53 protein-coding genes and 7 tRNA genes (2 of these 60 only partly in view) are annotated in these 57,180 nt (G+C 57.0%); 47 read left to right on the forward strand and 13 right to left on the reverse strand.

The features are described 5' to 3' along the window. Positions 1-455, reverse strand: partial view of a glutamine--tRNA ligase gene (gene glnS / locus HCK03_RS19105; protein ID WP_167692047.1) — the beginning only. Its footprint begins 1,213 nt before the window's first position; the window shows 455 of its 1,668 coding nt (coding positions 1-455); its start codon is at positions 453-455; its stop codon lies off the left edge, out of view. A 178-nt stretch (positions 456-633) separates the two neighbouring features. Continuing rightward, positions 634-2,586 carry a PTS N-acetyl glucosamine transporter subunit IIABC gene (gene nagE, locus HCK03_RS19110; RefSeq protein WP_167692048.1) on the reverse strand — a complete coding sequence of 651 codons (1,953 nt, stop codon included), beginning with the start codon at positions 2,584-2,586 and terminating at the stop codon, positions 634-636. A gap of 312 nt (positions 2,587-2,898) precedes the next feature. On the opposite strand from nagE, the gene nagB reads away from it, so the two are divergent. The 12 genes from nagB (at position 2,899) to HCK03_RS19170 (ending at position 9,902) form a co-directional block, all read left to right on the forward strand. Next, positions 2,899-3,699: a glucosamine-6-phosphate deaminase gene (gene nagB / locus HCK03_RS19115; RefSeq protein ID WP_041144600.1), complete on the forward strand. Its 801-nt coding sequence runs from the start codon at positions 2,899-2,901 to the stop codon at positions 3,697-3,699. A 141-nt stretch (positions 3,700-3,840) separates the two neighbouring features. Continuing rightward, positions 3,841-4,989 (forward strand): N-acetylglucosamine-6-phosphate deacetylase, encoded by a 1,149-nt coding sequence (nagA, locus tag HCK03_RS19120; protein WP_115193316.1) that lies wholly within the window; start codon positions 3,841-3,843, stop codon positions 4,987-4,989. 8 nt (positions 4,990-4,997) lie between these two features. Beyond that, positions 4,998-6,218 carry a DNA-binding transcriptional regulator NagC gene (gene nagC, locus HCK03_RS19125; RefSeq protein WP_041144598.1) on the forward strand — a complete coding sequence of 407 codons (1,221 nt, stop codon included), beginning with the start codon at positions 4,998-5,000 and terminating at the stop codon, positions 6,216-6,218. A gap of 52 nt (positions 6,219-6,270) precedes the next feature. Next, positions 6,271-7,023, forward strand: a complete 753-nt coding sequence (locus HCK03_RS19130; RefSeq protein ID WP_041147548.1) for an HAD-IIA family hydrolase — start codon at positions 6,271-6,273, stop codon at positions 7,021-7,023. A gap of 278 nt (positions 7,024-7,301) precedes the next feature. Further along, positions 7,302-8,966, forward strand: a complete 1,665-nt coding sequence (asnB, locus tag HCK03_RS19135; RefSeq protein ID WP_041144597.1) for an asparagine synthase B — start codon at positions 7,302-7,304, stop codon at positions 8,964-8,966. Positions 8,967-9,193: 227 nt separating this feature from the next. After that, positions 9,194-9,270, forward strand: a tRNA-Met gene (locus tag HCK03_RS19140). A 10-nt stretch (positions 9,271-9,280) separates the two neighbouring features. Continuing rightward, positions 9,281-9,365 (forward strand) — tRNA-Leu (locus HCK03_RS19145). Between the two features lie 22 nt (positions 9,366-9,387). Beyond that, positions 9,388-9,462 (forward strand) — tRNA-Gln (locus tag HCK03_RS19150). 37 nt (positions 9,463-9,499) lie between these two features. Next, positions 9,500-9,574, forward strand: a tRNA-Gln gene (locus tag HCK03_RS19155). Positions 9,575-9,595: 21 nt separating this feature from the next. After that, positions 9,596-9,672: transfer RNA gene (locus HCK03_RS19160), tRNA-Met, on the forward strand. Between the two features lie 45 nt (positions 9,673-9,717). Then, positions 9,718-9,792: transfer RNA gene (locus HCK03_RS19165), tRNA-Gln, on the forward strand. A 35-nt stretch (positions 9,793-9,827) separates the two neighbouring features. After that, positions 9,828-9,902 (forward strand) — tRNA-Gln (locus HCK03_RS19170). Positions 9,903-10,024: 122 nt separating this feature from the next. Here the strand turns inward: HCK03_RS19170 and ubiF are convergent. Beyond that, positions 10,025-11,200 (reverse strand): 3-demethoxyubiquinol 3-hydroxylase, encoded by a 1,176-nt coding sequence (gene ubiF / locus HCK03_RS19175; RefSeq protein ID WP_041144596.1) that lies wholly within the window; start codon positions 11,198-11,200, stop codon positions 10,025-10,027. Between the two features lie 291 nt (positions 11,201-11,491). On the opposite strand from ubiF, the gene miaB reads away from it, so the two are divergent. The 9 genes from miaB to HCK03_RS19220 all read left to right on the forward strand — a co-directional run bounded on the left by miaB (position 11,492) and on the right by HCK03_RS19220 (position 20,738). Further along, positions 11,492-12,916 carry a tRNA (N6-isopentenyl adenosine(37)-C2)-methylthiotransferase MiaB gene (gene miaB / locus HCK03_RS19180; protein ID WP_041144595.1) on the forward strand — a complete coding sequence of 475 codons (1,425 nt, stop codon included), beginning with the start codon at positions 11,492-11,494 and terminating at the stop codon, positions 12,914-12,916. A gap of 180 nt (positions 12,917-13,096) precedes the next feature. Further along, on the forward strand, positions 13,097-14,143 hold the full coding sequence (locus HCK03_RS19185) for a PhoH family protein (RefSeq protein ID WP_041144594.1): 1,047 nt from the start codon (positions 13,097-13,099) through the stop codon (positions 14,141-14,143). Further along, entirely contained in the window at positions 14,140-14,607 is a 468-nt protein-coding gene (gene ybeY / locus HCK03_RS19190) for an rRNA maturation RNase YbeY (RefSeq protein WP_041144593.1), read from the forward strand. Before HCK03_RS19185 ends, ybeY begins: the two co-directional genes overlap by 4 nt. 98 nt (positions 14,608-14,705) lie before the next feature. Beyond that, positions 14,706-15,584, forward strand: coding sequence for a CNNM family magnesium/cobalt transport protein CorC (gene corC / locus HCK03_RS19195; RefSeq protein ID WP_041144592.1), 879 nt, complete (start codon positions 14,706-14,708; stop codon positions 15,582-15,584). 22 nt (positions 15,585-15,606) lie between these two features. After that, positions 15,607-17,145, forward strand: a complete 1,539-nt coding sequence (lnt, locus tag HCK03_RS19200; RefSeq protein WP_041144591.1) for an apolipoprotein N-acyltransferase — start codon at positions 15,607-15,609, stop codon at positions 17,143-17,145. A gap of 375 nt (positions 17,146-17,520) precedes the next feature. Further along, positions 17,521-18,432, forward strand: coding sequence for an amino acid ABC transporter substrate-binding protein (locus HCK03_RS19205; RefSeq protein WP_167692049.1), 912 nt, complete (start codon positions 17,521-17,523; stop codon positions 18,430-18,432). A 163-nt stretch (positions 18,433-18,595) separates the two neighbouring features. Next, positions 18,596-19,336: an amino acid ABC transporter permease gene (locus tag HCK03_RS19210; RefSeq protein WP_041144589.1), complete on the forward strand. Its 741-nt coding sequence runs from the start codon at positions 18,596-18,598 to the stop codon at positions 19,334-19,336. A gap of 2 nt (positions 19,337-19,338) precedes the next feature. Next, a complete protein-coding gene (gene gltK, locus HCK03_RS19215; RefSeq protein WP_041144588.1) occupies positions 19,339-20,013 on the forward strand; it encodes a glutamate/aspartate ABC transporter permease GltK in 675 nt (224 codons plus the stop codon). Then, positions 20,013-20,738 carry an amino acid ABC transporter ATP-binding protein gene (locus tag HCK03_RS19220; protein WP_041144587.1) on the forward strand — a complete coding sequence of 242 codons (726 nt, stop codon included), beginning with the start codon at positions 20,013-20,015 and terminating at the stop codon, positions 20,736-20,738. The genes gltK and HCK03_RS19220 overlap by 1 nt, the downstream gene beginning before the upstream one ends. 58 nt (positions 20,739-20,796) lie before the next feature. Here the strand turns inward: HCK03_RS19220 and HCK03_RS19225 are convergent, their stop codons facing one another. Further along, positions 20,797-21,279 (reverse strand): zinc ribbon-containing protein, encoded by a 483-nt coding sequence (locus HCK03_RS19225; protein WP_041147547.1) that lies wholly within the window; start codon positions 21,277-21,279, stop codon positions 20,797-20,799. Positions 21,280-21,504: 225 nt separating this feature from the next. Between HCK03_RS19225 and leuS the strand changes: the two genes are divergently transcribed. The 15 genes from leuS to lipA all read left to right on the forward strand — a co-directional run bounded on the left by leuS (position 21,505) and on the right by lipA (position 36,937). Continuing rightward, positions 21,505-24,087, forward strand: coding sequence for a leucine--tRNA ligase (gene leuS / locus HCK03_RS19230; protein WP_167692050.1), 2,583 nt, complete (start codon positions 21,505-21,507; stop codon positions 24,085-24,087). Positions 24,088-24,101: 14 nt separating this feature from the next. Then, on the forward strand, positions 24,102-24,692 hold the full coding sequence (gene lptE, locus HCK03_RS19235; protein WP_041144585.1) for an LPS assembly lipoprotein LptE: 591 nt from the start codon (positions 24,102-24,104) through the stop codon (positions 24,690-24,692). Next, positions 24,692-25,723 (forward strand): DNA polymerase III subunit delta, encoded by a 1,032-nt coding sequence (gene holA, locus HCK03_RS19240; RefSeq protein WP_041144584.1) that lies wholly within the window; start codon positions 24,692-24,694, stop codon positions 25,721-25,723. Before lptE ends, holA begins: the two co-directional genes overlap by 1 nt. Next, entirely contained in the window at positions 25,716-26,366 is a 651-nt protein-coding gene (nadD, locus tag HCK03_RS19245; protein WP_167692051.1) for a nicotinate-nucleotide adenylyltransferase, read from the forward strand. The genes holA and nadD overlap by 8 nt, the downstream gene beginning before the upstream one ends. Before the next feature lie 56 nt (positions 26,367-26,422). Then, positions 26,423-27,052, forward strand: a complete 630-nt coding sequence (locus HCK03_RS19250; RefSeq protein ID WP_041144582.1) for an adenosylcobalamin/alpha-ribazole phosphatase — start codon at positions 26,423-26,425, stop codon at positions 27,050-27,052. A 209-nt stretch (positions 27,053-27,261) separates the two neighbouring features. Then, the gene (rsfS, locus tag HCK03_RS19255) at positions 27,262-27,579 is read left to right on the forward strand and encodes a ribosome silencing factor (RefSeq protein WP_004859547.1); all 318 of its coding nucleotides are present in this window, start codon (positions 27,262-27,264) and stop codon (positions 27,577-27,579) included. A gap of 3 nt (positions 27,580-27,582) precedes the next feature. Beyond that, positions 27,583-28,050 carry a 23S rRNA (pseudouridine(1915)-N(3))-methyltransferase RlmH gene (gene rlmH, locus HCK03_RS19260; RefSeq protein ID WP_167692052.1) on the forward strand — a complete coding sequence of 156 codons (468 nt, stop codon included), beginning with the start codon at positions 27,583-27,585 and terminating at the stop codon, positions 28,048-28,050. A gap of 27 nt (positions 28,051-28,077) precedes the next feature. Beyond that, positions 28,078-29,979: a peptidoglycan DD-transpeptidase MrdA gene (gene mrdA / locus HCK03_RS19265; protein WP_041144580.1), complete on the forward strand. Its 1,902-nt coding sequence runs from the start codon at positions 28,078-28,080 to the stop codon at positions 29,977-29,979. After that, the gene (mrdB, locus tag HCK03_RS19270; RefSeq protein ID WP_041144579.1) at positions 29,979-31,091 is read left to right on the forward strand and encodes a peptidoglycan glycosyltransferase MrdB; all 1,113 of its coding nucleotides are present in this window, start codon (positions 29,979-29,981) and stop codon (positions 31,089-31,091) included. The genes mrdA and mrdB overlap by 1 nt, the downstream gene beginning before the upstream one ends. 10 nt (positions 31,092-31,101) lie before the next feature. Beyond that, on the forward strand, positions 31,102-32,235 hold the full coding sequence (gene rlpA, locus HCK03_RS19275) for an endolytic peptidoglycan transglycosylase RlpA (protein WP_115193324.1): 1,134 nt from the start codon (positions 31,102-31,104) through the stop codon (positions 32,233-32,235). A gap of 142 nt (positions 32,236-32,377) precedes the next feature. Then, positions 32,378-33,577: a D-alanyl-D-alanine carboxypeptidase DacA gene (dacA, locus tag HCK03_RS19280; protein WP_041144577.1), complete on the forward strand. Its 1,200-nt coding sequence runs from the start codon at positions 32,378-32,380 to the stop codon at positions 33,575-33,577. Positions 33,578-33,691: 114 nt separating this feature from the next. Beyond that, positions 33,692-33,955 (forward strand): DUF493 family protein YbeD, encoded by a 264-nt coding sequence (ybeD, locus tag HCK03_RS19285; protein ID WP_041144576.1) that lies wholly within the window; start codon positions 33,692-33,694, stop codon positions 33,953-33,955. Positions 33,956-34,049: 94 nt separating this feature from the next. Further along, a complete protein-coding gene (gene lipB, locus HCK03_RS19290; RefSeq protein WP_123551095.1) occupies positions 34,050-34,694 on the forward strand; it encodes a lipoyl(octanoyl) transferase LipB in 645 nt (214 codons plus the stop codon). 138 nt (positions 34,695-34,832) lie between these two features. Next, positions 34,833-35,786 (forward strand): YbeF family transcriptional regulator, encoded by a 954-nt coding sequence (locus tag HCK03_RS19295; protein WP_076944926.1) that lies wholly within the window; start codon positions 34,833-34,835, stop codon positions 35,784-35,786. 185 nt (positions 35,787-35,971) lie between these two features. Continuing rightward, positions 35,972-36,937 carry a lipoyl synthase gene (gene lipA, locus HCK03_RS19300; protein ID WP_041144573.1) on the forward strand — a complete coding sequence of 322 codons (966 nt, stop codon included), beginning with the start codon at positions 35,972-35,974 and terminating at the stop codon, positions 36,935-36,937. A gap of 238 nt (positions 36,938-37,175) precedes the next feature. Here lipA and tatE read toward each other — a convergent pair whose 3' ends face one another. Continuing rightward, positions 37,176-37,382 (reverse strand): twin-arginine translocase subunit TatE, encoded by a 207-nt coding sequence (gene tatE, locus HCK03_RS19305; protein ID WP_041144572.1) that lies wholly within the window; start codon positions 37,380-37,382, stop codon positions 37,176-37,178. A 127-nt stretch (positions 37,383-37,509) separates the two neighbouring features. Then, positions 37,510-38,298, reverse strand: coding sequence for a deaminated glutathione amidase (locus HCK03_RS19310; protein ID WP_115193326.1), 789 nt, complete (start codon positions 38,296-38,298; stop codon positions 37,510-37,512). 90 nt (positions 38,299-38,388) lie between these two features. Here HCK03_RS19310 and crcB point away from each other — a divergent pair, with 90 nt between their 5' ends. After that, positions 38,389-38,772 (forward strand): fluoride efflux transporter CrcB, encoded by a 384-nt coding sequence (gene crcB / locus HCK03_RS19315; protein ID WP_041144570.1) that lies wholly within the window; start codon positions 38,389-38,391, stop codon positions 38,770-38,772. A gap of 57 nt (positions 38,773-38,829) precedes the next feature. Here the strand turns inward: crcB and cspE are convergent, their stop codons facing one another. Both cspE and pagP read right to left on the reverse strand, forming a co-directional pair. Then, positions 38,830-39,039, reverse strand: coding sequence for a transcription antiterminator/RNA stability regulator CspE (cspE, locus tag HCK03_RS19320; RefSeq protein WP_004859511.1), 210 nt, complete (start codon positions 39,037-39,039; stop codon positions 38,830-38,832). 193 nt (positions 39,040-39,232) lie between these two features. Continuing rightward, positions 39,233-39,808 (reverse strand): lipid IV(A) palmitoyltransferase PagP, encoded by a 576-nt coding sequence (gene pagP / locus HCK03_RS19325; RefSeq protein WP_115193328.1) that lies wholly within the window; start codon positions 39,806-39,808, stop codon positions 39,233-39,235. Between the two features lie 292 nt (positions 39,809-40,100). Between pagP and dcuC the strand changes: the two genes are divergently transcribed. Both dcuC and rna read left to right on the forward strand, forming a co-directional pair. Next, positions 40,101-41,474, forward strand: a complete 1,374-nt coding sequence (gene dcuC / locus HCK03_RS19330; protein ID WP_041144568.1) for an anaerobic C4-dicarboxylate transporter DcuC — start codon at positions 40,101-40,103, stop codon at positions 41,472-41,474. Between the two features lie 81 nt (positions 41,475-41,555). Further along, positions 41,556-42,353, forward strand: a complete 798-nt coding sequence (gene rna / locus HCK03_RS19335) for a ribonuclease I (RefSeq protein WP_041144567.1) — start codon at positions 41,556-41,558, stop codon at positions 42,351-42,353. 31 nt (positions 42,354-42,384) lie between these two features. Here the strand turns inward: rna and HCK03_RS19340 are convergent, their stop codons facing one another. Beyond that, on the reverse strand, positions 42,385-43,215 hold the full coding sequence (locus tag HCK03_RS19340) for an alpha/beta fold hydrolase (RefSeq protein WP_115193330.1): 831 nt from the start codon (positions 43,213-43,215) through the stop codon (positions 42,385-42,387). 244 nt (positions 43,216-43,459) lie between these two features. Between HCK03_RS19340 and rnk the strand changes: the two genes are divergently transcribed. Together rnk and uspG are read left to right on the forward strand one after the other, a co-directional pair. After that, positions 43,460-43,870 carry a nucleoside diphosphate kinase regulator gene (rnk, locus tag HCK03_RS19345; RefSeq protein WP_041144565.1) on the forward strand — a complete coding sequence of 137 codons (411 nt, stop codon included), beginning with the start codon at positions 43,460-43,462 and terminating at the stop codon, positions 43,868-43,870. A 186-nt stretch (positions 43,871-44,056) separates the two neighbouring features. After that, positions 44,057-44,485 (forward strand): universal stress protein UspG, encoded by a 429-nt coding sequence (gene uspG / locus HCK03_RS19350; protein WP_041144564.1) that lies wholly within the window; start codon positions 44,057-44,059, stop codon positions 44,483-44,485. Between the two features lie 105 nt (positions 44,486-44,590). Here the strand turns inward: uspG and ahpF are convergent, their stop codons facing one another. Beyond that, on the reverse strand, positions 44,591-46,156 hold the full coding sequence (gene ahpF / locus HCK03_RS19355) for an alkyl hydroperoxide reductase subunit F (protein ID WP_041144563.1): 1,566 nt from the start codon (positions 46,154-46,156) through the stop codon (positions 44,591-44,593). 245 nt (positions 46,157-46,401) lie between these two features. Then, positions 46,402-46,965 (reverse strand): alkyl hydroperoxide reductase subunit C, encoded by a 564-nt coding sequence (gene ahpC / locus HCK03_RS19360; protein ID WP_041144562.1) that lies wholly within the window; start codon positions 46,963-46,965, stop codon positions 46,402-46,404. 403 nt (positions 46,966-47,368) lie between these two features. Between ahpC and dsbG the strand changes: the two genes are divergently transcribed. Both dsbG and citR read left to right on the forward strand, forming a co-directional pair. Beyond that, positions 47,369-48,115, forward strand: coding sequence for a thiol:disulfide interchange protein DsbG (gene dsbG / locus HCK03_RS19365; protein ID WP_041144561.1), 747 nt, complete (start codon positions 47,369-47,371; stop codon positions 48,113-48,115). Positions 48,116-48,320: 205 nt separating this feature from the next. After that, positions 48,321-49,220 carry a DNA-binding transcriptional repressor CitR gene (gene citR, locus HCK03_RS19370; protein ID WP_041144560.1) on the forward strand — a complete coding sequence of 300 codons (900 nt, stop codon included), beginning with the start codon at positions 48,321-48,323 and terminating at the stop codon, positions 49,218-49,220. Between the two features lie 149 nt (positions 49,221-49,369). On the opposite strand, the gene HCK03_RS19375 is transcribed toward citR, so the two are convergent. Continuing rightward, a complete protein-coding gene (locus HCK03_RS19375; protein WP_166793770.1) occupies positions 49,370-50,515 on the reverse strand; it encodes a pyridoxal phosphate-dependent aminotransferase in 1,146 nt (381 codons plus the stop codon). A 222-nt stretch (positions 50,516-50,737) separates the two neighbouring features. Here HCK03_RS19375 and mtnC point away from each other — a divergent pair, with 222 nt between their 5' ends. Next, positions 50,738-51,427 carry an acireductone synthase gene (mtnC, locus tag HCK03_RS19380; protein WP_041144558.1) on the forward strand — a complete coding sequence of 230 codons (690 nt, stop codon included), beginning with the start codon at positions 50,738-50,740 and terminating at the stop codon, positions 51,425-51,427. After that, a complete protein-coding gene (locus tag HCK03_RS19385; RefSeq protein ID WP_041144557.1) occupies positions 51,424-51,966 on the forward strand; it encodes a 1,2-dihydroxy-3-keto-5-methylthiopentene dioxygenase in 543 nt (180 codons plus the stop codon). Before mtnC ends, HCK03_RS19385 begins: the two co-directional genes overlap by 4 nt. A gap of 44 nt (positions 51,967-52,010) precedes the next feature. Here HCK03_RS19385 and HCK03_RS19390 read toward each other — a convergent pair whose 3' ends face one another. Beyond that, positions 52,011-54,332 (reverse strand): molybdopterin-dependent oxidoreductase, encoded by a 2,322-nt coding sequence (locus HCK03_RS19390; protein WP_167692053.1) that lies wholly within the window; start codon positions 54,330-54,332, stop codon positions 52,011-52,013. 415 nt (positions 54,333-54,747) lie between these two features. Here HCK03_RS19390 and HCK03_RS19395 point away from each other — a divergent pair, with 415 nt between their 5' ends. Then, positions 54,748-55,728, forward strand: a complete 981-nt coding sequence (locus tag HCK03_RS19395; protein WP_041144555.1) for a sugar ABC transporter substrate-binding protein — start codon at positions 54,748-54,750, stop codon at positions 55,726-55,728. A 44-nt stretch (positions 55,729-55,772) separates the two neighbouring features. Further along, positions 55,773-57,180 carry the 5' portion of a sugar ABC transporter ATP-binding protein gene (locus HCK03_RS19400; RefSeq protein ID WP_166793769.1) on the forward strand. It continues 98 nt past the right edge of the window, so the window shows 1,408 of its 1,506 coding nt (coding positions 1-1,408); it begins with the start codon at positions 55,773-55,775; its stop codon lies beyond the right edge, outside the window.

Genomic DNA, 57,180 nt, shown 5'->3' on the forward strand with positions numbered 1-57,180 from the left:
TCTACGCTGCGATCGCGGTACGGGCTGTTTTTGCCCGGCGCCTTCAGCGAGCCGCGGTATTCGCGGATCTCTTCCGCCGACAGCTCGTCAACGTAGGCCAGACCTTTAGTGATCAGCTCAACGGCGTAGCTGTGCAGCTGATCGAAATAATCAGACGAGTAGCAAACTTTCCCGGACCAGTGGAAACCTAACCACTGCACGTCGTTTTTAATCGACTCAACGTATTCGATATCTTCTTTCACCGGGTTGGTGTCATCGAAGCGCAGGTTGCATTGGCCTTGATAATCCTGAGCAATGCCGAAGTTCAGGCAAATTGATTTCGCGTGGCCAATGTGCAGATAACCGTTCGGCTCCGGCGGGAAGCGCGTATGAACGGTGGTGTGCTTACCAGTAGCCAGATCTTCATCGATGATCTGACGAATAAAGTTAGTTGGGCGGGCTTCTGCCTCACTCATCGTGGGTTCCTCAAAGCGTAAACAACGTATAACGGGACATGATCTTACAAGCAGGACGTGGAGACAACTATTAGTTACTGAAAATACGTATCTGAAGGAGATTATGGGGTCATTTGCTGCAAAAAAAAGCGGCGGAGGTTTCCCCCCGCCGCACAGGCATAAACTCTACTCAGGAGCCCTACTTGCCTTTAATCTCATACAGTGGCGTCTGGCCGGCGACAACTTTACCGCTCGCCTGAATCACCAGCGCGCTGTAATCGTCGCTGTTGCTGCAGACTACCGGGCTAATCATCGACCGGGCGTTCGCGTTGAGGAAGTCCAGATCCATTTCCAGAATCGGCTGGCCTGCCTTCACTTCCACGCCCTCTTCGACCAGGCGCTTGAAGCCCTGGCCGTTCAGCGCGACGGTATCAATGCCCATATGGACAACGATTTCCGCGCCGTTTTCCGTTTCCAGACAGAACGCGTGGTTGGTATTGAAGATCTTAACGATGGTACCCGCAGCCGGGGAGACCACTATCTTATCGGTCGGTTTCACCGCCACGCCGTCACCGACGGCTTTGCTGGCGAACGCTTCGTCCGGAACCTGCTCCAGCGCCACGATATCACCGGTAATTGGCGAAACCAGCGCGGCGATGGTTTTGGCGTTAGCCACGGCCTGCGGTTTTGCAGCCGCAGCGGCGACAGGTGCGCTGTCGGTTGCAGCGGCGGTGGCGGCTACCGGGCCGCGCGCAACCACTTTTTTCATCTCATCACCGACCGACTCTGCTTTCGCACCGACGATAACCTGGATGGTCTGTTTGTTCAGCTTAACAACGCCGGAAGCGCCAAGGCGTTTACAGGCCGCATCGTTAACGCGCGCGGAATCCGCAACGGTCAGACGCAGACGGGTAATACAGGCATCAATCGCTTTCAGGTTGTCAGTCCCGCCGACGGCGGCAATGTACTGCGTAGCCAGCTGGGTCAAACCCTCTTCGGTGTTGCTGTTGGCTTCCGAAGTCACCACGTCGTCAGTTTTATCTTCACGACCCGGCGTTTTCAGGTTGAACATGCGGATAACCGCGGTGAACAGCAGGAAGTAGATGAAGAAGAACACCACGCCCATGACAATCAGCATCCAGACGTTTTTGCTGGCTGCCGGCAGGCTGTACATCAGAACGTAGTCAATGGCCCCTGCGGAGAAGGAGAAGCCCGCATGGATACCCAGCGACGTGGCCACAAACAGGCTGATGCCGGTCAGGACGGCGTGCAGGAGGTACAGCAGCGGAGCCAGGAACATGAACAGGAATTCCAGCGGCTCGGTCACACCGGTCAGGAACGCGGTGATAGCCACGGACAGCAGCATACCGCCAACCATCGGACGACGCTCTTTCGGCGCAGCGAAGTACATCGCCAGCGCCGCACCCGGCAGACCGAACATCATGATCGGGAAGAAGCCGGACATGAACATCCCCGCGGTGCCGTCACCGGCGTAGAAGCGGTTGATGTCGCCGTGGAACACCGCGCCAGCGGCGTTGGTGAACTCACCGATCTGGAACCAGGCAATGGTATTCAGCACCTGATGCAGGCCGGTTGGGATCAGCAGACGGTTGATGAAACCGAAGATACCAGAACCCAGCGCGCCCTCGGCAACGATCCACTCGCCGCCGGCGTGAATAGCGTGCTGTACCGGAGGCCAGACGTAGCCGAAGATGGCCGCCAGCACCAGACAGAAGAAGCCGGTCGCGATAGGAACAAAACGTTTCCCGCCGAAGAAGCTCAGGAAGTCAGGCAGCTTGATGCCAGACCAGCGGTTATAGACGGCACCGGCAACCAGACCGGTAATGATCCCCGCCAGCACGCCCATGTTAATTTCTGGGTTGATGGTGACCATTGCTTTGGTTAATACGAAATAACCTACCGCACCGGCCAGCGCCGCCGCGCCGGCGCTGTCTTTAGACCAGCTGGACGCCACGCCGATCGCAAAAATCAGCGCGAGGTTATCAAAGATTGCCCCGCCTGCCTGCGCGATAAACGGCACGTTAAGCAGATCGGGTTGACCGAATCGCAGCAGCAGCGCTGCGACGGGCAGCACGGCGATAGGGAGCTGTAACGCCCTACCTAGCCGCTGGAAAAAACCTAAAATATTCATCTTATTCCCCCTATGAGACCCCGATGAGGCTCACTCAAAGCCATTTTTTTATTGTGTAAAAAGGTCAGTTTTTTAACTTACCCGCAAAGTGTGTGAAAATTTAATTCGTATCGCAAATTAAACGCGTATTTTTTGTGACTATAATCACCAAATATCGTATTAACCCCTCCCCTGGACTGGCTAACAACGAAAACTTATTTTATCATTCAAAAAATCAACACGGATTGAGCCGGTCGGCGTAGTTACTGCAATACTCTTCATAGAGTACTGGCGCCAATCCGCCAGGTTCTAATTTAACTATAGAGGTGAAGAATGAGACTGATTCCCCTGGTAACAGCTGAACAAGTAGGTAAATGGGCTGCTCGCCACATCGTTAACCGCATCAATGCGTTCAAACCGACTGCGGACCGTCCGTTTGTACTGGGTCTGCCTACCGGTGGTACACCTCTTACCGCCTACAAAGCTCTGGTTGAGATGCACAAAGCGGGCCAGGTTAGCTTCGAACACGTTGTCACTTTCAACATGGATGAGTACGTTGGCCTGCCGAAGGAGCATCCGGAGAGCTATCATAGCTTTATGCACCGCAACTTCTTTGATCACGTTGATATTCAGGCAGAAAACATTAACCTGCTCAACGGTAATGCGCCAGACATCGATGCAGAATGTCGCCGCTATGAAGAGAAAATCCGCTCCTACGGCAAAATTAACCTGTTTATGGGCGGCGTGGGTAACGACGGTCACATCGCGTTCAACGAGCCGGCTTCTTCTCTGGCTTCCCGTACCCGCATTAAAACGCTGACCCATGACACCCGCGTGGCAAACTCCCGCTTCTTCGACGGCGACGTTGACCTGGTGCCGAAATATGCGCTGACCGTGGGCGTTGGCACCCTGCTGGATGCCGAAGAGGTGATGATTCTGGTGCTGGGCCATCAGAAAGCGCTGGCGCTGCAGGCGGCGGTAGAAGGCAACGTCAACCACATGTGGACCATTACCTGTCTGCAGCTGCACCCGAAAGCCGTGGTGGTTTGCGACGAGCCGTCCACCATGGAACTGAAAGTGAAGACGCTGAAATACTTCAACGAATTAGAAGCCGAAAACGTCAAAGGGCTGTAATCTGGTCCCGTCCTGCGGCTACCCCCGCGGGACATTTCTTTTTTTTGATGCACGCCATCATTCAGCCGGCAGCAAAACGGCCAGTTTACGGTCTGCTCATCAGGCCGGCTTGAAGAAAAGCGTGCGTAAACCGGGGGTCGTATGTATGCATTAACCCAAGGCCGGATCTATACCGGTCATGAAATTCTGGATGACCATGCGATAGTTATCGCTGATGGCCTTATCGAACGGATCTGTTCACTGGCTGATTTACCGTCCGAGATTGAGCAACGCTCGGTCAACGGCGCCGTTCTCGCCCCCGGTTTTATCGACGTCCAGCTGAACGGCTGCGGCGGCGTGCAGTTTAACGACAGCCCGGATGCGGTGACCGTCGAAACGCTGGAAATCATGCAGAAGGCCAACGAACGCTCCGGCTGCACCAGCTATCTGCCAACGCTTATCACCTCCAGCGACGATCTGATGAAACAGGGCGTGCGCGTCATGCGCGAGTACCTGCAAAAATATCCTAACCAGGCGCTGGGCCTGCATCTTGAAGGCCCGTGGCTGAACATCGTCAAAAAAGGGACCCACAACCCGGACTACGTGCGTAAACCGGACGCCGCGCTGGTGGAGTTCCTGTGCGAAAATGCCGATGTCATCACCAAGGTGACCCTTGCCCCGGAGCGCGTCGGGCCAGAAGTGATTCGCCAGCTGGTCGACGCCGGGATTGTCGTCTCCGCAGGGCACTCCAACGCCACCCTCAAGGAAGCCAAAATCGGTTTCCGCGCGGGCATCACTTTCGCAACCCATCTTTATAACGCCATGCCGTATATAACCGGACGCGAGCCGGGCCTGGCGGGCGCTATTTTTGACGAGCCGGACGTTTACTGCGGTATTATCGTCGACGGTATGCACGTTGATTATGCTAACGTACGCAATGCGAAGCGCCTGAAGGGCGACAAGCTGTGCCTCGTGACCGATGCCACTGCGCCGGCGGGTGCCAATATTGAGCAGTTCATTTTTGCTGGTAAAACAATATACTACCGTAACGGACTGTGCGTAGATGAAAACGGTACCCTCAGTGGTTCTTCGCTGACCATGATTGAAGGCGTGCGTAATCTCGTTGAACATTGCGGTATCGCGCTGGAAGAAGTGTTGCGTATGGCAACCCTCTACCCTGCGCGTGCCATTGGCGTGGAAAAGCAGCTCGGCAGCATTGCGCCGGGAATGGTCGCTAACCTGACCGCCTTTACCCGCGACTATAAAATCATCAAGACCATCGTTAATGGTAACGAGGTCGTCACTGAGTAAGTAAAAGTATGACAGCAGGCGGACATGCTCAAATTGGTAACGTTGATCTCGTAAAACAGCTGAACAGCGCGGCCGTGTACCGCCTGATTGACCAGCATGGCCCCATCTCGCGCATTCAGATCGCGGAACAAAGCCAGCTTGCCCCTGCCAGCGTGACTAAAATCACGCGTCAACTGATTGAACGCGGGCTGATCAAAGAAGTCGATCAGCAGGCCTCCACCGGAGGCCGCCGCGCCATCTCCATTATTGCCGAGACCCGCAGCTTCCAGGCCATTGGCATACGCCTCGGCCGCCACGACGCCACCCTGACCCTGTACGATTTAAGCAGCAAGACGCTGGAAGAAGAGCACTTCCCGCTGCCGGAACGCACGCAGGAAACCCTCGAGCACGCGCTGCTGAACATCATCGCCGCCTTTAGCGAACGCTGCCAGCGCAAGATCCGTGAGCTCATCGCTATCTCGGTCATTTTACCCGGCCTTGTCGATCCGGAAAGCGGCGTCATTCGCTACATGCCGCATATTCAGGTTGAGAACTGGGGCCTGGTAGAGGCGCTGGAAAAACGCTTTAAAGTGACCTGTTTTGTCGGCCATGATATCCGCAGCCTGGCGCTGGCGGAGCACTACTTTGGCGCAAGTCAGGACTGCGAAGACTCTATTTTGGTGCGCGTCCACCGCGGCACAGGGGCGGGAATTATCTCCAACGGCCGCATTTTTATCGGCCGCAACGGTAACGTGGGTGAGATAGGCCACATTCAGGTCGACCCGCTCGGCGAGCGCTGCCACTGCGGCAACTTCGGCTGCCTGGAGACCGTCGCCGCCAATGCGGCCATCGAACAGCGGGTGCGCCATCTGCTGGAACAGGGCTACCAGAGTCGCCTTAGCGTGGACGAGTGCAATATTAAAGCCATCTGCAAAGCCGCCAATAAGGGCGATACCCTGGCCTGCGAGGTTATCGAACACGTCGGCCGCCACCTGGGAAAAACCATTGCCATCGCCATTAACCTGTTCAATCCGCAGAAGGTGGTGATCGCCGGCGAAATCACCGAAGCCGAAAAGGTTTTACTCCCGGCCATCGAAGGCTGCATTAACGCCCAGGCGCTAAAAGCGTTTCGCAAAAATCTGCCGGTGGTGCGATCCACGCTCGATCATCGTTCGGCGATCGGCGCCTTTGCGCTGGTGAAACGCGCGATGCTCAACGGGATCCTGCTCCAGCGCCTGCTGGAAAGTTAGCCTGTTTTTTGTTCACCCATTTGTGCCTTTCTTCAACGATGTCGGACTGTCCATGACCATTCAAAACGTAATTTGTGATATTGACGGCGTGCTGATGCACGACAATGTGGCCGTACCGGGCGCTGCTGAATTTATCAAACGCATTCTCGAAAAAGAGATGCCGCTGGTGATGTTGACCAACTATCCGTCTCAGACCGGCCAGGACCTGGCCAACCGCTTCGCCACGGCGGGCATTGACGTCCCGGATAGCGCCTTTTACACCTCAGCCATGGCGACCGCCGACTTTCTGCGCCGTCAGGAGGGGAAAAAAGCCTACGTGGTGGGCGAAGGCGCGCTGATCCACGAGCTTTATAAGGCGGGCTTCACCATCACCGACGTCAACCCGGATTTTGTCATCGTCGGCGAGACCCGCTCCTTTAACTGGGAGATGATGCACAAGGCGGCCTTCTTTGTAGCAAACGGCGCGCGCTTTATTGCCACCAATCCGGACACCCACGGCCGCGGCTTCTACCCGGCCTGCGGCGCGCTGTGCGCGGGGATTGAGAAGATCTCCGGCCGCAAGCCGTTTTACGTCGGCAAGCCGAGCCCGTGGATTATCCGCTCCGCGCTGAACAAGATGCAGGCCCACTCCGAGCAAACCGTCATCGTCGGCGACAACCTGCGTACCGATATTCTGGCGGGCTTCCAGGCCGGCCTGGAAACGATCCTCGTGCTGTCCGGCGTCTCGACGCTTGACGACATCGACAGCCTGCCGTTCCGACCGTCGTGGATCTATCCGTCGGTGGCCGAAATCGATATTTTCTAAGCCAAACCACGTCCCGGGACGTGGTTTTTCATTTTTCGCCCGCAATGAAAAGCTGCCATCTAATGAAAGCGGCTTATTTTTGAATATTCATCAATAAAGTCGCTCAAAACATGTTCTTTTTTTAATATTCAACAATCACAATTGCGTTTTTTCCTATTGCCCCCGTAAATCCCTTGCACCGCCCTCTCCTTTGCGGCATTTTCTTAAACACGCACTAAGACCTCGCAACAAGACGACGTCTGCACAACATCAAATACGACAGGGTAACGGAGAAGGCTATGTGTTCAATTTTCGGCGTACTGGATATTAAAACTGACGCGGTAGAACTGCGTAAAAAGGCACTGGAGCTTTCCCGCCTGATGCGCCACCGCGGGCCGGACTGGTCCGGCGTCTACGCCAGCGATAAAGCCATTCTGGTCCATGAACGTCTCTCTATCGTTGACGTTAACGCCGGCGCTCAGCCGCTGTATAACCAACAAAAAACCCACGCCCTGGCGGTGAACGGCGAAATTTATAACCACCAGGCGCTGCGCGCAGAATACGGCGACCGCTATGCCTTCCAGACCGGTTCAGACTGCGAAGTCATCCTCGCGCTGTATCAGGAAAAAGGCCCGGCCTTCCTTGACGATCTGCAGGGCATGTTTGCCTTCGCGCTGTACGACAGCGAGCAGGATGCTTACCTGATCGGCCGCGACCATATCGGCATCATTCCGCTGTATATGGGTCACGACGAACACGGTAACTTCTACGTCGCATCAGAAATGAAGGCGCTGGTTCCGGTGTGCCGCACCATTAAAGAGTTCCCGGCCGGCAGCTACCTGTGGAGCAAAGATGGCGAAATCCGCGAGTATTATCAGCGCGACTGGTTTGATTACGACGCGGTAAAAGACAACGTGACCGATAAAAACGAGCTGCGTCAGGCGCTGGAAGAGTCGGTGAAAAGCCACCTGATGTCCGACGTTCCTTACGGCGTGCTGCTTTCCGGCGGCCTGGACTCTTCGGTCATCTCCGCAATCACCAAAAAGTTTGCCGCCCGTCGCGTCGAAGATCAGGAGCGTAGTGAAGCCTGGTGGCCGCAGCTGCACTCCTTTGCCGTCGGCCTGGTCGGATCGCCGGATCTGAAAGCCGCGCAGGAAGTGGCAAACCATCTGGGCACCGTGCACCACGAGATCCACTTCACCGTGCAGGAAGGTCTCGACGCCATTCGCGACGTGATTTATCACATCGAAACTTACGACGTGACCACCATCCGTGCGTCGACCCCGATGTACCTGATGTCCCGTAAAATCAAAGCGATGGGCATCAAAATGGTGCTATCAGGCGAAGGTTCAGATGAGGTCTTTGGCGGCTATCTCTATTTCCACAAAGCGCCAAACGCCAAAGAGCTGCATGAAGAAACCGTGCGCAAACTGCAGGCGCTGCATATGTTTGACTGCGCCCGTGCGAACAAAGCGATGTCCGCGTGGGGCGTCGAAGCCCGCGTGCCGTTCCTCGACAAGCAGTTCCTCGACGTCGCCATGCGCATCAACCCGCAGGATAAGATGTGCGGCAACGGCAAAATGGAAAAGCATATCCTGCGCGAATGCTTTGAATCCTACCTGCCGGCAAGCGTGGCGTGGCGCCAGAAGGAGCAGTTCTCAGACGGCGTTGGCTACAGCTGGATCGATACGCTGAAAGAAGTGGCGGCCGGGCAGATTTCCGATCAGCAGCTGGAAACCGCCGCCTTCCGCTTCCCGTACAACACGCCGTCGTCGAAAGAGGCGTATCTGTACCGTGAAATCTTCGAAGAGCTGTTCCCGCTGCCGAGCGCCGCGGAGTGTGTCCCCGGTGGCCCGTCAGTCGCCTGCTCTTCGGCTAAAGCGATCGAATGGGATGAAACGTTCAAAACCATGAACGATCCGTCAGGACGCGCGGTAGGCGTGCACCAGTCGGCCTATAAATAATCGAGTCAGACGACAAACGGACCCCGCGGGGTCCGTTTTTTTATGTCTTTATTTACGGGTTAAAAGCGATAAATAACCAATAATTGCCGATTATTACACCACGCTGCTCGCAACCTAACCAAACAGTCACATTCCAGCGATTTTCCTTGAAAAAGAGGTTGACGCTCGCAGGCCCAATACGCATAATGCGCCCCGCAACGCCGATAAGGTAACGCGAAAAAAAAGATGGCTACGTAGCTCAGCTGGTTAGAGCACATCACTCATAATGATGGGGTCACAGGTTCGAATCCCGTCGTAGCCACCATCTTTTTTTTGCGGGAGTGGCGAAATTGGTAGACGCACCAGATTTAGGTTCTGGCGCCGCAAGGTGTGCGAGTTCAAGTCTCGCCTCCCGCACCATTCACCGAAAGCGTTGCACGGATGGGGTATCGCCAAGCGGTAAGGCACCGGTTTTTGATACCGGCATTCCCTGGTTCGAATCCAGGTACCCCAGCCATATTTCTTCGAGGTTAGCGGTTCACCGCGACGGTTATTGGGGTATCGCCAAGCGGTAAGGCACCGGTTTTTGATACCGGCATTCCCTGGTTCGAATCCAGGTACCCCAGCCATCGAAGAATGTGATAAGATTTGGCTACGTAGCTCAGCTGGTTAGAGCACATCACTCATAATGATGGGGTCACAGGTTCGAATCCCGTCGTAGCCACCATATAAAGGAATTATTGATTCAGTTCGATAAATCCAAAAAAATTGTTGGGGTATCGCCAAGCGGTAAGGCTCTGGTTTCTGATACCAGCATTCCGAGGTTCGAATCCTCGTACCCCAGCCAATTTAAAAAAGTCGTTCACTTGTGAGCGCACCCGTTGGGGTATCGCCAAGCGGTAAGGCTCTGGTTTCTGATACCAGCATTCCGAGGTTCGAATCCTCGTACCCCAGCCACTTAGTAACAAAAAAGCTCGCTTCGGCGAGCTTTTTTGTTTTTGTCGTCCGCCACTTTCAGCGCACGCTCATACCAACGCGGCTCCCCGGCTTAGCCTGGCGCGGGCCGGGGAACCTCTTAGCTACAGCCCCAGCGCGTACTTCAGCGCCTGACGCTTTAAAATACCCGCCCGCGCCGCCGCCATCAGGCCGATATTGCGCAGCGCGCGCACCGGCGCCAGATCGTTGCTGAAGCCAACGTAAAACAGATCCATCCCCGACTGCATAATGAAATTATCGGTTCTGCGCCGCGTCTGATAGCGTTTGAGCACCGGCAGGCTGTCCCACTCCTCACCGCGATCCCGCGCGCGCGTTAAGACATCCAGCATCGCATCGACGTCGCGATAGCCGAGATTCACTCCCTGCCCCGCCAGTGGATGAATGGTGTGCGCCGCGTCGCCCACCAGCGCCAGCCCCGGCTGCACGTACTGCAGCGCGTGGCGGCGGGTCAGCGGAAACGCGCCGGCGCTTAGCGGCGTGACCTCACCGCAGCGCGACGGAAAGTGGCGCCCGATCTCCTGCTGGAGCTGCGCCATGCTCATCCCCTGCAGCTGACGAATTCGCGCGGGGGTGTCGTACCAAACCAGCGAGGCCCAGCGATCGAACAGCGGCAGAAACGCGCGCGGTCCGGAGGGCGTAAACTGTTGCCAGGTGCTGTCGCCGGGATCGTCGGCGCACTGGACGCTAATCAACATGCAGGATTGCTGGTACTGCCACGCCTGTACGCCAATCCCGGCCAGCCGACGCACCTCGGAGTTTGCGCCATCGGCGCCAATAACCAGCCGGGCCGCGCACTCGCTGCCGTCGCTCAGGCGCAATAGCGTATGCGCAGATTCGCGCTGCAGCGCCTGCAGCGAAACGCCAACCCGCAGCGTAACCTGCTCATGCGCCTCCAGCGCCTGCCACAGAGCCAGCTGCAGCACGTTATTCTCCACCATATAACCCAGCTCAGAGAGCGCCAGCTCCGCGGCGTCGAAGGAGACGTGGGCCGCTTCCCACTCCCAGGTCTCCAGCCGCCGATACGGATGCACGCGCATCGCGCGTATCGTCTCCCAGACGCCGAGGCTTTTTAACAGCCCGACGGAAGAAGAGCCGATCGCCGAAATGCGCACGTCCGGCGGCTGCGTTGGGTCAAAAGCCGCCGGCGCGGCCTTCTCGATGACCGTTACCGTAAAACCGTGCTGTGCCAGCCCTAGCGCCAGGGCGCCGCCGACCATTCCACCGCCAATAATGGCGACATCCGTTGCGTGAGTTGTCATGGCAATTATCCTTAAAACCTCAATCCATTCAGTTTACCGGATTTTCAGGCGCCCTGCGGTGATTACGCTCGCGCTGGTCAGGGCACCCCCAAAGCATTACAATGTGCCCCCTGCAATCCTGGCTATACTCGTCGTTTTTCAAATTGCAGGTGCCCTGGCTGCACCCGCTCGCCCCAGTCGCATAGCGACCTATGATGCTGGGACCTCCCGGGCCTGCCGCCTGCAATTCGAAATTCATAGAGCGTCTGTACCCGTCATTTTGGATATCTATAATTGAGCATGAGCATGTCGATGACAAAAAAACTCCATATTAAAACCTGGGGCTGTCAGATGAACGAATACGATTCATCAAAGATGGCCGATCTGCTGGATGCCACGCACGGGTATCAGCTCACTGAAATCGCGGAAGAAGCGGACGTCCTGCTGCTCAATACCTGCTCAATTCGCGAGAAGGCCCAGGAAAAAGTCTTCCACCAGCTGGGCCGCTGGAAATTACTGAAAGAAAAAAATCCCAACCTGATTATCGGCGTCGGCGGCTGCGTCGCCTCGCAGGAGGGCAAGCTCATCCGTCAACGCGCCCACTATGTCGATATTATTTTTGGCCCGCAGACGCTCCATCGCCTGCCGGAAATGATTAACTCGGTACGCGGCAACCGCCGGCCGGTGGTTGACGTCAGCTTCCCGGAGATCGAAAAGTTTGACCGCCTGCCGGAACCCCGCGCCGACGGGCCAACCGCGTTCGTCTCGATTATGGAAGGCTGCAACAAATACTGTACCTACTGCGTGGTGCCCTATACCCGCGGTGAAGAGGTCAGCCGTCCTTCGGACGATATCCTGTTCGAGATTGCCCAGCTGGCGGCTCAGGGCGTCCGCGAGGTCAACCTGCTGGGGCAGAACGTTAACGCCTGGCGCGGCGAAAACTACGACGGCACCACCGGCAGCTTTGCCGATCTGCTGCGTCTGGTCGCGGCGATCGACGGGATCGACCGCATTCGCTTCACCACCAGCCACCCGATTGAATTTACCGATGACATTATTGACGTCTATCGCGACACCCCGGAGCTGGTAAGCTTCCTGCATCTGCCGGTACAGAGCGGCTCTGACCGCGTGCTGAACCTGATGGGGCGCACCCACACGGCGCTGGAATATAAAGGCATCGTGCGCAAGCTGTACGAAGCGCGGCCAAATATCCAGATAAGCTCCGACTTTATCGTCGGCTTCCCCGGTGAAACCAACGATGATTTCGAGAAGACCATGAAGCTGATTGCCGACGTGAATCTCGACGTCAGCTACAGCTTTGTATTCTCCGCGCGCCCGGGCACGCCGGCGGCGGATATGGTCGACGACGTCCCGGAAAAAGATAAGAAACAGCGCCTCTATATTCTGCAGGAGCGCATCAACCAGCAGGCGATGGCCTGGAGCCGCCGGATGCTCGGCACCACCCAGCGTATTCTGGTCGAAGGCACCTCCCGCAAGAGCATTATGGAGCTCACCGGGCGCACCGAAAATAACCGGGTCGTCAACTTCGAAGGGACGCCGGATATGGTCGGCAAGTTTGTCGACGTCGAGATCGTCGACGTCTACACCAACTCGCTGCGCGGAAAAATCGTGCGTACCGAAGAGGAGATGGGCCTGCGCATTGTGGAATCACCGCAATCCGTTATCGCGCGGACCCGCAAAGAAAACGATTCGGGCGCCACGCTTTATCAGCCTTAATCCGTTCAGGCCTGCCGGCTCCGGCAGGCCTTGTATTTCCTCTGCCGGACCCAATATTCATAGCAATGCTTGCGCCATATTCCCGTGACGTGAATAATTTCCTTACCCGCCGGGGTATCGCCTGCAAGATGGCGGCTATACCCGTTTATCTCCCGGCAAAACGCAGATAAGAGGAACAGCTTGAACACAGAAACTCGCGAAATCACCCTGGAACCAGCGGACAACGCACGCCTGCTTGGGCTGTGCGGCCCGTTTGACGACAACATCAAACAGCTTGAGCGCCGGTTGGGCATCGAAATCAACCGCCGTGACAATCACTTTAAGCTGACCGGACGCCCAATATGCGTCAACGCGGCGGCGGATATTCTGCGCAGCCTGTACGTCGATACCGCCCCCATGCGCGGGCAGATTAACGATATCGAGCCGGAGCAGATTCACCTTGCCATCAAAGAGGCCCGCGTGCTCGAGCAGAGCGCCGAGAGCGTCCCGGAGTACGGCAAGGCCATTAATATCAAGACCAAGCGCGGCGTGATTAAGCCCCGCACGCCAAACCAGGCGCAGTACGTCGCCAACATCCTCGACCACGATATCACCTTCGGGGTCGGCCCTGCCGGCACCGGGAAAACCTATCTGGCGGTTGCCGCCGCGGTCGATGCCCTGGAGCGTCAGGACGTGCGCCGTATTCTGCTGACCCGCCCCGCCGTTGAGGCCGGTGAGAAGCTGGGCTTCCTGCCGGGGGATCTGAGCCAGAAGGTCGATCCCTACCTGCGCCCGCTGTACGACGCGCTGTTCGAAATGATGGGCTTTGAGAAAGTTGAGAAGCTGATCGAGCGCAACGTGATTGAAGTCGCGCCGCTGGCCTATATGCGCGGCCGAACGCTGAACGACGCCTTTATCATTCTCGATGAGAGCCAGAACACCACCATCGAGCAGATGAAGATGTTCCTGACCCGTATCGGTTTTAACTCTAAAGCGGTGATAACCGGCGACGTCACCCAGATTGACCTGCCGCGCAGCACCAAATCTGGCCTGCGTCACGCTATCGAAGTGCTGGCGGAAGTCGATGAAATCAGCTTCAACTTCTTCAATAGCGAAGACGTCGTGCGCCACCCGGTGGTGGCCCGCATCGTTAACGCCTATGAGGCGTGGGAAGAGGCGGATCAAAAACGTAAAGCAGAACTGGCCGCCGAGCGCAAACGCGAAGCCCAGGAACAGGAGCAAAAATGAGTCAGGTTATTCTCGATTTACAGCTGGCTTGCGAAGAGAACGGTGGGTTGCCGGATGAAGCACAGTTTCAGCGCTGGCTGGATGCCGTGATCCCTCAGTTCCAGGAAGAGTCGGAAGTGACCGTTCGCCTGGTAGACGAAGCCGAGAGCCACGAGCTAAATCTGACCTATCGCGGCAAGGATAAGCCGACTAACGTGCTGTCATTCCCCTTCGAAGCCCCGCCGGGCATCGAGCTGCCGCTGCTCGGTGATTTGATCATCTGCCGCCAGGTGGTTGAGCAGGAAGCGAAAGAGCAGGAAAAACCGCTGGAAGCGCACTGGGCGCATATGGTTATTCACGGCAGCCTGCACCTGCTGGGCTATGACCACATCGTTGATGAAGAAGCGGAAGAGATGGAAAGCCTCGAAACAGAGATAATGCTTGCTCTGGGCTATGAGGATCCGTACATTGCCGAGAAGGAATAACCTGCCGCCGGCTTTGCCGGCGACTGGCCGCTATGCCGGGCGCTGAGTACACGCGCGACGGGCGACGATTTAACTAACATGAGAACCCACACGACGCCATGAGCGACGACAACTCACACAGTAGTGACACAGTAAACAGCAAAAAGGGATTCTTCTCCCTGTTACTCAGCCAGCTCTTTCACGGAGAACCCAAAAACCGTGATGAACTGCTGGCGCTGATCCGTGATTCCGGGCAAAACGACCTTATCGACGAAGATACGCGCGATATGCTCGAAGGGGTAATGGATATCGCCGACCAGCGCGTCCGCGACATTATGATCCCCCGCTCGCAGATGATTACCCTGAAACGCAACCAGACTCTGGACGAGTGCCTCGATGTCATCATCGAATCCGCCCACTCGCGTTTCCCGGTGATCAGCGAAGACAAAGATCACATCGAAGGGATTCTGATGGCCAAAGATCTGCTGCCGTTTATGCGCAGCAATTCCGAAGCCTTCAGCATGGAACAAGTGTTACGCCCGGCGGTTGTCGTGCCTGAAAGCAAGCGGGTTGACCGCATGCTGAAAGAGTTCCGCTCCCAGCGTTATCATATGGCTATCGTTATCGATGAGTTTGGCGGCGTCTCCGGTCTGGTGACCATTGAAGACATCCTTGAGCTTATCGTCGGTGAAATCGAAGACGAATACGATGAAGAAGAAGATATCGATTTTCGTCAGCTGAGCCGCCACACCTGGACGGTCCGCGCGCTGGCCTCGATTGAAGACTTCAACGAAGCCTACGGCACCCACTTCAGCGATGAAGAAGTTGATACCATTGGCGGACTGGTGATGCAGGCCTTTGGCCATCTGCCGGCTCGCGGCGAGTCTATCGACATTGATGGTTACCAATTCAAGGTCGCAATGGCTGATAGCCGACGTATTATCCAGGTACATGTCAAACTTCCTGACGACGCACCGCAGCCGAAGCTGGAAGACTAATCACACGGGACGATTAACCTAAATGGTATTTGCCTCTCTTCTCGAACGCCAGCGCGTACGTCTGCTGCTGGCGCTATTATTCGGAGCCAGCGGAACGCTGGCTTTTTCTCCTTATGACATCTGGCCCGCGGCGATTATTTCGCTCATCGGCCTGCAGGGCTTAACCCTTAACCGTCGTCCTTTGCAGAGCGCCTGGATTGGTTTCTTCTGGGGCATGGGGCTGTTCGGCTCGGGGATTAACTGGGTTTACGTCAGCATCGCGCAGTTTGGCGGCATGCCTGGCCCGGTCAACGTATTCCTCGTGGTGCTGCTGGCAGCGTATATGTCGCTGTACACCGGCCTGTTCGCCGGCCTGCTCTCACGCCTGTGGCCTAAAACCAGCTGGCTGCGCGTCGCCATCGCCGCGCCGGTAGTCTGGCAAATCACCGAGTTTCTGCGCGGCTGGGTGCTGACCGGCTTCCCGTGGCTGCAGTTCGGCTACAGCCAGATTGACGGTCCGCTGAAGGGCTTAGCCCCGATCGCGGGCGTCGAGGCGATTAACTTCCTGCTGATGGTCGTCAGCGGTCTGCTGGTGCTGGCCGCCGTCGAGCGTCGCTGGAAACCGCTGATTATCGCCGCGGTGCTCTTCGCCCTGCCCTTCCCGCTGCGCTACATCCAGTGGTATCAGCTGCTGCCCGAGCGCGCGACCGAAGTGTCGCTGGTGCAGGGGGATATTCCGCAGGCCCTGAAGTGGGATGAAAAGCAGCTGTTCAACACGCTGAAGACCTATATGGATCTGACCCAGCCGCATATGGGCTCATCCCAGCTGATTATCTGGCCTGAATCCGCCATTCCGGATCTGGAGATCAATCAGCAGAATTTCCTCACCATGATGGATGACCTGCTGCGGTCGAAAAACAGTTCGCTGGTCACCGGCATCGTCGATGCCCGACTGAACAAGCAGAACCGATACGACACCTACAACACCATCATTACGCTGGGCAAGGATAACCCTTACAGCTACGACTCCACGGATCGCTATAACAAGAACCATCTGGTTCCGTTTGGCGAGTTTGTGCCGCTGGAATCGATTCTGCGTCCGCTGGCACCATTCTTCGATCTGCCGATGTCCTCCTTCAGCCGCGGCCCGTACGTTCAGCCGCAGCTGGTGGCGCATAACCTGAAGCTAACGGCCGCTATCTGCTACGAAATCATCCTCGGCGAGCAGGTGCGCGATAATTTCCGCCCGGATACCGACTTCCTGCTGACCATCTCCAACGACGCCTGGTTTGGCAAGTCGATAGGCCCGTGGCAGCACTTCCAGATGGCGCGCATGCGCGCGCTGGAGCTGGCGCGTCCGCTGCTGCGCAGCACCAATAACGGCATTACCGCCGTCATTGGCCCGCGGGGTGAAATTCAGGACATGATCCCGCAGTTCACCCGCGCCGTGCTCACCACTAAGGTCACTCCGACGACGGGCCTAACGCCGTACGCCCGCACCGGCAACTGGCCGCTGTGGGCGCTGACCGCGCTGTTTGGCTTTGGCGCCCTGCTGATGAGCCTGCGTCAGCGCCGCCGCTAATCCCTGCTTAGCGGATACTCTCCGCCCGCCCCGGTGATGCCCGTCACCGGGGAATTCTCCCTTCCCGCCCAATCTGGCACGCCCATTGCTTAATATACCTACGTCGCGCCGCTATGGCTGCTGGTCCAACCGGGTTGCACCACAGGCAGACCAAACGCGCGCTATTTTGGTGCAATGAGAGATTTTTGCCTTTAAATGGTGCGGAGCACTTCGCAAAAATAAACAATATCACAGCAAAATCTTTACATTAAGCCAAACTAAATGCTAACAAACACATACAAACGCTGCACTTAAAGGCGGCAGCGATAATAAAGCTCACACACAATCACAATGGGCATCAATGGCGTCCCTGGCGCTGCGGATAAGGAGTTGGATATGCAATTACGTAAACTGGCCACAGCAATGCTGGTCATGGGTATGACCGCCGGCCTGGCGCACGCGGAAGATGCCGCACCGGCTACAGGCCAGAGCACTCTGGATAAAATTGCCAAAAACGGCGTAATCGTGGTTGGCCATCGTGAATCATCCGTACCGTTCTCCTACTACGATAACCAGCAGCAGGTCGTCGGCTACTCGCAGGATTACTCCAACGCCATCGTCGATGCTATCAAGAAGAATCTGAACAAACCTGACCTGCAGGTAAAACTGATTCCTGTCACCTCGCAGAACCGTATTCCGCTGCTGCAAAACGGCACCTACGATTTCGAATGCGGCTCCACCACCAACAACCTGGAGCGGCAGAAACAGGCGGCTTTCTCTGACACCATTTTTGTTGTCGGCACCCGCCTGCTGGCTAAAAAAGGCGGCGCGATCAAAGACTTTGCTGACCTGAAAGATAAAGCCGTGGTGGTGACTTCCGGGACCACCTCAGAAATTCTGCTGCACAAGCTGAACGACGAGAAAAAAATGAATATGCGCATCATCAGCGCTAAAGATCACGGCGACTCCTTCCGTACTCTGGAAAGCGGCCGCGCGGTGGCCTTTATGATGGATGACGCGCTGCTGGCCGGCGAACGTGCCAAGGCTAAGAAGCCGGACAACTGGGAAATCATCGGCACGCCGCAGTCCAAAGAAGCCTACGGCTGTATGCTGCGTAAAGATGACCCGCAGTTCAAAACCCTGGTAGACGACACCGTTGCCAAAGCGCAGACCTCTGGCGAAGCGGCAAAATGGTTCGACAAGTGGTTCAAAAACCCCATCCCGCCGAAGAACCTGAATATGAACTTCGAACTCTCTGAAGATATGAAGGCGCTGTTCAAATCACCGAATGACAAGGCTCTTAACTAATTAAAAGAACAAGGGGCGGGAAATCCTGCCCTCCCGATTGTTGTCACAGCACGGACAGACTATACGGTGGCTGGTCGTTCCCCAGCCGCCGCGAACACCGAAGTACGCTGGGCAAGGATCTTCGAGGGTAGCGCTGCTACCCTTTTTTTTCCAGGAGTCATTTATGTCAATAGACTGGAACTGGGGGATATTCCTGCAACAGGCCCCGTTCGGCAATACCACCTATCTGGGCTGGCTATGGAGCGGCTTTCAGGTCACCGTCGCTCTGTCGGTTACCGCCTGGATCATCGCTTTTCTCGTCGGCTCGCTATTCGGTATTTTACGTACCGCCCCGAATCGACTGCTCTCCAGCATCGGCACCTGCTACGTCGAACTGTTCCGTAACGTTCCGCTGATCGTGCAGTTCTTTACCTGGTACCTGGTGGTGCCGGAGCTGCTGCCGGAAAATATCGGCATGTGGTTTAAATCCGAGCTGGATCCCAATATTCAGTTCTTTATCTCCTCCATGCTCTGCCTCGGGCTGTTTACCGCCGCACGCGTGTGTGAGCAGGTACGTGCGGCGATCCAGTCGCTGCCGCGCGGGCAGAAAAATGCCGGGCTGGCAATGGGCCTCACCCTACCGCAAACCTACCGCTACGTTCTGCTGCCCAACGCCTATCGGGTTATCGTCCCACCGATGACGTCGGAAATGATGAACCTGGTAAAAAACTCGGCCATTGCCTCCACCATCGGGCTGGCGGACATGGCGGCGCAGGCGGGCAAGCTGCTGGACTACTCCGCCCACGCCTGGGAGTCGTTTACCGCCATTACCCTCGCCTATGTGTTCATTAACGCGGTGATTATGCTGATTATGTATGTGGTTGAGCGCAAAGTTCGCCTGCCGGGCAATTTGGGGGGCAAATAACTATGTATGATTTTGACTGGAGTTCTATCGTTCCATCCATGCCGTATCTGCTGGCGGGACTGGTTATCACCCTGAAAATCACCGTTATCGCCATCGTTATCGGTATCGTCTGGGGCACCCTGCTGGCGGTCATGCGTCTGTCGAGCTTTTTACCGCTGGCGTGGTTTGCCAAAACCTACGTCAACGTGTTCCGCTCCATCCCGCTGGTGATGGTGCTGCTGTGGTTTTATCTGATTGTGCCCGGCTTTTTACAGAACGTGCTCGGCCTGTCGCCGAAGACCGATATCCGGCTTATCTCGGCCATGATTGCGTTCTCCATGTTTGAAGCGGCGTACTATTCGGAAATTATCCGCGCCGGTATCCAGAGTATCTCCCGCGGCCAGTCCAGCGCCGCGCTGGCGCTGGGGATGACCCACTGGCAGTCGATGAAGCTGATTATCCTGCCGCAGGCCTTTCGCGCGATGGTGCCGCTGCTGTTAACCCAGGGGATCGTCCTGTTCCAGGATACCTCGCTGGTCTATGTTCTGAGCCTGGCAGATTTCTTCCGCACCGCGTCCACTATCGGCGAGCGTGACGGAACCCAGGTCGAAATGATCCTGTTCGCAGGTGCCGTTTATTTTGCAATTAGTCTCAGCGCATCGCTGTTGGTCAGCTGGTTGAAGAAAAGGACTGTGTAATGATTACCCTGAAAAACGTTTCAAAATGGTATGGTCACTTTCAGGTGCTGACCGACTGCTCCACGGAAGTGAAAAAAGGCGAAGTGGTGGTGGTTTGCGGGCCGTCCGGCTCGGGAAAATCAACGCTGATTAAAACCGTTAACGGCCTCGAGCCGATTCAACAGGGCGAGATAACCGTTGACGGCACTAGGGTGAACGATAAAAAGACCAACCTTGCGAAGCTGCGCTCCCGCGTCGGGATGGTCTTCCAGCACTTCGAGCTGTTTCCACATCTGTCGATTATCGACAACCTGACGCTGGCGCAGGTAAAAGTGCTCAACCGCGATAAAGCCGCTTCCCGCGCCAAGGGCCTGAAGCTGCTGGAGCGCGTGGGGCTTTCCGCCCATGCGGAAAAATATCCGGCGCAGCTTTCAGGCGGCCAGCAGCAGCGCGTCGCCATCGCCCGCGCGCTGTGCATGGACCCGATTGCCATGCTGTTTGACGAACCAACGTCGGCGCTGGATCCGGAGATGATCAACGAAGTGCTCGACGTCATGGTCGAACTGGCAAACGAAGGCATGACTATGATGGTCGTCACCCACGAAATGGGCTTCGCGCGCAAGGTGGCCAACCGGGTTATCTTTATGGATGAAGGGAAGATCGTCGAAGATGCTGACAAGGAAGCATTTTTCGCCAACCCGCAGTCCGAGCGCGCCAAAGACTTCCTCGCCAAAATCCTCCACTAACGGTCAGGCGCGCACGGGCTCTCGTGCGCGCTGTTTACGGCGATACTCACGCGGAATATCAAGGTTCAAACGGCCGACGCTGGAACTGATCGTGGCCGCACTTCGGGCAGCGCGGCAGCACGTCCGGGGTGTAAACCGCCAGATGGTGGTGGCACTTCTCGCACACCAGATTGCCCAGCCCGACGACCTCGCCGCTCTGGTACACGCCGTGGTGATTCAGGTCCTGAAACACCTCGCGCCACTCCAGCTGGGTTTTATCGGTAATATCGGCCAGCTCCTGCCACAGGCTCTCCTTTATAACCCGCATGAATACGCTGTCCGTTAGCTCATCATGGCTCTCTTCGTAGCTGCGGGCGAACTCTTCCAGATCGCGCCTTACCGCCTTAGTCAGCGTCTCAACTTCGCGATGCGTTAACTCACCGGACTGGCTGATTCTCACCCGCGCCTGCTCCACCAGCGCGTCTATATCACGCTCTCCACTGCGTAACCGTTCGCTGAGCGTTGACACCAGCTCGCGGTAGAATTGAGCAACCTTGTTCATCATTTCGCCTCCTGTGTGGTTAACTTATTCTAATAATAGACGTTATCTGTCGGTTGCTTTGCCATTCAGGCCACAGAGTCGCTAAATATTCTGCGCCGCTTTTGCCGATGTTAATGTGCGAAAGGCTGTTTTGACGTGGGCGTTTGGGCTATGCTATGCCGATCTGAGATAACACATCCATTGGCTACATTTGTAGCTGTATTGAAAACAGGACCACTGGCTGCCATGCAAGAGCAATACCGCCCGGAAGAGATAGAATCGAAAGTCCAGCTTCACTGGGACGATAATCGTACATTTGAAGTCACTGAAGACGAGAGCAAAGAGAAGTACTACTGCCTGTCGATGCTACCTTATCCTTCTGGCCGACTACACATGGGCCACGTGCGTAACTACACCATCGGCGATGTGATTGCCCGCTACCAGCGTATGCTCGGTAAAAACGTCCTGCAGCCTATCGGCTGGGATGCGTTCGGCCTGCCTGCAGAAGGCGCGGCGGTGAAAAACAATACGGCGCCAGCGCCGTGGACCTATGACAACATCGCCTACATGAAAAACCAGCTGAAAAAGCTGGGCTTCGGCTACGACTGGAGCCGTGAAGTGGCGACCTGCACCCCGGAATACTACCGCTGGGAGCAGAAGTTCTTCACCGAACTGTATAAAAAAGGCCTGGTATACAAGAAAACCTCCGCGGTGAACTGGTGCCCTAACGATCAGACCGTGCTCGCCAACGAACAGGTTATCGACGGCTGCTGCTGGCGCTGCGATACCAAGGTTGAGCGTAAAGAGATCCCGCAGTGGTTTATCAAAATTACCGCCTACGCCGACGAGCTGCTGAGAGATCTGGATAATCTGGATCACTGGCCGGATACCGTCAAGACCATGCAGCGCAACTGGATTGGCCGTTCTGAAGGGGTCGAAATCTCCTTCAACGTCAACGACTACGCCGACAAGCTGACCGTCTACACCACGCGTCCTGATACCTTTATGGGCTGCTCCTACCTGGCCGTAGCCGCGGGTCACCCGCTGGCGCAGCAGGCGGCGGCCAATAACCCGGCGCTGGCTGCATTTATCGACGAATGCCGCAACACCAAAGTCGCAGAAGCTGAAATGGCGACAATGGAGAAAAAAGGCGTCGACACCGGCTTTAAAGCCATCCATCCGCTGACCGGCGAAGCTATTCCGGTATGGGCGGCCAACTTCGTGCTGATGGAGTACGGTACCGGCGCGGTGATGGCGGTTCCAGGCCACGACCAGCGCGACTATGAGTTTGCCACAAAATATGGCCTCAACATCAAGCCGGTTATCCTCGCGGCAGACGGCTCTGAGCCCGATCTCTCCGAGCAGGCGCTGACGGAAAAAGGCGTGCTGTTCAACTCCGGCGAATTCAGCGGCCTGAGCTTTGAAGCGGGCTTCAACGCCATCGCCGACAAGCTGGCGGCGATGGGCGTCGGCGAGCGTAAGGTAAACTACCGTCTGCGCGACTGGGGCGTATCCCGTCAGCGCTACTGGGGCGCACCGATCCCGATGGTCACCCTGGAAGACGGCACGGTCATGCCGACGCCGGAAGATCAGCTGCCGGTTATCCTGCCTGAAGACGTGGTCATGGACGGCATCACCAGCCCGATTAAGGCCGACCCTGAGTGGGCTAAAACCACCGTCAACGGCCAGCCTGCGCTGCGTGAAACCGACACCTTTGATACCTTTATGGAATCCTCCTGGTACTACGCGCGCTACACCTGCCCGCAGTACGACCAGGGCATGCTGGATCCGGAAGCGGCGAACTACTGGCTGCCGGTTGATATCTATATCGGCGGCATCGAACACGCGATCATGCACCTGCTGTACTTCCGCTTCTTCCACAAGCTGATGCGCGACGCGGGCATGGTTAACTCTGACGAGCCGGCTAAGCAGCTGCTGTGTCAGGGGATGGTTCTGGCGGACGCGTTCTACTACGTCGGCGAAAACGGCGAGCGTAACTGGGTCTCCCCGGTTGATGCCACCGTCGAGCGCGACGAGAAAGGCCGTATCGTTAAAGCCTTCGATCCGCAGGGCCGCGAGCTGGTGTATACCGGCATGAGCAAAATGTCCAAGTCGAAGAACAACGGCATCGACCCGCAGGTGATGGTTGAGCGCTTCGGCGCGGATACCGTGCGTCTGTTCATGATGTTCGCCTCTCCGGCAGATATGACTCTCGAATGGCAGGAGTCCGGCGTTGAAGGGGCAAACCGCTTCCTGAAGCGCGTCTGGAAGCTGGTCTACGAGCACACGACTCAGGGCCCGGCCATTGCCCTCGACGCTGCCAGCCTGAGCGAAGATCAGCAGGCGCTGCGCCGCGACGTGCACAAAACCATCGCGAAAGTGACCGATGATATCGGCCGCCGTCAGACCTTCAACACCGCGATCGCGGCGATCATGGAGCTGATGAACAAGCTGGCGAAAGCTCCGCAGGAAGGCGAGCAGGATCGCGCGCTGATGCGTGAAGCGCTGCTGGCGGTCGTGCGTATGCTCAACCCGTTCACCCCGCACGCGAGCTTCACCTTATGGCAGGAGCTGGGCGGCGAAGGCGATATCGACAGCGCACCGTGGCCGGTCGCCGACGAGAGCGCCATGGTTGAAAATACTACCCTGGTTGTCGTCCAGGTTAATGGTAAGGTTCGTGGTAAAATTACCGTACCGGTCGATGCCACCGAAGATCAGGTCCGTGCCCGCGCGGGTCAGGAACACCTGGTCGCGAAGTATCTCGACGGCGTCACCGTACGTAAAGTGATCTACGTTCCGGGCAAACTGCTCAATCTGGTCGTTGGCTAAGCGCAGGAGGAAGCGTGCGATATCTGGCAACATTGTTGTTATCTCTGGCGGTGTTAATCACCGCCGGATGCGGCTGGCACCTGCGCAGTACTACCCAGGTCCCAACCGCCATGAAAACCATGATCTTCCAGTCGGGCGATCCGAACGGGCCGCTGAGCCGTTCGGTGCGTAACCAGCTGCGCCTGAACGGGGTTGAACTGATCGATGGCAGCACGCTGCGTAAGGATGTTCCTTCTCTGCGTCTGGAATCATCGTCTATTCAGAAAGATACGGCCTCCATTTTCCAGGACGGACGTACCGCTGAGTACCAGATGGTGATGACGGTTCACGCCAGCGTGCTGATCCCGGGTCATGATATCTATCCGATCACGACGAAAGTCTACCGCTCGTTCTTCGATAACCCGCAGGCGGCGTTAGCGAAAGATGCCGAGCAGGATATGATTATCCAGGAGATGTACGACAAAGCGGCAGAGCAGCTGATTCGTAAGCTGCCAAGCGTTCATGTTGCGGATGTCGAAGCCACCAAAGGTGAGGAGAAGCCGGTCACTACGACCCCCGCATCCTCCACCTCCGGTGGTCGCGTCTCCACCACGCTGGGTAACTGATGATTCGGTTGTACCCGGAACAGCTCCGCGCGCAGCTCAATGAAGGGCTGCGCGCGGCTTATTTACTGCTGGGTAGCGATCCTCTGCTGCTGCAGGAAAGTCAGGATGCAATTCGCGAAGCCGCTGCCGTTCAGGGCTTTATCGAACACCATACCGCGACGATTGATGCCAGCACCGACTGGCACGCTCTCTTCTCGCTGAGTCAGGCAATGAGCCTGTTCTCCAGCCGCCAAACGCTGCTCCTGATCCTGCCTGAAAATGGCCCCAATGCGGCCATTAACGAACAGCTGGCAACCCTTATCGGCATGCTGCATGACGATTTGCTGCTGATTGTGCGCGGCAATAAGTTGACCAAAGCGCAGGAGAATGCCGCGTGGGTCACCGCGCTCGCCAGCCGCGCGGTGCAGGTAAGCTGTCAGACGCCGGAATATGCCCAGCTGCCGCGCTGGCTCGCCGCGCGTGCTAAGCAAAACAACCTGCAGCTTGACGACGCGGCCAGCCAGCTGCTGTGCTACTGCTACGAAGGCAACCTGCTGGCGCTGTCGCAGGCGCTGGAGCGGCTCTCACTGCTGTGGCCGGACGGCAAGCTCACGCTGCCGCGCGTGGAGCAGGCGGTTAACGATGCCGCCCACTTTACGCCGTATCACTGGGTCGATGCGCTGCTGGCGGGCAAAAGCAAGCGCGTGCTGCATATTCTGCAGCAGCTGCGCCTCGAGGGGAGCGAACCCGCAATCCTTCTACGCACGCTGCAGCGAGAGCTGCTGCTGCTGGTGAACCTGAAGCGCCAGTCGGCCCATACGCCGCTGCGCTCGTTATTCGATAAGCATCGCGTGTGGCAAAACCGCCGGCCGCTGTTAACCGACGCGCTCACCCGCCTCGGCAGCGATCAGCTGCGTCAGGCCGTTACCCTGCTTACCCGAGCGGAGCTCACCTTCAAGCAGGACTACGGAACCAGCATCTGGCCCGAATTAGAGAGCCTTTCTTTACTGCTCTGCCACAAAGCGCTGGCGGACGTGTTTATCGATGGTTGATATGACTCAGCTTCAGGCAATGTACGGCGGCACCTTCGATCCGGTGCATTACGGTCACCTCAAACCGGTCGAAATTCTGGCGAATCAGATAGGCCTGGGAAAAGTGATTATCGTTCCTAACAACGTGCCGCCGCATCGTCCCCAACCTGAGGCAACCAGCGCCCAGCGCTGGCATATGCTGGAACTGGCTATCGCGGATAAGCCGCTGTTCGTGCTCGACGATCGCGAGCTGCAGCGCCAGACGCCGTCCTGGTCGGCGCAAACGCTGCAGGAGTGGCGCCGGGAGCAGGGGCCAAAGCCATCGCTCTCATTTATCATCGGCCAGGACTCTTTGCTCACCTTCCCCACCTGGCACAACTACGCCAGCATTCTGGATAACGTGCACCTGATCGTCTGTCGTCGTCCGGGCTATCCGCTGGTGATGCCGCGCCCGGAGGACCAGCAGTGGCTCGATAAGCATTTAACCCACGATGTCGAGCAGCTGCACCGCCGCCCCGCCGGGGCTATCTATCTGGCTGAAACGCCGTGGTTTGATATTTCGGCCACCCTCATTCGCCAGCGCCTTGAACGCGGCGAATCCTGTGCCGATATGCTGCCGGCGACCGTCCTGGACTACATTCATCAGCAAAAGCTTTATGGCTAACCCTCGGCGCTGCCGGGTAATTTAGCGTCTCCCCTTTCGGCTCAGTGAGGATAATCATGAGATTATGGTTAGTTCGTCATGGCGAAACCCAGGCTAACGCAGCCGGTCTGTACAGCGGACGCGCGCCCACTCCCCTCACCGAACGCGGCGAAGCTCAGGCCCTCCGGCTTGGTCAGCAGCTGCAGGCGGTGGCGTTTGACCGCGTTCTTTGCAGCGAGCTCGAGCGCACCCAGCGTACCGCCGACCTGCTGCTGGGCGATCGGGCGCTCCCCCGCGAGCTTATCCCCGACCTCAATGAGATGTTCTTCGGCGACTGGGAAATGCGCCACCATCGGGATTTGCAGCATGAAGATGCGGAAAATTATGCCGCCTGGTGCGCGGACTGGCAGCACGCGGCGCCCACCAACGGCGAAAGTTTTCAGAATTTTGCCCGACGGGTAGCGGCATTTAGCGAGGCGTTGGCGCAGTATCAGCATCTTGACCATCTGCTCATCGTCGGCCATCAGGGAGCGCTTAGCCTGTTAACCGCCCTGCTGCTGGAGATGCCGGCGGCGGCGATGTGGCGTTTCCCCATCGAACACGGCGCGTGGAGCATGCTCGATCTGCGCGCAGATTTCGCCACGCTGCGGGTACTAAATAGCCGGGCCGTCTGGCGGGCAGAAGAAGAATTCAGTCCAGACCATTGACAGGTCGGAGCAGGCTGCTATTCTCCGCAGCCTGAAGGTATCCGCCATACAGATGTTTTACAAAAATGGCGATGCAATCAACGGCGATGGATGGGATGATAGCCGCCTCCAACGCCGGTTAGCAGACATTTATCCCGACTTTTTTATGAGTTCAGGTATACTGCCAGGCTGTTTATTATTTTCACTCTTCACTCACCCAGGGGGAACTCTTGCAGGGTAAAGCACTCCAGGATTTTGTTATCGACAAAATTGATGACCTGAAAGGTCAGGACATCGTAGCCATTGACGTTCATGGCAAATCCAGCATTACAGATTGCATGATTATTTGCACCGGCACGTCTACGCGCCACGTAATGTCCATCGCCGACCACGTGGTACAAGAGTCTCGCGCCGCCGGCATGCTGCCGCTGGGCGTAGAAGGTGAAAGCGCCGCCGACTGGATTGTTGTCGATCTTGGCGACGTCATGGTTCACGTCATGCAGGAAGAGAGCCGTCGTCTTTACGAGCTGGAAAAACTCTGGAGTTAATGCGTGAAGCTGCAGCTGGTGGCCGTTGGCACCAAAATGCCGGACTGGGTTCAGACCGGCTTTAGTGAATATCTGCGTCGTTTTCCAAAAGATATGCCGTTCGAGCTGTTGGAAATCCCCGCCGGTAAGCGCGGTAAAAATGCCGATATCAAGCGTATCCTCGAAAAAGAGGGGGAGATGCTGCTGGCAGCCGCGGGTAAAAACCGCATCGTGACCCTGGATATTCCGGGGAAACCCTGGGATACGCCGCAGGTGGCGCGTGAGCTGGAGCGCTGGAAGCAAGATGGCCGCGACGTCAGCCTGCTGATCGGCGGCCCGGAGGGGCTTTCTCCGGCGTGTAAAGCCGCGGCGGAACAGAGCTGGTCGCTCTCCACCCTGACCCTGCCTCACCCGCTGGTACGCGTACTGGTTGCGGAGAGCCTGTATCGGGCGTGGAGTATTACAACCAACCACCCTTACCACCGTGAATAATGATGACCAGGGTAGACTAAGCAGCGAATGAAATTACAGAATTCTTTCCGCGACTATACGGCTGAATCCTCGCTGTTTGTGCGCCGGGCGCTGGTCGCTTTTTTGGGGATTTTGCTGCTTACCGGCATACTGGTTGCCAATCTTTATAACGTGCAGATAGTCCGTTACACGGACTACCAGACGCGCTCGAACGAAAACCGCATCAAGCTGGTTCCCATCCCGCCAAGCCGCGGCATTATCTATGACCGTAACGGCACGCCGCTGGCGCTGAACCGCACCATCTATCAGCTGGAAATGATGCCGGAGAAGGTCGATAACGTGCAGCAGACGCTGGACGCGCTGCGTGACGTCATTGATCTCACGGATGATGACATTGCCGGTTTTAAAAAGGAGCGCTCGCGTTCCCACCGCTTCACCTCTATTCCGGTCAAAGTTAACCTGACCGAAGTGCAGGTTGCCCGCTTCGCGGTCAATCAGTACCGCTTTCCCGGCGTCGAAGTGAAAGGCTATAAGCGCCGCTACTATCCCTACAACTCCGCCCTCACCCACGTTATCGGCTATGTCTCAAAAATTAACGATAAAGACGTCGATCGCCTGGATAAAGAGGGCAAGCTGGCTAACTACGCTTCAACCCACGATATCGGCAAGCTGGGTATCGAACGCTACTATGAAGACGTCCTGCACGGGCAGACCGGCTACGAGGAGGTCGAGGTCAACAACCGCGGCCGCGTCATTCGTCAGCTCAAAGAGGTGCCGCCGCAGGCCGGGCGCGATATCTATTTAACCCTCGATCTCAAGCTGCAGCAGTATATTGAAACGCTGCTGGCCGGCAGCCGCGCCGCGGTGGTGGTTACCGACCCGCGCACCGGCAGCGTTCTGGCGCTGGTTTCCACCCCGAGCTACGATCCAAACCTGTTCGTCGACGGGATCTCCAGCAAGGACTACTCCGGGCTGCTCAACGATCCGAATACGCCGCTGGTCAACCGCGCCACGCAGGGGGTCTATCCGCCGGCCTCGACGGTGAAACCTTACGTTGCCGTCTCGGCGCTGAGCGCCAACGTCATCACCCGCAATACCAGCCTGTTCGATCCCGGCTGGTGGCAGCTGCCCGGTTCAGATAAACGCTATCGCGACTGGAAAAAATGGGGCCACGGTCACCTGAACGTGACCAAAGCGCTGGAAGAGTCTGCGGATACCTATTTCTATCAGGTTGCCTATGATATGGGCATCGACCGCCTGTCGGAATGGATGAATAAATTCGGCTATGGCCACTATACCGGCATCGATCTTTCGGAAGAGCGCTCCGGGAATATGCCCACCCGTGAATGGAAGCTGAAGCGCTTTAAAAAGCCCTGGTATCAGGGGGACACCATTCCGGTCGGTATCGGCCAGGGCTACTGGACCGCAACGCCGATTCAAATGAACAAGGCGCTGATGATCCTGATTAACGACGGCGTGGTAAAAGTGCCCCATCTGCTGCAAAGCACCGTCGAAGACGGCAAGCAGGTACCCTGGGTTCAGCCGCACGAGCCGCCGGTGGGCGATATTCACTCCGGCTTCTGGGAGATAGCCAAAGACGGAATGTTCGGCGTGGCCAACCGCGGCAACGGTACCGCGCATAAGTACTTCGCCAGCGCGCCTTATAAAATCGCGGCGAAATCCGGTACGGCACAGGTATTCGGCCTGAAGGCCAATGAAACCTATAACGCGCACAGAATCGCTGAGCGCCTGCGTGACCACAAACTCATGACGGCGTTTGCGCCTTACAACAACCCCCAGGTTGCCGTGGCGATCATTCTCGAAAACGGCGGCGCAGGCCCGGCGGTCGGGACGATTATGCGCCAGATTCTCGATCACATTATGCTGGGTGATAACAATACGAATCTGCCGAGTGAAAATCCGGCGGTGACGGCGGGGGAGGATCAATAATGACCGATAATCCAAACAAAAAATCGCTGTGGGATAAAATCCATCTCGATCCCACCATGGTGCTGATACTGCTGGCGCTGCTGACCTATAGCGCGCTGGTTATCTGGAGCGCGAGCGGCCAGGATATCGGGATGATGGAACGTAAAATTGGCCAGATCGCGATGGGTATCGTGATTATGATCGTCATGGCGCAAATCCCGCCGCGCGTGTATGAAGGCTGGGCGCCCTATCTCTATATATTCTGTATTATTTTACTGGTGGCGGTGGATGCCTTCGGCGCTATCTCGAAAGGCGCCCAGCGCTGGCTGGATCTCGGCATCGTCCGTTTCCAGCCCTCGGAAATTGCTAAAATCGCCGTTCCGCTGATGGTGGCGCGCTTTATTAACCGCGACGTCTGCCCGCCCTCGCTGAAAAATACCGCCATTGCGCTGGTGCTGATTTTCCTGCCGACCCTGCTGGTTGCGGCGCAGCCTGACCTTGGGACCTCAATTCTTATCGCCCTGTCCGGCCTGTTTGTGCTGTTCCTTTCCGGGCTGAGCTGGCGCCTGATCGGCGTAGCGGTGGTGCTGGTCGCGGCGTTTATCCCGATTCTGTGGTTTTTCCTGATGCACGACTACCAGCGTCAGCGCGTTATGATGCTGCTCGATCCGGAAACTGACCCGCTGGGCGCCGGCTATCACATTATCCAGTCTAAAATTGCTATTGGCTCCGGCGGGCTGCGCGGGAAAGGCTGGCTACACGGCACCCAATCGCAGCTGGAGTTTCTGCCGGAGCGCCACACCGACTTTATCTTCGCGGTACTGGCCGAAGAGCTTGGGCTGATTGGCGTGCTGGTTCTGCTGGCGCTCTATATCCTGCTCATTATGCGCGGGCTGTGGATCGCCGCCCAGGCGCAAACCACCTTTGGCCGGGTAATGGCCGGTGGTTTAATGTTGATTTTATTCGTTTATGTCTTCGTAAATATTGGTATGGTGAGTGGTATTTTGCCAGTGGTGGGGGTACCGTTGCCGCTGGTCAGCTACGGGGGCTCAGCCCTGATCGTATTGATGGCCGGGTTTGGTATCGTAATGTCGATCCACACCCACAGAAAAATGTTGTCGAAAAGCGTTTAAGGGGTTCGCAATGCGTAAGCAATGGCTGGGGATCTGCATAGCAGCAGGGCTGCTGGCGGCATGTTCGGGTGAAGACGTTCAACAAAAAACCGTCAGCACACCGCAGCCGGCGGTTTGTAATGGCCCAAGCGTAGAAATCAGCGGCGCCGATCCGCACTATGAAGCGCCGAATCCGACGGCAAATCAGGATTACGAACGCGACGGTAAAAGCTTTAAAATCGTGCAGGACCCGTCTAATTTTACCCAGACTGGCCTGGCGGCGATTTATGATGCTGAGCCCAATAGCAACCTGACCGCATCCGGTGAGGCCTTTGATCCTACCCAGCTCACCGCCGCGCACCCTACGCTGCCGATCCCCAGCTACGCGCGTATTACCAACGTCGCTAACGGCCGCATGATCGTGGTGCGTATCAACGATCGCGGCCCGTACGGCAACGATCGCGTGATATCGCTTTCGCGCGCCTCCGCCGACCGGCTGAACACCTCGAATAATACCAAAGTACGCATCGATCCTATTATCGTCGCGCAGGACGGCTCGCTCTCGGGTCCGGGAATGGCCTGTACCACCGTGGCGAAACAAACCTATGCCTTGCCGGCGCGTCCGGATCTGGACGGCGGTACCGGCGCCGCAACCGATCAGCCGGTGCAAACCGACGTGCGCGCCATCAGTAACTCAACGCTGAAATCCGACGATAGCGTCGGCGCGCCGGTCAACAGCAGCGGCTTCCTCGGTGCCCCGACGCCGTTGAATAACGGCGTGCTGGAGGGCAGTGAACCCGTCGCTCAGGCCGCCGCATCAACCGCGCCGGTCACCGCGCCGGGATCCATCCAGGGCAGCGTTGCGCCAGCCGCCGCTGCGACGACTGCGGTTGCGGTTGCCGCCGCTTCTACCTCGACCTCGACCAGCGCTGCTGCCAGCGGTGACTATGTGGTACAGGTTGGCGCCGTTAGCGACCAGGCCCGCGCTCAGCAGTACCAGCAGCGCCTGAGCCAGCAGTTCTCCGTTCCCGGCCGCGTGGTGCAAAACGGCGCGGTGTGGCGTATTCAGCTGGGCCCGTTCGCCAGCAAGTCACAGGCCAGCACCGTTCAGCAGCGCCTGCAGAGCGAAGCTCAGCTGCAGTCATTTATTACTCACGCCAACTAAACGCGTCGGACCGCCGTCCGCATCGCATTGGGCATGACAAAATCGTTAACAAAGTCATGCGCAATGTCGGATGCCGGTCCGCAGAGCATTTGTTATAGTAAGGCACTTTTTTAACTCCATCACGGATGCCGTTGTTCAGACCATGAAGATCTCTTTCACCGCACGTTTACTCGTTACGGCCCTCTCCGTTGCCGCGCTCTCCTCCGCAGCCCACGCCGATGACCTGAATCTTAAAACCATGATCCCAGGCGCGCCGCAGATTGACGCCGAATCCTGGGTACTTATCGATTACAATTCAGGCAAAGTGCTGGCGGAAAATAACGCCGATTCCCGCCGCGACCCGGCGAGTCTGACCAAAATGATGACCAGCTACGTCATTGGTCAGGCCATGAAAGCGGGTAAATTCAAAGAGTCCGATCTGGTCACCGTGGGCAACGACGCATGGGCAACCGGTAACCCGGTATTTAAAGGCTCCTCCCTGATGTTCCTCAAGCCAGGAATGCAGGTGCCGGTTTCTCAGCTGATTCGCGGTATCAACCTGCAGTCAGGCAACGACGCCTGCGTCGCGATGGCGGACTTCGTTGCCGGTAGCCAGGACGCTTTCGTCAGCTTGATGAACAGCTACGTCAACGCCCTTGGCCTGAAAAACAGCCACTTCCAGACCGTTCATGGCCTGGATGCCGAAGGTCAGTACAGCTCCGCGCGCGATATGGCGCTGATTGGCCAGGCGCTGATCCGCGACGTGCCAAACGAATACACCATCTACAAAGAAAAAGAGTTCACCTTTAACGGCATCCGCCAGCTCAACCGTAACGGGCTGCTGTGGGATAACAGCCTCAACGTCGACGGCATCAAAACCGGCCACACGGATAAAGCGGGCTATAACCTTGTCGCCTCGGCAACCGAAGGCCAGATGCGCCTGATCTCCGCCGTGATGGGGGGTCGCACCTATAAAGGTCGTGAATCCGAAAGCAAAAAGCTGCTGACCTGGGGCTTCCGCTTCTTTGAAACCGTCAATCCGCTGAAAGCGGGCAAAGAGTTCTCCTCCGAGCCGGCCTGGTTTGGCGATAGCGATCGCGCATCGCTGGGCGTCGATAAAGACGTGTATCTGACCATTCCGCGCGGCCGCATGAAAGATCTGAAGGCCAGCTACGTACTGAACAATACCGAACTGCACGCACCGCTGCAGAAAAACCAGGTTGTCGGCACCATTAACTTCCAGCTGGACGGCAAAACTATCGATCAGCGCCCGCTGGTGGTGCTGCAGGAGATCCCGGAAGGTAATTTCTTCGGCAAAATGATTGATTACATTAAGTTAATGTTCCACCACTGGTTTGGTTAAAAATCGAACGCTTGAAAGTGTGATTTACATCCCCATATACTAACTATCAAAGTAACCTGATAACTCCCGCATCTTGTGGGAGTTATTATTTTTTGTCGTAACACCGGAGCTGACATGAAAACCAAACTTAACGAACTGCTTGAATTCCCTACTCCATTTACTTACAAAGTAATGGGGCAGGCGTTGCCTGAGCTGGTTGATCAGGTGGTGGAAGTGGTACAGCGCCATGCGCCTGGTGATTACTCTCCGCAGGTAAAGCCGAGCAGCAAAGGTAACTACCACTCGGTTTCTATCACCATCAACGCCACCCATATCGAGCAGGTAGAAACCCTGTACGAAGAGCTGGGTAATATTGAGATCGTCCGGATGGTGCTGTAACCCATTCTGCTACCCGGCCTCGCGCCGGGTCATCCCCTTCCCCGCTGTGATATACTCGCTGCCTTAAATCACTTCTCTGTGCGGAGACGTTGTTTTGCAGCACAATAAAATCCTCATTCGCCAACTCGGCCTGCAACCTTACGCCCCTGTCTCGCAGGCAATGCACGACTTTACCGACTCGCGCGATGAAACAACCCTCGATGAAATCTGGCTGGTTGAACATCATCCGGTCTTTACCCAGGGCCAGGCGGGAAAAGCGGAGCACGTTCTGCTGGCGGGCGATATTCCGGTCATTCAAAGCGATCGCGGCGGCCAGGTGACCTACCACGGACCGGGGCAGCAGGTGATGTACGTCCTGCTCAATCTCAAACGCCGCAAGCTTGGCGTACGCGAGCTGGTGACGCTCCTGGAGCAGGCCGTGGTCAACACTCTGGCGGAGTATGCTATTGAGTCGCACCCGCGCGCCGATGCGCCCGGCGTTTACGTCGGTGAGCAAAAGATCTGCTCGCTGGGCCTGCGCATTCGCAAAGGGTGCTCGTTCCACGGCCTGGCGCTCAATATCGCGATGGACCTTTCGCCGTTCCTGCGGATTAATCCCTGCGGCTACGCCGGAATGGAGATGGCGCAAATGCGCCAGTGGCAGCCCGAAGCGGCGCCGCAAATTGTCGCACCACGGCTGGTTGCCAACCTGCTGGCGCTGCTCGACAACCCGCCGCACGAGTTCATTTCCGCAGAGTAAATTCGGGCGTCCCGGCTTCCCGGGGCGCCGTTTTTGCGCCAGGCTTTCGTTAAGCCATTCTATTTGCAATTAATTGCTACAAACGGCGGCGTCGCTGACCGCTATACTTGCGCTATTCGCTATGACAGGAGGCGCAGAGTGGAAAAAAATCATCCGCAACCGGAACTCACCGAACGGCTCGACGATCGCCACGATCGCCAGGTATTCCGCATTCTGCGTAATATTGACCTCAATTTACTGACGATTTTCGAAGCCGTGTACGTCCACAAGGGTATCGTGAATGCGGCTAAGGTGCTGAATATCACCCCCTCGGCTATTAGCCAGTCGATTAACAAGCTCCGCGCGCTTTTTCCCGACCCGCTGTTTATTCGCAAGGGCCAGGGCGTGACGCCAACCGCCTACGCGACGCACCTCCATCAGTATATCAGTCAGGGAATGGAAGCCTTCCTCAGCGCGCTGGATTTAACCGGCAGCCCGCATCAGCAGCGGGTCATCACCATCGCCACCTCGCCCACCGTCGGCGCGCTGGTCATGCCGACGATTGCGCAGGCGCTGAAGCCTCGCTTCCCGCAGGTGCTGCTGCACAATATCGCCATTACCGATGCCCCCAGCCAGCTTAACCAGCGCCAGGTGGATCTGCTGATCGACAGCTACGCGCACAGCGGCCAGTCGATCGTGCACCACGTTCTGTTCCAGGATCGGGTGATGATGTACTGCCGCGAGGCGCATCCGGCGCTGGCTATGCCGCACAGCGAAGAGCATCTTCGTCAGTACGAGTTTGCCCTGCTGCTGCCCGAGGGCCAGCGCTATCCGGCGCTGCACCGTCGGCTGCAGGAGCAGCTAGGGGAGCGGCGCTGCGGCTTTAGCAGCTACAACCTGTTAACTCAGGCCGCGCTGGTGAGCGCCAGCGATATGCTTGGGCTGATGCCGAACCGGATGTTTTCGCTGTTGGCCAAAACCTGGCCGCTGGCGGCGCTGGACTACCCGCCTCTCGCCGATGAAACCATCGACATTTCGCTGCATTACAACAAGCTCAGCGCCCAGGAACCGCTGCTCAATGAGGTGATTGAGGCGGTTCGTCAGGCTTTTTAAGCCATACCGCACGTGAGGGAAAGCATAAAACAACAACTATTTTACAATTTGCCGAACAGGCAGGCTGCTTTCTGTCCCGTATCAATGGTATACTGCCTATCCTTGATTCAAAAATAGTTGATAAATACAACATTTACTTGAATTAATTCGTTTTCCTTCGTACTCGCAACTGGAACACGCACGCTATGAGTAAACCCATTGTGATGGAACGCGGTGTTAAATACCGCGACGCCGATAAAATGGCCCTTATCCCGGTGAAAAACGTGGCAACTGAGCGTGAAGCTCTGCTCAGAAAACCGGAATGGATGAAAATCAAACTTCCGGCTGACTCGTCCCGTATCCAGGGTATCAAAGCAGCGATGCGTAAGAACGGTTTGCACTCCGTGTGCGAAGAAGCTTCTTGCCCGAATCTTGCGGAATGCTTCAACCACGGAACGGCAACCTTTATGATCCTCGGTGCTATCTGCACCCGCCGCTGCCCGTTCTGTGATGTCGCCCACGGTCGTCCGGTGACGCCGGATGCTAATGAACCGCAGAAGCTCGCGCAAACCATCGCCGACATGGGCCTGAAGTACGTCGTTGTCACCTCCGTCGACCGCGATGACCTTCGCGACGGCGGTGCTCAGCATTTCGCCGACTGCATCAGCGCCATCCGTGAGAAAAGCCCGTCGATTAAGATTGAAACCCTGGTTCCGGACTTCCGCGGCCGTATGGATCGCGCGCTGGATATCCTCAAGGTTACGCCGCCGGACGTCTTTAACCACAACCTGGAAAACGTGCCGCGTCTCTATCGCCAGGTACGCCCGGGCGCCGATTACAACTGGTCGTTAAAGCTGCTTGAAAGCTTCAAAGAAGCGCATCCGGAGATCCCAACCAAATCGGGTCTGATGGTCGGCCTCGGTGAAACCAACGCTGAAATCGTCGAAGTTATGCGCGATTTGCGTCGCCACGGCGTGACGATGCTGACCCTCGGTCAGTACCTGCAGCCGAGCCGTCACCACCTGCCGGTACAGCGCTACGTTAGCCCGGATGAGTTCGAAGAGATGAAAGCCGAAGCGATGGCTATGGGCTTCACCCATGCCGCCTGTGGCCCGTTCGTCCGCTCGTCCTATCATGCCGACCTGCAGGCCAAAGGGATGGAAGTGAAGTAGTTCACGCCGCCCTCGACCGCTGCGCGTTTCCCGCGTGCGGCGGTCAGCTCTCCTTGCGCTACCTCATCTTTTACCCCCAATAAATCCGCCGGCGCGGTTACAGTCGGTTGCATTTTTTTTGCCAATGACCTTGCAGGATACAAAAAGAGGCCGCAACGATAATCGCTGCGGCCTCTTATCCGTGCAGGCCGATAGCCTGCCGGCAGCCTGCTCCCGCTGTCGGGGAGCAGGCGTTTAATTACTCTTTATGAGAGAGCTTCTGTGCCGGAGTTTCTTCTTCCGCACTGGTTTTCTTCGCGCTATCGTCGTCGTCGTTCATGGCCTTCTTAAAGCCTTTGATAGCCGAACCCAGGTCTCCACCCAGCGTACGTAGTTTTTTGGTACCAAACACTAAAATAATCAGTGCTGCGACAACCAGCAGTTTGGTAATACTAATCTCACCCATAGCTAACCTTCTTCTCTAAAACAATCTGCGAATACGCCATCATACACGCGAACAATTAACGGCTATTTGACGCGCGGACACAATAGCAATCTGTAACAAGGTGAATCAAGCTCTGTTTAAAAAAACGTCACAATAATTGCGGTGGCGCAAAGCGGCGGTTCTGCAGCACCGGTAAGCGCTCGCGCACCTGGCGTAGATAATCCACGGAAACGTCGGCAAAAATCATCTGCGGCCGATCCGCCGCGCCGGCCAGCGTCGTGCCGAGGGGATCGATAATTCGGCTCTGGCCGATATTACGGTTGCCGCACTCTCCTGCCGCCACGATATAGCAGGTCGTGTCCAGCGCGCGGGCGGCCAGCAGCGTCGCCCAGTGATGCTCCTTCATCGGCCCTCTCACCCACGCGGTGGGGAGAACGAGGATCTCGGCGCCGCTCAGCGCAAGGCTTAACGCCAGCTCCGGGAAGCGCAAATCATAGCAGGTCATCAGGCCAACCCGAACCCCGTCGACGTCAATCAGCGCCGGGATCTGCAGGCCGGCATCAACGCGCCGTGACTCCTGTATATTAAACGCATCGTATAAGTGTAGCTTCTGGTATTGTGCGATAACCTCGCCGCGGCGTATCGCCACCAGCGTATTAGCCGCGCGTCCCTCGCCGGAAGGCACGTGAATCGTCAGCACGGTGGTTAAGCCGTTATTACGGCTCTCCTCGCGCAGTCGCCCCAGGAAGCCGCCATCTATCTCCTGCGCCGATTTAACCGAGAGATCCGGGTCGCTATCGTCGCGCGCCAGCAGCGCCTCGGGCAGCACCAGCAGCGACGCGCCCTGCTCAGCGGCCTGGGCCATCAGCGCTACGCAGGTCTGCGCATTCGCCCGCCAGTCAGGGGTGACGGCAAATTGTCCAGCAGCAACCAGCATCTTAATCTCCCGTTCGCGAATTCATAGCCAGCGACGCATTTTGCGCGCTACACTCATTCCCCAGTATTAACCAAATAGCAGGGAATGAGAGTGTCACAACTACTTTTAGCCGTTTTTGTTGGCGGCGGCACCGGCAGCGTATTGCGCTGGTGGCTGGGAATGAAGTTTAACCCCCTGCACCATGCCATTCCGATTGGCACGCTAACGGCCAACCTGCTGGGGGCATTTATCATTGGCGCCGGCCTGGCCTGGTTTAACCGTCTGAGCGATATCGACCCGATGTGGAAGCTGCTCATCACCACCGGCTTTTGCGGCGGACTGACGACCTTCTCCACCTTCTCAGCGGAAGTGGTGTTTCTGCTGCAGCAGGGGCGCTTCAGCTGGGCCCTGCTCAATATTCTGGTCAACCTGCTGGGCTCATTCGCCATGACGGCGGCGGCGTTCTGGCTCTTTTCGCATACCGCCAGCCGTTAAAAACAGGCAAAAAAAAACCCGCTAAGCGCGGGTTTTTATATTCTACTGACGCGTTGCTTAGATAGCGTTTACGTTTGCAGCAGAAGGGCCTTTGGCACCGTTAGTGATTTCGAACTCTACACGCTGACCTTCAGCCAGAGTTTTGAAACCGTTGGACTGGATTGCAGAGAAATGTACGAATACATCTTTGCTGCCATCTTCCGGAGTAATGAAACCGAATCCTTTGGACTCATTAAACCACTTAACGTTACCTTTAATCTTAGACATCAAAATTACCTTTATATGAAAAAAAGACACTGATACTGTGTCGCGATCCAGTACATCAATTGTGGTGCCTTTTGTCCAGTCGAACTTTGCTAAAAAGTGACAAAAGTCGCTATCTTTTTTAGTGGTTGCGCTTTAGTTATTGTTTTTCCACATAACATACTGCTCAGCTCTTTTATCACTAAGCTATTGCGGATTAAAACTGAAAGCGGGCCCAGGCAAAGTAAACGTTACCGTTGTTATAGGTACCGGGGATGTAGGTCATCTGGAACGTCGCCGGGCCGTAACCGATAGACGCCATCGGCAGTACCACCGGCAGCGGAATATAGTTCCAGTTATCGCGCGCGGTTACCCCGAGCGTATAGCCGAGCCCAAGATGAAAGTTATCGTCGGCCAGCGGACGCCAGGTTTTCTCCCAGCCGTAGCCCGCGATAGGTTCCCACTTGTTAAATGAGTCCTTAAACGCCATCAGGTAGAGGCCGTGCCAGTTACCTTTATCATCCCAGCGCGACACGCCGAAACCGGCCCCCCAGGGACGCTCGTTATACTCATCGGTCTTTTCTTTGTCATAGGCAAAACGGGCGTGCCAGGTGATCGCGGGAACATACAGGTCGTAGTGTTCTGGCTCCTGCCAGGTCTCAGCAACGTTATCGCTTAAGGTGTTATAGCCATCGCGAATCGTCGAGCTGAATGACGCATTTGCTATCCCGCTGGAGAGCAGCAGCCCGGAAAAACTGAGCAAAAACAGTACAACATAACGTAGTCTAAACACTTCTCAATTACCAATATCGATTTTAAAGCGGAATAAAGTAGCAAATATAATCTTAATATAACCTTAACGAAATAAGGCAAAGTCTTGATTTACCGCCCACGAAATCGCAACAACCCTGCCTGTCGACTTTGTGATAGCGCCCGCGCGCCGGCCGCTGATTGGGTAATTCTCATCGGTTTATTGATTTGCATCAGCATGTTTCGTCGATTTATTCGGCACATTCCCTCTCTTAATTTTTGTACAATCATATTTATCAGCAGATTCTTTGGGTTAATGGTTCAGGGGTAAAATAATGCTTACGCTAGTTGAGATCCTTATTGGGGTCGTGGTCATTGTGGGCGTCGCCCGCTATATCATCAAAGGGTATTCCGCCACCGGCGTGCTCTTTGTTGGCGGTCTGACGCTGCTTATCGTCAGCGCGCTGATGGGACATAAAATTTTACCCGGCGAGGCGAAAAGCACCGGCTATTCCGCGACCGACATCATCGAATACATCAAAATTCTGCTGATGAGCCGCGGCGGCGACCTCGGCATGATGATCATGATGCTCTGCGGATTTGCCACCTACATGACGCATATCGGCGCCAACGATATGGTGGTCAAACTGGCCTCAAAGCCCCTGCGCTACATTAACTCTCCCTACCTGCTGATGATCGCCGCCTATTTTGTCGCCTGCCTGATGTCGCTGGCCGTCTCTTCGGCGACCGGACTCGGCGTCCTGCTGATGGCAACGCTGTTCCCGGTGATGGTCAACGTTGGGATCAGCCGCGGCGCGGCGGCGGCCATTTGCGCCTCCCCGGCGGCCATTATCCTCTCCCCGACCTCCGGCGATGTCGTTCTCGCGGCGAAGGCCGCCGAAATGCCGCTCATCGATTTTGCCTTTAAGACCACGCTGCCGATCTCCATCGCGGCGATTGTCGCCATGGCGATTGCCCACTTTTTCTGGCAGCGCTATCTGGATAAGAAAGAGAACGTCTCCCACGAAATGCTCGACGTGAACGAGATAACCACCACCGCCCCCTCCTTCTATGCCATTCTGCCCTTCACGCCCATTATCGGCGTGCTGATCTTCGACGGAAAATGGGGCCCGGAGCTGCATATTATTGCCATCCTGGTGATGTGCATGCTGCTGGCGGCGGTGCTGGAATTCTGCCGCGGCTTTAACACCAAAAATGTCTTCAGCGGGCTGGAAGCCGCCTATCGCGGGATGGCCGACGCCTTTGCCGGCGTGGTCATGCTGCTGGTCGCCGCCGGCGTGTTTGCCCAGGGACTGAGCACCATCGGCTTTATCAATAGCCTGATTTCGATTGCGACCTCGTTTGGCTCCGCCAGCATCATTCTGATGCTGGTGCTGGTGGTGCTGACGATGCTGGCTGCCATGACGACCGGTTCGGGCAACGCCCCGTTTTACGCCTTCGTTGAGATGATCCCCAAGCTGGCGCACTCGTCGGGTATTAACCCGGCCTATCTGTCGATCCCGATGCTGCAGGCATCCAACCTCGGCCGGACCATTTCCCCGGTATCGGGCGTGGTGGTTGCCGTGGCCGGGATGGCAAAAATCTCGCCGTTTGAGGTGGTGAAGCGGACCTCGGTACCGGTTCTTGTCGGCCTGCTGGTGGTGATTATCGCCACCGAAATTCTGGTGCCCGGAACCACCGTTCAATAAACGTGAAAAGGCGCCAGCAGGCGCCTTTTTTATGCTTTAATAATTCGAGGAACTCATTACCATCCACTATCAGGAATAAAAATGTTCAGGAAGGATTTCGTCGCCATTGCCCTCTTGCTAACGGCAACTCAGGTCGGCGCTGAACCGCTCACCGCAACGCAATACGGCGATTTCGACCGCTACGTACTGGCCTTATCCTGGCAAACCGGTTTCTGCCAGAGCATGCATGACCGCAACCGCGGCGAACCGGAAGAGTGCCGCCTGCAGCAGGAAATGGCCAACAAAACCGATTATCTCACCGTACACGGCCTGTGGCCGGGTCTGCCGAAATCCATCGCCGCTCGCGGCGTGGACGATCGCCGCTGGATGCGTTATGGCTGCGCCACGCGCCCGATCCCCAATATGCCGGAGGTCAAAGCCGGGCGGAAATGCCAGGCTGCTGAAACCGGCCTGTCGCTGGAGATGGCCAATAAGCTCAACGGCGTGATGCCCGGCTCCGGCGGCAACTCCTGCCTTGAGCGCTACGAGTACGCGAAACACGGCGTCTGTTTTGGCTTCGATCCTGACAGCTACTTCGGCACCATGGTCCGCCTCGGCGGCGAGGTGAAGCACAGCGCCATCGGGGCATTCCTCGCGAAGCACTACGGACAGAGCGTCAGCCGCGACGACTTCGATGCGGCCATCGCCGAGGCCTGGGGGAAACAGAGCGTTAAGGCCTTCAAGCTGACCTGCAGCGGCAATCCGGCCTATTTAACCGAAATACAAATAGCCATCAAGGCCGCGGCCATCAATACGCCGCTCTCCGCCGATGCCTTCCTGCCCCAGCCCCATCCGGGCAACTGCGGCAAGCAGTTTGTGGTGGATAAGGTCGGCAGCTAATCATGCGGCGGCGTCAGCCGCCGCAGGGACTTCATTCGCGAATAAACGCCAGTAAATCCTGATTAATCTGATGCTTGTGGGTCGTACAAATCCCGTGTGACCCGCCTTTGTAGACGGTTAATCTGGCGTCAGGCAATATTTGCGCCGCCGCTTTACCGCAGGTTTCGAAAGGCACGATCTGGTCGTCATCGCCGTGGATAACCAGGGTTGGAATGGTCATCTTGCGCAGGTCCTCGCGCAGATCGGTTTCCGAGAAGGCTTTGATACAGTCATAAAGCGCTTTAATCGACCCCTGCAGCCCCTGCTCGACGAACCCTTCGCGTACCGCTTTTGACTCTTTGGCCCCGTCGCGGTTGTAGCCATAGAACGCGGCGGTCAGCTCATAGAAGAACGCGCCGCGGTCCTCGATAACGCCCTCCCTGATGCTGTCAAATACCGCCTTCGGCACGCCGTCCGGGTTGAAATCCGTGCGGATCATTATCGGCGTCACGGCGCTGATAAGCACCGCTTTGGCCACCCTTTCAGTCCCGTGGCGCCCGATATAGCGCGCCACCTCGCCACCGCCGGTGGAGTGGCCCACGTGCACCGCATCGCGCAGGTTGAGATGCGCCGTCAGCTGAGCCAGATCGTCAGCATAGGTATCCATGTTGTGGCCGTCCCAGGGCTGGGCCGATCGACCATGGCCGCGGCGATCGTGGGCGATCGCCCGAAACCCGTTATCAGCCAGAAACAGCATCTGGTCTTCAAAAGCGTCAGCCGTTAGCGGCCAGCCGTGGCTAAAAACAACCGGCTGCCCGCTCCCCCAGTCTTTGAAATACAGATAGCTGCCGTCATTAAGAGTAAGTTTGTCAAAACCGCTCATAGAGTCTCCTGCATGTAGTGGAAGGGACGTGCCTGATACCGCCTAAAAAGGATAAGACAATTTTTCCTGCTGTGACGGCAGTAGCATAAATTTCATATGGCTCCTTTCGCGATCGTTGCTGAATGTGCGTTTAATCACTTCAAACCACCGACAAGTCTCAGTATGATGGGAAGACATTAACCCTTGCCATTTTCGGCGAGGGTTTTCTTTTACGGACAGGTTCCTGGATAACATGGAGTATGCAATGACCAGACCCACAATCATCATTAATGAGCTCGATGCCGAACGCATCGACAGGCTGCTCGAGCAGCCGGCGTTCGCCAGTTCTCCGGTTGCCGATGCGCTGAACGACGAGCTGGATCGCGCGCAAATGCTGGCGCCAGAAGCGATGCCGCATGATGTTGTCAGCATGAACAGCACCGTCAGATTCCGTGATTTGTCCAACGGCGAAGAGCGCGTGCGCACCCTGGTTTTCCCCTCCCAGGTCACCGATAGCGCCACCCAGCTTTCGGTACTCGCCCCCGTCGGTGCCGCACTGCTCGGCCTGAAGGTCGGCAGCGCCATTCACTGGGAATTACCGGGCGGCGCCTCTGCGCACCTCGAAGTCCTCGAGCTGCTGTACCAGCCGGAAGCCGCGGGTGAATTTCACCGCTAACTCTCCCGCCGCCTGAGGCGTTCTGCGCTTTATCCAGAGGGTGTCTTCGCATCCTCTTTCTGCCCTCCCCGCCCTGACAAACTTTTACGCCTCCCTGAACCCGATCTGACAGTTTTGCGACCTGAATGGCACAATATCTTTGTATAATATGTTGATATAGAAACAGTCGAACAAGGAGGAATGCATATGTATAAAACAATCATTATGCCGGTTGACGTTTTTGAGATGGAGTTAAGCGACAAAGCCGTCCGCCATGCGGAGTTTTTGGCCCAGCAGGACGGAATTATTCACCTGCTCCACGTATTGCCAGGCTCATCCAGCTTCACCATGAGCCGATTCACCGCCGACCTGCGCCGCTTTGAAGAGCATCTGCAGCATGAAGCGGAAACGCGGCTAACCACCATGGCCGGGCACTTCAGCATCGATCCCTCACGCATTAAAAAGCACGTACGCTTCGGCAACGTGCGGGACATGGTTAACGAGCTGGCCAACGAAATTAAAGCCGACGTGGTGGTCATTGGCTCACGCAATCCGTCTATCAGCACCCATCTGCTCGGTTCTAACGCCTCGAGCGTTATTCGCCACGCGCATATTCCGGTAATGGTTGTCCGATAAGCGGGATACGCCGCTTCGCCTGCGACAAGGTGTAGAAAGGCGATAAAAAAAGAGGCTACCCAAGGGTAGCCTCTTTGCTGTGCAGGTCGGTCTTACTTTCTTTTATTATGCAGTTTTGGTACGAATCAGATAATCGAACGAGCTCAGAGACGCTTTTGCCCCTTCGCCGGCGGCGATAATAATCTGCTTGTACGGTACGGTGGTGCAGTCGCCCGCGGCAAACACGCCCTTGACGTTAGTTTCGCACTTCGCATCGATGATAATTTCACCCATCCGGTTACGCTCAATCGCGCCTTCCAGCCAGGTGGTATTAGGCAGCAGGCCAATCTGTACGAAGATCCCCGCCAGCTCGACGTGATGCTCATCACCGCTCAGCCGATCGCGATACTGCAGTCCGGTCACCTTACTGCCATCACCGACCACTTCCGTAGTCTGTGCGTTAAGAATAATGTCGACGTTTTTCAGGCTACGTACTTTGTCCTGCAGCACCTGGTCCGCCTTCATTTCGGGGGCGAATTCCAGCAGCGTCACGTGTTCAACCACGCCCGCCAGATCGATTGCCGCCTCGACGCCGGAGTTGCCGCCGCCGATCACCGCCACGCGCTTGCCTTTAAACAGCGGGCCGTCGCAGTGCGGGCAATAGGTCACCCCTTTCGTCCGGTACTGATCTTCACCCGGCACGTTCATGTTACGCCATTTAGCGCCGGTGGCGATGATGATACTGCGCGCCTTCAGCACCGCGCCGGAGGCGGTTTCAATCTGATGCAGGCCGCCTTCTACCGCCGCCGGAACCAGTTTCGACGCGCTCTGGGAGTCAATGACGTCCACATCATATTCATTGACGTGAGCCTTCAGCGCCCCGGCCAGCTTCTGACCTTCGGTTTTCGGTACCGAAATGTAGTTTTCGATATCCACGGTATCCAGCACCTGGCCGCCGAAGCGTTCGCCCATCAGGCCGGTACGAATCCCTTTACGCGCCGAGTAAACCGCCGCCGCCGCGCCGGACGGGCCGGAGCCGACGATCAGCACGTCGTAAGCGTCGCGCTTGTTCAGCTCTTCCGCGGCACGTTTCTCCGCGCCAGTGTCAACTTTCGCGACGATCTCCGCCAGCGTCATGCGCCCCTGGCCAAACTCCTTGCCGTTGACAAAGACCGCCGGAACGCCCATCACGTTACGATCGGTAATCTCATTCTGGAACGTCCCGCCGTCAATCGCCGTATGCTTAATACGCGGGTTCAGCACCGCCATCAGGTTCAGCGCCTGCACCACGTCCGGGCAGTTATGGCAGGTGAGCGAGTAGTAGGTTTCAAACTCAAAATCACCGTCGAGGTCGCGGATCTGTTCCAGCAGGGCCTGGGCCTCTTTCGACGGATGGCCGCCGGTCCACAGCAGCGCCAGAACCAGAGAGGTAAACTCGTGCCCCAGCGGAGAGCCGGCAAAGCGCGGCCCCTGGGTAGAACCTGGATTCGTAATCAGGAAAGACGGTTTGCGCACGGCGAGCGTGTTGTCTTCTTTAAACGTCACTTTCTCAGACAGCTCAGCGATTTCTGCCAGCAGTTCTTTGATTTCTGCAGATTTAGCGCTGTCGTCCAGCGTCGCAATCAGCTCAACAGGTTTGGTCAGTTTCTCAAGATAGGCCTTGAGCTGGGTTTTCATGTTTGCTTCGAGCATCTCGTTATCCCTCTCTTAAAACGTCATCATGCAAGCGGCCTCGCGGCTGCCTGAATGCGGCTTGCATCATGGGGTTTGGAAGAAAAACGGGCGTAATAAAACACCCGTTGTTCGATATCAATTTCCCCTGGATTTCGCGTCAGGGCAAGGCGGCTAGCCTGGGAACCCCCGGGAGCTTACAGAAGTAAGTGACCGGGGTGAGCAGGTGACGCCAACGCCGCCATGGCGTGAAAGACATGGAAATTTTAGATTTTGCCGACCAGGTCCAGGGACGGAGCCAGAGTCGCATCGCCTTCTTTCCATTTCGCCGGGCAAACTTCGCCTGGGTGGGAAGCAACGTACTGAGCCGCTTTCACTTTACGCAGCAGGTCAGACGCATCGCGGCCGATACCTTCAGCGGTAACTTCGATAGCCTGAATGATGCCCTGCGGGTCAACGATAAAGGTGCCGCGGTCGGCCAGGCCTTCGTCTTCACGCATGTTTTCGAAGTTACGGGTCAGGGCGCCAGTCGGGTCACCAATCATCGCATACTTGATTTTAGCGATGGTGTCAGAGCTGCTGTGCCATGCTTTGTGAGTAAAGTGGGTGTCGGTGGAGACAGAGTAGACGTCTACGCCCAGCTTCTGCAGCTCTTCGTAGTGGTCAGCAACGTCACCCAGTTCAGTCGGGCATACGAAAGTGAAGTCAGCCGGATAGAAGAAGAAAACGCTCCAGCGGCCTTCGGTGTCTTTCTCGGTTACTTCGATGAATTCACCGTTTTTGAACGCCTGGTTTTTGAAAGGTTTGATTTTAGTGTTAATTAAGGACATCTATACTTCCTCCGTGTTTTCGTTGAGGTCTAAGGTAACGAATTTTTCCTGACCCGACCAATGCGTTTGCATTATCAAATCAATAAGCAATATCTAACAACCGCAACAAGACAACTTTGTGAACCCGTCGGGACAAGTCGCGCAATCGGCGGTACTCGCCAGGCCGATAAAGTAAAAAGGCCGCCCTTTCAGGCGGCCCTATTACCTGAAATACCCGAGGGTAGATTCAGGGCCAGGCAGGCTGGCTATGCGTTGCGCTCTACATTACCTTAATGTAACAGCATGGGCGATTACACCATCCGCCTCAGCAAAGGGCAATCTGTCCGGGCGCAGGTCTTGCCTATAGCTGCGATAGGTTCCATCATCTTCTGTACCTTCTACATTGATTTTACAAGGAATAATCATGTTAAAACGTCTGCTTTTCCTGAGTCTTTTACCCTTATGCAGCTATGCAGAAGATCTCCCTGCCCCCGTAAAAGCGATAGAAAAACAGGGTATTACCATCATTAAACCCTTCGAAGCGCCGGGCGGAGTGAAAGGCTGGCTGGGTAAATATCAGGATATGGGCGTCGCTATCTATCTCACCCCCGACGGCAAGCATGCCATCTCCGGCTACATGTATGACGAAAACGGCACCAACCTCAGCGAACAGCTGTTCCAGAAGGAGCTCTATACGCCGGCAGGCCAGAAGATGTGGAAGCAGATGGAGGCCGCCAGCTGGCTGCTTGACGGGAAAAAAGAGGCGCCGATTATTCTCTACGTCTTCGCCGACCCCTTCTGCCCGTACTGCAAGCAGTTCTGGCAGCAGGCCCGGCCCTGGGTAGAGTCGGGGAAAGTGCAGATTCGCACGCTGCTGGTCGGGGTTATCAAACCGGAGAGTACGCCGGTGGCCGCCGCCATTCTCGCCAGCCGCGATCCGGCACAAACCTGGCACGATTACGAAAAATCGGCCGGGAAAATGAAAATTGCGATCCCGGCGAACCTCCCCGAGGAGAAACTACGCACCCTCAACCAGAACCAGCAGCTGATGGACCAGCTGGGGGCGAACGCCACGCCGGCTATTTACTATATGAATAAAGAAAATATGCTGCAGCAGGTTGTCGGCCTGCCGGAAGCGGATAAGCTGCAGGTAATGATGGGCGAAAAATAAAGCGTCCCGTCATATTTCGCATAGCCAGACTATTCGCCAAAAAAGGGTCTGGCTAAATCACTTTTGGTCATATACATTCAGAGTCACCCATAAACCCGGCCTTAAACAATTCAGCCCATCAATTACCGCGCAAATTAAATATAATAAACAAATGGAATAAAAATAATAATTCGCACCGGACACAGCAACGGACAGGATGCTAGCCATGGCTAAACTTTACGAACTTAAAAAGTTCGATCTTAACCTACTGGTTATTTTTGAATGTATCTATCAGCATTTAAGTATTAGCCAGGCCGCGGGAACCTTATTTATTACCCCTTCAGCCGTCAGCCAGTCGCTGCAGCGCCTGCGCAATCAGCTCAACGATCCGCTGTTTATCCGCTCCGGTAAAGGGATGAGCCCCACCACTCTGGCAGTGAACCTTCATCGCCATCTCGAGCAAAACCTCAACCAGCTGGAGCAGACGATTAATATCGTCCACGGCGCCGAGCTGAGTAAACGCTTTGTTATTTACAGCCCGCAGTTTTTCCTCTCGCCCTGCTCGGCAACGCTTATCAGCGCGCTCTACGGCGATCCCAACCTGCAGGTGGAGCACCACGACCTTCAGCTCGCCTCGGAGTCGGCGGAGAGCCTGCTCGCCTACCGCAAAGCCGACCTGATTTTTAGCCTCTCGCCGCTTGCCACTCCCACTACCCTGTGCCTGCCGTTTGCGGAAATAGAGATGGTGCTGGTCTGCCGGCAGAATCATCCGCGCATAGCCGACCTCACCTCTGCGAAAGCCATTGCCCGCGAGCGCTTTACCGACTATCTGACCAAAGAAGCCGGAATGCAGGCGGTTGACTACCGGCTTGAAAAACTGTTCCCCGAGCGGAATATCGCCTTCAGCAGCGACTCACACATTGCCATCCTCAATATTATTAGTCAGACAGATTTCATCGGTTTTATTCCCAAAGTCGCGTCAGGCCCACCGCTATTTGATCACCGGCTGAAAGTGCTTCCTGCGCCGGCGGATATTCCCCGGGCGATGATTCATATGATTTATAATCGAGTGCAGATGGCCCACCCGGTTTTAGCTTCGCTGATTGAAAAGGCGGCGTTGACATAATAGCGGCCGCCGTTAATTATCGGCCACATGAATATCTGCCAACCACTCACCAGAAATTAAAATAGCGAAAGCGGTAATAGGCGAGAATTAACGATCGGCCTATCACGCCCGGCGATCGTTAATTCTCTCAGCGACATGACTTTCGCGCGCTACAGCTGGCGCAGACGCTCTGCGGCGGCCAGCAGCGTTGCCGGCTGCTTGGCAAAGCACAGCCGAATCAGGCGGTGCGGGAACGGATCGGCGCAGAATACCGACAGCGGGATCGCCGCCACGCCGATTTCCGTCGTCAGCCAGCGGCAAAAGCTGACGTCGTCGAGATCGGAAACCGCGCTGTAGTCTGCCAGCAGGAAGTAGGTGCCCTCGCAGGGTAATATCTCGAGGCGACTGGCGCGCAGGGCCTCGATAAACAGGTCGCGGCGCTGCTGGTAAAACTCGGGCAGCTGGCGATAGTGCTCCGGCTCGTGGCGCAGCATATCGGCGATAGCCAGCTGCGCCGGCGTATTCACCGAGAACGTCAGATACTGATGCACTTTGCGCAGCTCGGCGCTGATTGCCGCCGGGGCGACGCAGTAGCCGACCTTCCAGCCGGTCATATGGAAGGTTTTCCCAAACGAAGAGACCGCCACCGCTCGCTCGCGCAGCTGCGGATGGGCCAGCACGCTGGCGTGTCCCTGCGCCGCAAAGCAGATATGCTCGTAAACCTCATCGCTGACCACGTAAATCTCACGCTCGGCAATCGCCTGCCACAGCGCGGCGAAATCCTCGCGCTGCCAGACCGTCGCCGACGGGTTATGCGGGGTATTGAGGATCACCAGCCGGGTACGCTCGCTCAGCGCAGCGGCAAACTGCTGCCAGTCCACGCGAAAATGCGGCGGCTGCAGGGCAATGCGCTTCAGCACGCCGCCGGAAAGCTCAACCGCCGGGGCATAGCTGTCGTAGCTCGGGTCAAAGCAGATAACCTCATCCCCGGCGCGCACCAGGGCGGTAATGGCCGCATACAGGGCCTCGGTGGCGCCCGCCGTCACGGTCACATCGCTGTCGGCATCCGGTCGGTAGCCGTAAAGCTCGGCGGTTTTATCGGCGATGGCTTCACGCAGCGCCGGCACGCCGGTCATCGGGGCGTACTGGTTGGCACCCTGGGCGACATGAAAAGCCAGCCGCTCCTGCAGGTAGCGCGGCCCGTCAAAATCCGGGAAGCCCTGTGAAAGATTTATCGCCTGATGCTGCTGCGCCAGCGCGCTCATCTGGCTAAAAATAGTGGTGCCCAGTGAAGGGAGTTTACTCTCAGGAATCAGTGGCTTATTGCTCATTTTGTTATTACCGATTGTAATGCTGTTGTTGAAGCCACTATAACACGATGTTAATATTTGGCAATCGAGACGCTTAGACGTCTATATGCGCCGTTATGCAAAAAGCCACGCTGCGGTTTGCGCAATGCCGTGTATAAATAATGAGGTCTGGCCGGCTACCGTCTGCCGCCACCGTCAATGCGGCGTAACGCCCACTCTGGAGAAACCATGATCCGCGCCATCGTGACCGATATTGAAGGTACCACCAGCGACATTCGCTTCGTACACAACATTCTGTTTCCGTACGCCCGTGAACGGTTAGCAGGCTTCGTGACCGCCCAGCAGTACGCTGAGCCGGTCAAGACGATCCTCGATAACCTGCGTCACGAAATCGCCGCCCCCGCCGCCAGCACCGCCGAGCTTATCGAGACGCTGTTTGCCTTTATGCAGGAGGATCGCAAATCCACCGCGCTGAAGGCGCTGCAGGGGATTATCTGGCGCGATGGCTACCTGAACGGCGACTTTACCGGCCATCTGTACCCCGATGTTCTGCCGGCGCTGGAAAAGTGGAAGTCGCAGGGGATTGATTTATATGTATATTCCTCAGGCTCGGTCGCCGCGCAGAAATTGTTATTTGGCTACAGCGATGAAGGTGATATTACTCATCTGTTCAGCGGCTATTTCGATACCCTGGTCGGGGCGAAGCGCGACGCGCAGTCCTACCGCAACATTGCTGAGCAGCTGGGTCATCACCCCGCCGCCATCCTGTTCCTTTCTGATATCCATCAGGAGCTGGATGCCGCCGAGGAGGCCGGTTTTCGCACCCTGCAGCTGGTACGCGGCGATCGCGACCCCGCCAGCCATCATCCGCAGATTCAGCGTTTTGACGACATTCATCCGGAGCAGATACCTGCATGAGCGCATTAACGATTTTTTCTGACCAAGACGCCGGGAAGTCCATCTGGCACAGCACCGACGCCGAAGAGATTCAGCAGCAGCTAAACGCCAAAGGCGTCCGTTTTGAACGCTGGCAGGCCGACCGCGACCTGGGCGTCGCGCCTGCGCCGGAAACGGTGATTGAAGCCTACCAGCACGCGATTGATAAGCTGGTTGCCGAAAAGGGCTACCAGAGCTGGGACGTCATCAGCCTGCGCGCGGACAACCCGCAGAAAGAGGCGCTGCGGGCGAAGTTTCTCAACGAACACACCCACGGCGAAGACGAGGTGCGTTTCTTCGTCGAGGGCGCCGGGCTGTTTTGCCTGCATATCGGCAATGAGGTGTTCCAGGTACTGTGCGAGAAGAACGATTTGATCTCCGTCCCCGCCGACACGCCGCACTGGTTTGATATGGGCTCGGAACCGAACTTCACCGCCATCCGCATTTTCGATAATCCGGAAGGCTGGGTGGCGAAGTTTACCGGGGATGATATTGCCGACGCCTACCCGCGGCTGGCGTAGTCATCTTTGTCCAGCCCGGCGGCCCTGCGCCACCGGGCTGGCGTTCAGGACAGCGCGTCCGCGCTGATAAACGCTGGCGGATCGAAAGCGGTAATCGCCGGCAGCGCCTCGCGCCACGGGACAATCTCAACCCAGCAGCTCTGCGCGCTGCAGCCCTGACCCAGCCGCGAGCTGCCGCGATCTTCGGTCAGCACGTTAGGATTACCGTGCTTGTCCAGCGAGCCTTTCTCGTTGGGATCCAGCGGATCGTACCAGGCACCGGTCGCCATCTGCACCACCCCCTGACGGATCCCGTCGCTGAGATGCACCCCGGCCAGAATCGCTCCGCGGGCGTTATGCACTTTCACCACGCTGCCTTCGGTGACGCCCCGCGCCTGCGCATCCTGCGGATGCATCCACAGCGGCTCGCGCCCCTGAATTTTGGTCTCCCGGCTGACGCTGCCGTGATCGTACTGGCTGTGCAGACGCGTGCGCGGCTGGCTGGAGAGCAGATGCAGCAGCCAGCGGCTGGCCTCTTCCCGCTGCCAGCTCGCCTCTTCTTCGTCCCACCACGGATGGCCGGGGCACTCGCGGTAGCCGAAGTCGGCGACGGTTTGCGAGAAGAGCTCAATCTTGCCGGACGGCGTGGAGAGCGGAGCGCCCAGCGGGTCGGCGCGAAAATCGGCCAGAAAGACCTGCGGCTGCTCCGGCGCGCTGTACTCCAGCACGCCCTGCTGCCAGAAATCATCAAACGACGGCAGCTCAATGCCCTCTTCCCGGGCCCGGGGGCGCGACTCATCATAAATATGCCGCAGCCACTCCTCGACGCTTCGCCCTTCGCTGAAGCGCTCGCCGCAGCCTAAGCGGGCGGCAAGATCGCAGAAAATCGCGTAGTCGTCGCGGGCTTCGGCCACCGGCGGGATCTGCGCGCTCATGGCAATCATAAATCCGTCGTGCCCGCCGCTGCCGATATCCTCCCGCTCCAGGGAGGTGGTCACCGGCAGCACAATATCGGAAAACTTGGCCTGCGCGGTCCAGTACTGCTCGTGCACCACCACCGTCTCCGGCCGTCGCCACGCTTCGCAGAGCCGGTTAAGGTCCTGATGATGGTGGAAGGCGTTGCCTCCCGCCCAGTAGACCAGACGGATATCGGGGTAGCGCAGATGCTGGCCGTCAAACTCATACTCGCCGCCGGGATGCAGCAGCATATCCGCCAGCCGGGCCACCGGGATCGCGCCGTTAACCGCATTTTTCCCCGCCGGCAGACGGGGGCCGGAAAAGGCTTTGCGCGCCGCGCCCGCCAGGTTGGTACAGGCGTAGCCGAAGCCCAATCCGCCGCCCGGGGTGCCTATCTGCCCCAGCAGCGCGGTCAGGGCGACCGTTGCCCAGTAGGCCTGCTCCCCCTGGCGGGCGCGCTGGATGGACCAGGAGATATTAACCATCGTGCGCTGGCTGGCCATCTCGCGCGCCAGGAAGATAATCTGCTGCTCGGAAATCCCCACGATTTCCGCCGCCCAGCGCGGCGTTTTTGCCACTCCGTCGCGCTCTCCCAGCAGATAAGCGCGGTAGGGAGCAAAGCCCACCGTGTGGCTGGCCACAAAGCCGCTGTCGTAGAGGGATTCGGTAATCAGGACGTAGCACAGCGCCAGCAGCAGCGCGGTGTCGGTTCCCGGACGCACCGCCAGCCACTGCGCCGAGCTCACGGCGCTCAGATCGTTGCTGACCGGGCTGATATTAACGAAGCGCGTGCCGTTGGCCTGCATCTTCTCCAGCCAGTGCTTCAGCATATGATCGTTGGCGCCGCCGCCGTTAACCTGAGCGTTACGCAGCGGCAGGCCGCCAATCGCCACAAACAGCTGACACTCCCGCGCCAGCTCGGAGAAGTGCGTATGCTGGCGATGCAGCGGGCTAAGCGGCCCCAGCACGTGCGGCAAAATACGCTCCCCCGCGGCGCTGCTGTAGGTATTGGTGCTGGCGGTGTAGCCGCCGAAAGACTTGAGGAAGCGGTGCAGCTGGCTCTGGGCATGGTGGAAGCGCCCGGCGCTGGCCCAGCCGTAGGAGCCGCCGTATATGGCTTCGTTCCCGCAGCGCGTCTTCACCGAGGTCAGCTCACGGGCCAGCAGATCGAGCGCGACCTCCCAGCTCACCTCAACAAAGGGCTCTTTGCCGCGACCTTCTCGCGACGCGGGGCCATTTTTGAGATAGCCGGCCCGCACCGCCGGACGACGAATGCGCGTATTGCCGGTGACCGCGTCGGTGAGGGACTGGCCAATGCGCGAGGGATTTTTATCCCAGGCGACCGGCACGACGGCGTCAATGGCGCCATCGCGGGTTTGCACCTGCCAGGTCCCCCAGTGCATCACCGCCAGATTATGTTGTTTATTCATGTTGCCCGTTTTGTTGTCACCCGATCAAGACCGCTATAATAAGTCGGGAGTTGGCTGAAGATAAAATGCCGACAGCGCTATAATATCCTGCCACTCAGGCCGACAGACGTCCGCATTACGTGCCCCCTGGAATATATTCATCAGATCCCACCATAAATATAGCCATAATTAAGCAGCAATTACCGTTTGCAATAAAAGTCAGCTCTTTTGCTTTATACCCACAATATAAAAATGGCTTAATTTAACCATCATGAAATATTTTCAGGTTGCATCCGCCAAAATTAAGTTTTCCTGCACTACCCCGCCGATATACCATTATTGGTATAACTTAGACATATTTTGTATTTGAGGTTGCGTGGTCGTTATTGTCATGCTACGAATCCGCAAACACCTTCATCACAGGACTATAATAAGAATGTCGCAGAGAAAAAAATTACTGCCCGCCGCCCTGGGTCTGATGACGCTCGTCTCCATCAGCGCCTCCGCCGCAGAACCCCTGTCGCTACAGGGTAAAACCATCGGCGTCGCCGTTGTCGGTACCCAGCATTTCTGGGATCGTGAAGCCTATAAAGGCGCCACCGAGGAAGTGGAAAAGCTGGGCGGTAAAGTCATCGGCGTTGACGGCGGTCGTGATAATCAGGTACACGCCAATAACCACGATATTTTATTATCACGTAAGGTTGATGCCGTAATTAGTATTCTCGGCGACAGCGCCGTTGAACCTAAATTTAAAGCACTGCGCGATGCCGGCATCCCGGTATTTACCGTGGACCACGTTTCCAAATACTCCGTCAATAACACGACCTCCGACAACTACACCCTGGGTTCAACCATTGGCCGCTATATGGCCGATGAATTAGGCGGCAAAGGCAACGTTGCGGTATTTAATGCGTTCTCCAGCTCGCTGCGAATTTGCGGCATCCGCTATGACCAGTGGAAATATGTCCTTAAGGATTATCCGGATATTCATATTATTCAGCCGGAGCTGGCCGAACAGTTTGCCAACTCGCCGGAAGATGCGCGTAAGAAAACCCTCGAGCTGCTCAGCCAGTATCCGAAAGGCAAACTGGACGCTATCCACGTCGCCTGCTGGGATCAGCCGGCCATCGGGATCGTGCAGGCGCTGGAAGAGACCGGCCGCGATAAGGACGTGAAGGTCACCGCCATCGATGCCGGCCCGGAAACCCTGGAGATTATGGCCGAGCCCGGCAGCCCGTTCGTCGCTAACGTCGCCCAGCAGCCGCACCTGATTGGCCAGACCTCGGCCGACAACGTCGCGCACTACTTCGCTAAGCAGGCTCTGCCGCTGCAAACCTTTATTCCGGTGGTCCCGGTGAAGGGTCCGCAGGAAGCGAAAGCGGTCTACAAACAGCTGGGATATGGCGAACTGCAGTGATTAATCAACCCTTCGGCGGGGAGCGCCCCGCCGCTGGTCTGGTCATGAGCCAGATCGGCAAAAGCTTTGCCAACGTGACTGCATTAAATGCGGTCACGCTGCTTCTGAATCCCGGTGAAATTCACGGCCTGATCGGCGAAAACGGGGCCGGGAAATCCACCCTGATCAAGATCCTTGCCGGCGTGTACCAGGCCGATAGCGGCAGCGCCACCCTTGACGGCGCGCCGATCCCGTTCGGCAACCCTGCCGCCATCGAAGCGATGGGCATCCGCGTTATCCACCAGGAACTCAACCTGATCGCCCACTTCACGGTGGCGGAGTCCGTTTTTCTCGGCCAGGAGTATCGCCACCGCTGGGGAGCGCTGGACAGAAAGCGCATGAACGCCGCCACTGAGGCCTTTTTCCGCGACAGCTGGCAGCTGAGCATTAACCCGCGGCGGCTGATTCGCGATCTCAGCCTTGCCGAACGCAAGCTGGTGCAAATCGCCCGGGCGCTGATCGACGGTGCCGCGAAGCTGGTGGTGTTTGACGAGCCTACCGCGCCGCTGGAAGCGCAGGAGGCCAGCCTGGTCTCCTCGGCAATCCTGCGCCTGCGCGAGCAGGGGATCGCCATTCTCTATATTTCCCACTATCTGAACGAAATCGCCGCCCTCTGCGATCGCGGAACCGTGCTGCGCAACGGCGAGGTGGTGGGCTACCCTGACCGCTCGCTGCTGCAGGATACCGATGCGCTGATCAAAATGATGGTCGGCCGGGAAATCGAGCAGCTCTATACCCCGCGCCAGTCCGCGCCGCCTCAAGCCGACGCCAGCGCTCCGCTGCTGTCGGTGCGCGCGCTCGGCGACGGCCATCAGCTGCGCGATATTACCTTTGATATTCAGCCCGGCGAAATCGTCGGTATCGCCGGCCTGCTGGGCGCCGGGCGCGACGTGCTGGTTGACCTTCTCTACGGCCTCAAGCGCGTGGACAGCGGCGTCATCAGCATCGACGGCCAGCCGCGTCGCATCCGCACGCCGAAGCAGGCAATTCGCGCCGGCATGGCGCTGGTGCCCCGCGACCGCCGCCATCAGGGGCTGATCCTCCCCTTCTCCACCGCCGACAACATTAACCTGGCCTCCCTGTCGGATACCGCCACCTTCGGCTGGGAGCACCGGGGCCGGGCGCTGGAGAAAGCCCGCAGCTGGATTGAGCAGCTCTCTATTCGCCCCGGCCGCCCGGAGCTGCCGGTGCGCTTGATGAGCGGCGGCAACCAGCAAAAGGCGATTCTGGCCCGCTGGCTGGGCACCGATGCGCGGCTCTTTATTCTCGATGAACCGACCCTCGGGGTCGATATCGGCGCCCGCAGCGATATCTATCAGCGTACCCGCCAGCTGGCGGATCGCGGACGCGCGGTGCTGGTCTCCTCCAGCGATGCGCCGGAGCTGCTGGGATTATGCGATCGGATCCTCGTGA

It is taken from the genome of Klebsiella terrigena (assembly GCF_012029655.1).
Lineage (GTDB): Bacteria > Pseudomonadota > Gammaproteobacteria > Enterobacterales > Enterobacteriaceae > Klebsiella > Klebsiella terrigena.

Bases quoted from the DNA above. Each gene is read 5' to 3' on its own strand.
- nagE (WP_167692048.1), bottom strand. From the start codon at position 2,586: ATGAATATTTTAGGTTTTTTCCAGCGGCTAGGTAGGGCGTTACAGCTC.
- nagB (WP_041144600.1), top strand. From the start codon at position 2,899: ATGAGACTGATTCCCCTGGTAACAGCTGAACAAGTAGGTAAATGGGCT.
- nagA (WP_115193316.1), top strand. From the start codon at position 3,841: ATGTATGCATTAACCCAAGGCCGGATCTATACCGGTCATGAAATTCTG.
- nagC (WP_041144598.1), top strand. From the start codon at position 4,998: ATGACAGCAGGCGGACATGCTCAAATTGGTAACGTTGATCTCGTAAAA.
- HCK03_RS19130 (WP_041147548.1), top strand. From the start codon at position 6,271: ATGACCATTCAAAACGTAATTTGTGATATTGACGGCGTGCTGATGCAC.
- asnB (WP_041144597.1), top strand. From the start codon at position 7,302: ATGTGTTCAATTTTCGGCGTACTGGATATTAAAACTGACGCGGTAGAA.
- ubiF (WP_041144596.1), bottom strand. From the start codon at position 11,200: ATGACAACTCACGCAACGGATGTCGCCATTATTGGCGGTGGAATGGTC.
- miaB (WP_041144595.1), top strand. From the start codon at position 11,492: ATGACAAAAAAACTCCATATTAAAACCTGGGGCTGTCAGATGAACGAA.
- ybeY (WP_041144593.1), top strand. From the start codon at position 14,140: ATGAGTCAGGTTATTCTCGATTTACAGCTGGCTTGCGAAGAGAACGGT.
- corC (WP_041144592.1), top strand. From the start codon at position 14,706: ATGAGCGACGACAACTCACACAGTAGTGACACAGTAAACAGCAAAAAG.
- lnt (WP_041144591.1), top strand. From the start codon at position 15,607: ATGGTATTTGCCTCTCTTCTCGAACGCCAGCGCGTACGTCTGCTGCTG.
- HCK03_RS19205 (WP_167692049.1), top strand. From the start codon at position 17,521: ATGCAATTACGTAAACTGGCCACAGCAATGCTGGTCATGGGTATGACC.
- HCK03_RS19210 (WP_041144589.1), top strand. From the start codon at position 18,596: ATGTCAATAGACTGGAACTGGGGGATATTCCTGCAACAGGCCCCGTTC.
- gltK (WP_041144588.1), top strand. From the start codon at position 19,339: ATGTATGATTTTGACTGGAGTTCTATCGTTCCATCCATGCCGTATCTG.
- HCK03_RS19220 (WP_041144587.1), top strand. From the start codon at position 20,013: ATGATTACCCTGAAAAACGTTTCAAAATGGTATGGTCACTTTCAGGTG.
- HCK03_RS19225 (WP_041147547.1), bottom strand. From the start codon at position 21,279: ATGAACAAGGTTGCTCAATTCTACCGCGAGCTGGTGTCAACGCTCAGC.
- leuS (WP_167692050.1), top strand. From the start codon at position 21,505: ATGCAAGAGCAATACCGCCCGGAAGAGATAGAATCGAAAGTCCAGCTT.
- holA (WP_041144584.1), top strand. From the start codon at position 24,692: ATGATTCGGTTGTACCCGGAACAGCTCCGCGCGCAGCTCAATGAAGGG.
- nadD (WP_167692051.1), top strand. From the start codon at position 25,716: ATGGTTGATATGACTCAGCTTCAGGCAATGTACGGCGGCACCTTCGAT.
- HCK03_RS19250 (WP_041144582.1), top strand. From the start codon at position 26,423: ATGAGATTATGGTTAGTTCGTCATGGCGAAACCCAGGCTAACGCAGCC.
- mrdA (WP_041144580.1), top strand. From the start codon at position 28,078: ATGAAATTACAGAATTCTTTCCGCGACTATACGGCTGAATCCTCGCTG.
- mrdB (WP_041144579.1), top strand. From the start codon at position 29,979: ATGACCGATAATCCAAACAAAAAATCGCTGTGGGATAAAATCCATCTC.
- rlpA (WP_115193324.1), top strand. From the start codon at position 31,102: ATGCGTAAGCAATGGCTGGGGATCTGCATAGCAGCAGGGCTGCTGGCG.
- dacA (WP_041144577.1), top strand. From the start codon at position 32,378: ATGAAGATCTCTTTCACCGCACGTTTACTCGTTACGGCCCTCTCCGTT.
- ybeD (WP_041144576.1), top strand. From the start codon at position 33,692: ATGAAAACCAAACTTAACGAACTGCTTGAATTCCCTACTCCATTTACT.
- lipA (WP_041144573.1), top strand. From the start codon at position 35,972: ATGAGTAAACCCATTGTGATGGAACGCGGTGTTAAATACCGCGACGCC.
- tatE (WP_041144572.1), bottom strand. From the start codon at position 37,382: ATGGGTGAGATTAGTATTACCAAACTGCTGGTTGTCGCAGCACTGATT.
- HCK03_RS19310 (WP_115193326.1), bottom strand. From the start codon at position 38,298: ATGCTGGTTGCTGCTGGACAATTTGCCGTCACCCCTGACTGGCGGGCG.
- cspE (WP_004859511.1), bottom strand. From the start codon at position 39,039: ATGTCTAAGATTAAAGGTAACGTTAAGTGGTTTAATGAGTCCAAAGGA.
- dcuC (WP_041144568.1), top strand. From the start codon at position 40,101: ATGCTTACGCTAGTTGAGATCCTTATTGGGGTCGTGGTCATTGTGGGC.
- rna (WP_041144567.1), top strand. From the start codon at position 41,556: ATGTTCAGGAAGGATTTCGTCGCCATTGCCCTCTTGCTAACGGCAACT.
- HCK03_RS19340 (WP_115193330.1), bottom strand. From the start codon at position 43,215: ATGAGCGGTTTTGACAAACTTACTCTTAATGACGGCAGCTATCTGTAT.
- rnk (WP_041144565.1), top strand. From the start codon at position 43,460: ATGACCAGACCCACAATCATCATTAATGAGCTCGATGCCGAACGCATC.
- uspG (WP_041144564.1), top strand. From the start codon at position 44,057: ATGTATAAAACAATCATTATGCCGGTTGACGTTTTTGAGATGGAGTTA.
- ahpF (WP_041144563.1), bottom strand. From the start codon at position 46,156: ATGCTCGAAGCAAACATGAAAACCCAGCTCAAGGCCTATCTTGAGAAA.
- ahpC (WP_041144562.1), bottom strand. From the start codon at position 46,965: ATGTCCTTAATTAACACTAAAATCAAACCTTTCAAAAACCAGGCGTTC.
- dsbG (WP_041144561.1), top strand. From the start codon at position 47,369: ATGTTAAAACGTCTGCTTTTCCTGAGTCTTTTACCCTTATGCAGCTAT.
- citR (WP_041144560.1), top strand. From the start codon at position 48,321: ATGGCTAAACTTTACGAACTTAAAAAGTTCGATCTTAACCTACTGGTT.
- mtnC (WP_041144558.1), top strand. From the start codon at position 50,738: ATGATCCGCGCCATCGTGACCGATATTGAAGGTACCACCAGCGACATT.
- HCK03_RS19385 (WP_041144557.1), top strand. From the start codon at position 51,424: ATGAGCGCATTAACGATTTTTTCTGACCAAGACGCCGGGAAGTCCATC.
- HCK03_RS19390 (WP_167692053.1), bottom strand. From the start codon at position 54,332: ATGAATAAACAACATAATCTGGCGGTGATGCACTGGGGGACCTGGCAG.
- HCK03_RS19395 (WP_041144555.1), top strand. From the start codon at position 54,748: ATGTCGCAGAGAAAAAAATTACTGCCCGCCGCCCTGGGTCTGATGACG.